This window comes from Pseudomonas sp. PS02302, from assembly GCF_029959585.1.
Classification (GTDB): Bacteria; Pseudomonadota; Gammaproteobacteria; order Pseudomonadales; family Pseudomonadaceae; genus Chryseomonas; species Chryseomonas aestiva.
This window is the reverse complement of the sequence record NZ_JASCON010000008.1, coordinates 1-56794: the sequence shown is the minus strand read 5'-3', so window position 1 is coordinate 56794 and position 56794 is coordinate 1. Positions and strand designations below refer to the sequence as shown.

The window sequence follows — 56794 nt, the reverse complement described above, 5'->3', positions numbered from 1 at the left end:
CAGCTCCTCCAAGGCGAAGCTGGCCTTGCTCACGCTGCTTTCCCAGACCACCGGACCGAGGCGTTCGAGCATCACGCCCCTTACCCGGTTGGCCAGTTGCGCCACCTGCTCGGCGACGCTGGCGGCGCCGGGGCGGGCATAGGGAATCAGCGGGATATGGCCGACCTTCATCACCTGGTAGGGGGTGATGGGTGGCAGGATGTCGTCCGGGCGCCAGACGCCGGCCAGGGTCAGGGCCACCAGATGGGTGGAGTGGGTGTGCACCACGCCGCCCACGCCGGGATTGCGGTCGTAGACCTGGCGATGCAGGGCCAGGGTCTTGGACGGCTTGTCGCCGGAGACCCAGTCGCCGTTCAGGCCGACCTTGGCGATGGCCGCCGGATCGAGGCGACCGAGGCAGGCGTCGGTGGGGGTGATCAGCCAGCCGTCTTCCAGGCGGGCGCTGATGTTGCCGGCGCTGCCCACGGTGTAGCCGCGGGCGTAGAGGCTGGCGCCGACGGTGCAGATCTCTTCGCGCAGACGGGCTTCCACGCTCATGCCTGCTCTCCTGCCAGCTGGCGCAGCGCCTTGGCGAAGAAGTCGCGGCTGCCGAAGTTGCCGGACTTGAGCGCCAGGGCCAGGGGTTCGCCCTGCACCTGGCCGAGGGTGGCCGGCACGCCCGGATCGATCTGGGCGCCGATGCGCAGGACCTGTACGCCCAGGGCCTGGACCACGGCGCCGGAGGTTTCGCCGCCGGCCACCACCAGACGGCGTACGCCGCTGTCGAACAGGCCCCGGGCGATCAGGCCGAGGGCGCGTTCCACCAGTTCACCGGCGCGCGCCACGCCCAGCTCGCGCTGGATGGCCTTGACCTCGTCGGCGGGACTGGTGGCATAGATGAGCACGGCCTGGCCCTGGTCACGCGCCCAGGCGAGGGCGGCGTCGATACTGTCGTCACCCCGGGCCAGGGCCAGCGGATCCAGGCGCAGGGCCGGGCGGCCGGCTTCCAGCCAGGCGGCGACCTGGCCATTGGTGGCCTGGGAAGCGCTGCCGGCCAGCACGGCTTCGCCACCGGCGGGCAGCGCCAGGGCGGCGGCATCGTGCGCCTGGAGCAGGCCGGCGCGGCGGAAATTCTCCGGCAGGCCCTGGGCGATGCCCGAACCACCGGTCACCAGGGGCAGTTCGGCACAGGCCGCGCCCAGGGTGTGCAGATCGGCGTCGGACAGCGCATCGGCGATGGCCAGGCGATGACCGGAAGTACGCAATTCGGCGATGGCCGCGCGCACGGCCTCGGGGCCCTTGGCGACCTGATCGTAGCGCAGCAGCCCTACCTTGCCGCGGCTCTGCGCCTGCAGCACCCGTACCAGGTTGGCGTCGCCCATGGGCGTCAGCGGGTGGTGCTGCATGCCGGACTCGCTGAGCAGCTGGTCCTGCACGAACAGGTGGCCGCGGAACAGGGTGCGCCCGGTTTCCGGGAAGGCCGGGCAGGCCAGGGTGAAATCGCAGTCCAGTGCCTCCTGCAGGGCCTCGGCTACCGGGCCGATGTTGCCTGCGGCAGTGGAATCGAAGGTCGAGCAGTACTTGAAGAAGAATTGCCGGCAGCCGCGCTGGCGCAGCCAGGCGAGGGCGGCCAGGGATTCGCTCACCGCCTCGGCGGCCGGCGTGGTGCGGGATTTCAGCGCCACTACCACGGCGTCGGCGGCATCCAGTTCGGCGTCGGCCGCAGGCACGCCGATCACCTGCACAGTGCGCATGCCGCCACGCACCAGCATGTTGGCGAGATCGGTGGCGCCGGTGAAGTCGTCGGCGATGCAGCCCAGTAGCGGGCGGGTCTCGGTCGCGCTCATGGGTTTCACTCCGCGGCCTTGGGCAGCTCGATGCCCGGGAAGATCTTGATCACCGCCGAGTCGTCTTCACGACCATGGCCGGCGGTGGAGGCCTGCATGAACATCTGGTGGGCGGTGGCCGACAGCGGCAGCGGGAATTTCGAGGTGCGCGCGGTATCCAGCACCAGGCCCAGGTCCTTGACGAAGATGTCCACGGCGGACAACGGGGTGTAGTCGGCCTTGAGGATGTGCGGTACGCGATTCTCGAACATCCAGGAATTGCCGGCGCTGTGGGTGATGACCTCGTAGAGGGCGTCCGGATCGACGCCTTCGCGCAGGCCCAGGGCCATGGCCTCGGCGGAGGCGGCGATATGCACCCCGGCCAAGAGCTGGTTGATGATCTTGACCTTGGACCCCTGGCCGGGGGCATCGCCCAGGCGATAGACCTTGCCGGCCATGGCGGCCAGTACCGCCTCGCCCTTGGCATAGGCTTGCGCGGTGCCGGAGGTCATCATGGTCATCTCGCCACTGGCGGCCTTGGCGGCGCCCCCGGAGAGCGGGGCGTCCAGCAGCAGGATGCCGCTCTGGGCCAGGCGCTCGCCCAGCTCGACGGCGTAGGCCGGGGCCACAGTGGCGCAGGCGATCACCAGGCTGCCCGGCCGCAGGGCAGAGGCGGCGCCGCCTTCACCGAACAGCACGGCTTCGGTCTGCTCGGCATTGACCACCACGGTGATGAGGATGTCGCAGCTGTCGGCCAGGGCCGCGGGCGAGGTGCAGGCCACGCCGCCTTCGCTGGCGAAGCTTTCCAGCACGCTGGCGCGCACATCGCAGGCATGCACGGCGAAACCCGCACGCAGCAGCGAGCGGGCGACGCCCAGACCCATGGCCCCGAGGCCGATGACACCGACATTGTCTTGCATCTTGTTGTTCTCCGTAAAAAGGTCAGGCGAAGCCGGCCTGCCGCAGGCGGCGGGCGGCGTTGTAGATGTGCTGGCGGGCGGCGTTGGCGGCGGCCAGGGGATCGCCGAGGCGGATGGCGGCGACGATGGCCTGGTGTTCTTCGTGCACCTGACGGGAGAAGTCCTCGCGCCGCGCCTCGTTGGTGCGGGTGATGCGCGTGGCCGTCTCCAGGTACTGGCTGACGAATTCCAGGGTCCTGATGAAGTAGGGATTGCCGGTGGCCTGGGCAATGGTGCGATGGAAGGCCACGTCGGCGCGGACCCCGTCATGGCCGTCGGCGACCTCTTCGTCGATGGCGGCCAGGGCCTCGTCGATGGCCACCAGATCGGTCTCGCTGCGATTGATGGCGGCTTCGGAGGCGATCTCCGCCTCGATGGCGCGCCGCAGGTCCAGCAGGTGGAAGACGCTGCCGGGCAGGCTGGCTTCGTCGGCGTCTATGCGCAGCGGGCGGATGCTGGCGTGGGCCGTGACGAAGATGCCGCGCCCCTGCTGGGGCTGCAGCACGCCTTCGTTCTTCAGCCGCGAGATGGCCTCGCGCACCACGGTGCGGCTGACGCCAAAGGCTTCGGACAGCAGGGCTTCGCTGGGGATCTTGCTGCCGGGGGCGAAGACACCGGCTTCGATCTTGTCCAGCAGCTGCTGAGCGACGCTGTCGCTCAGCACATTGGCGGGAACCTTGGCGAACATGGAGACTTGCTTATGTGGTTGTAAGGTTGTCATACAGGTTGTGGCGCTACTTTCGCACAGGCTTTTGCCGTTGTGTAGTGGTTTTAACGGAGGCACTACGGAATTTTTGTGATGGGTTCTACGGCTGGCAGATGCAGGCTAGAGCCGCTGTTAAGTGTTATAATATAACATTTACCGGTTGAGGGCTGCCCCATGACTCCTGAAGAACTCCTGGCACAACCTGCCGCGGACTACATGAACGAGGTCCAGCGGGAATTCTTTCGTCGACTGCTGCTGACCCAGCGTGGCGACCTGCAACGCCTGATCGACGAGCAGGTGGAGGACCTGCGCGGCCTGGACACCCACGGCGATCCGGCCGATGTCGGCAATGCCGAGCGGGAACGCCAGTGGCAACTGCGCCAGCTGGAACGGGAAAAGAAGCTGCTGGACAAGATCGACGAAGCCCTGGAGCGCCTGGCCCGCGACGACTACGGCTGGTGCGAGGAGACCGGCGAACCCATAGGCCTTGCCCGCCTGCTGCTGAGACCCACCGCGACCCTCAGCGTGGAAGCCAAGGAGCGCCAGGAGCAGCGCGAGCGGCATCTGCAGTCGTCGTGAGGGGGCGGTAGCCGGGCTTTCCCTCACCCCAACCCTCTCCCAGGGGGAGAGGGGGTAAAGCGGACCCGTAGGTTGGGTTGAGACAGCTTCATCGTCGAAGCCCAACAGGCGGGTAGGGTGGAAAACCGCGCAGCGTTTTCCGCGCGTTCAATGGCTCAGGCATGACGGCTTTCCCTCACCCCAACCCTCTCCCAGGGGGAGAGGGGGCAAAGCGGATCCGTAGGTTGGGTTGGAGGCAGCTCCATCGTCGAAGCCCAACAGCGCGGGGTAGGGTGGAAAACCTCGCAGCGTTTTCCACGCGTTCAATGGCTCAGGCATGACGGCTTTCCCTCACCCCAGCCCTCTCCCAGGGGGAGAAGAGGCAAAGCGAACCCGTAGGTTGGGTTGAAACAGCCCCATCGTCGAAGCCCAACAGCGCGGGGTAGGGTGGAAAACCGCGCAGCGTTTTCCACGCGTTCAATGGCTCAGGCATGACGGCTTTCCCTTACCCCAACCCGCTCCCAGGGGGAGAGGGGGCGAAGCGCACCCGTAGGTTGGGTTGAGACAGCGCCACCGTCGAAGCCCAACAGCGCAGGGTAGGGTGGAAAACCGCGCAGCGTTTTCCGCGCGTTCAATGGCTCAGGCATGACGGCTGTCCCTCACCCCAGCCCTCTCCCAGGGGAGAGGGGGCAAAGCGCACCCTTAGGTTGGGTTGAGACAGCCCCACCGTCGAAGCCCAACAGCGCGGGGTAGGGTGGAAAACCGCGCAGCGTTTTCCACGCGTTCAATGGCTCAGGGATGACGGCTTTCCCTCACCCCAACCCTCTCCTAGGGGGAGAGGGGGCGAAGCGCACCCGTAGGTTGGGTTGAGACAGCGCCATCGTCGAAGCCGAACAGCGCAGGGTAGGGTGGAAAACCGCGCAGCGTTTTCCGCGCGTTCAATGGCTCAGGCATGACGGCTGTCCCTCACCCCAGCCCTCTCCCAGGGGAGAGGGGGCAAAGCGCACCCTTAGGTTGGGTTGAGACAGCCCCACCGTCGAAGCCCAACAGCGCGGGGTAGGGTGGAAAACCGCGCAGCGTTTTCCACGCGTTCAATGGCTCAGGGATGACGGCTTTCCCTCACCCCAACCCTCTCCTAGGGGGAGAGGGGGCAAAGCGCACCCGTAGGTTGGGTTGAGACAGCTTCATCGTCGAAGCCCACAGCGCCCGGCACCGGTGGGCTTCGCTGGCGGCCAATCCAACCTACGCCAGCCGCTGCGCCTCGAACAATTCGCCTGGCCGCACGATCTGCTCGCGGGCGGCGATCAGCGGCAGGTCGCGGCTGCCGGGGCCGGTGCGGGCGACCAGGGCGTAGAGGGCGCTGACCGCATGGGACGCCGCGGCGGGGGTGGACTGGCCGTTGAGCAACTGGCCCAGCAGCACCGCGGAGAAGACGTCGCCCATGCCGTTGGGCAGCGGCTGCAGGTCCAGGTAGGGCGTCTGCACCAGCCAGGCATCCGCGGCTTCCACTACCAGGGTGCTGAGGACGTCGGTGGGCAGGTCCGGGGTGCGCAGGCTGGTGATGACGATGGTCGTGGGGCCCGGTTGGCCGCGGCGACCGAGCAGAAGCCGGGCGGCGTTCACGGCGTCGGCGGTGTCGGCCAGCGGCTGGCCGTGCAGCAGCTCGAATTCGTACTGGTTGGGGGTGATCAGGCTGGCCTGTTCGATGGCGCGGCGGCGCAGGAAGTCGGGGATGCCGGGGCGCACGAAGATGCCGCGGCCGACGTCGCCCATCACCGGATCGCAGAGATACTGCAGGTCGCTACGCTGGCGGCGGATCTCCTGCACCACGCCGAGGATCACCTCGCCGATGGCGGCGTCGCCCAGGTAGCCGGAGAGCACCGCCACGCAGCGCTCCAGCACGCCGCGGGCGCGCAGGCCGTCGAGCACGTCGTGGATATGCTCGGGCGGAAAGACCTGGCCCTTGAATTCGCCGTAGCCGGTGTGATTGGAGAATTGCACCGTGTTGACCACCACCGGCTGCAGGCCAAGCAGCTGCAGTGGCAGGGTGGCGGCGGCATTGCCGACGTGGCCGTAGGCGACATGGGACTGGATGGACAGCACCAGCGGCGGCTGGGCGGGCAGGGCGGCGGGCATGGCGATCTCTCGGGCGACGGGCTCGGGCAGGAGCCGGAAGGGTGGAGGCCTGCAGCTTACCCCAGCCCTTCCGGCGAACCCTAACCCGCTTGCGGCGGTCTGCATCGGCAGTGCAGATCGCTCCCGGCGCTGGCTACACTGGAGCGGCTGTCATTCGTCTCTAGCCCCAAGGAGAAACGGGGAATGTCCGAGCTTCGCTTCGCACGTCTGGTGTTGGGTCTGCAGGCCCTGGTCTGGTTTGGCCTCGCCCTGGCGCATTGGTTCTATCCCTACGAGATGGCCAATGCGCGCGGCATGGTACTGATGGATTCGGCGTCGGTGGCCGAGGCGCGGGTCTGGTACGGCGGCATGCAATTCGCCTTGGCGCTGTTCGCCGTGCTGGCGTTTCGCCGAGCGGAATGGCTGTCGGCCGGCCTGCTGCTGGTGGCCTTCGTGCAGCTGACGCTGTTCGTGGTGCGGCTAATCAGCGGCGTACTGGGCGAGTCGGCCACCGCCGAGCTGGATCTCTATTCCCAGGGCTATCGCCTGGTGATCGGCATCCTGGCCCTGCTGGCGCTGCGCGCCCACCGCCGCCACGAGCAGCGGGAGCTGGAGAATCGCCGCCTCTACCAGGGCCAGTAGGCGGACCGGCGCCAGCCGCTAGCGTCCGGGACGGGGCCGCGCGGTGTCGATCTGATCGCTGCGGCTCAGGCCCAGGGTCAGTTGGCGACAGAGGTCGAGAAATTCGACCATGGCCCCGGTCTGGTACTTCTGCTTGTGCCAGATGAAGCAGAACTGGCGACGCAGATCCAGGGTCGGCGTCTCGATGGGCACCAGGGTGCCGCGGGCGAAGGCATCGCGCAGCGCCAGCCGCGACAGGCAGCCGATGCCCAGCCCCGACTCCACCGCGCGCAGGATGGCCTCGGTGTGTTCCAGCTCCAGGCGCACGTCCAGTGGCTGGGCGTGGTGCCGCATGGCCTGGTCGAAGGTCAGGCGGGTGCCGGAGCCCTGTTCGCGCAGGATCCAGGCCTGGGCTTCCAGTTCGGCCTGGGTGGCCTGTCTGCCTGCCAGGATGTGTCCGGGCGCGCAGAACGCCACCAGTTCGTCCTCGATCCAGGGTTGCACCTCCAGATCCGGATGCTGGCAGTCGCCCTCGATCAGGCCGAGGTCGATGTCATGGTTGGCGATGCGCTGCACCACGCTGGCGGTGTTGTGCACGTGCAGCCGCACCCGGCAGTCGGGATGGCGCTGCATGAAGTCGCCCAGCAGCAGGGTGGCCAGGTAGTTGCCGATGGTGAGGGTCGCGCCGACCTCCAGGGAGCCGAAGCCGGTCTTGCCGCGCAGCAGGTTTTCCACCTCGGCGCTGCGATCGAGCAGGGCCACCGCCTTGGGCAGCAACTGGCGGCCCAGGGCGTTGAGCGTCAAACGCTTGCCGGCGCGGTCGAACACCCGGCAGTCGAATTGCCGTTCCAGTTCGCCCAGGGCGGTACTGGTGGCCGACTGCGACAGACTGAGCGCCTCGGCCGCCCGGGAAACGCTTTCCTGGCGGGCCACGGCGACGAAGACCTCGAGTTGACGCAACGTGAATCTCATATCTGCCTTTTGGATAACCTATATTCGAATTATTCATTTCACGGATATTTTCCCCCTCTATAAACTGTCGCGCAATTTCTATCCAGCCCCGGGCTGTACCGATTTTTCCTGGAGTCATCGATGAGCAACCTGTACACCGAGCGCGTCCTGAGCGTTCATCACTGGAACGACACCCTGTTCAGCTTCAAGACCACCCGCAATGCGGGCCTGCGTTTCGAGAACGGTCAGTTCGTGATGATCGGCCTGGAGACCGAAGGCGGTCGTCCGCTGATGCGTGCCTACAGCATCGCCAGCCCCAACTATGAAGAGCACCTGGAGTTCTTCAGCATCAAGGTGCCGGACGGCCCCCTGACCTCGCGCCTGCAGCACCTCAAGGAAGGCGACAACCTGATGGTCAGCCGCAAGCCCACCGGCACCCTGATCCTCAGTGACTTGAAGCCCGCTAAGCATCTCTATCTGCTGAGCACCGGCACCGGCATGGCACCCTTCCTGAGCACCATCCAGGATCCGGAGACCTACGAGCGCTTCGAGAAGGTGATCCTGGTCCACGGCGTGCGCTACGTGAACGAGCTGGCCTATGCCGACTTCATCACCAAGACCCTGCCGGAGCACGAATTCATCGGCGACCTGGTCCGCGAGAAGCTGATCTACTACCCCCTGGTCACCCGCGAGGAATTCCGCAACCAGGGTCGTCAGACCGACCTGATGCGCAGCGGCAAGCTGTTCGCGGACATCGGCCTGCCGCCGATCAATTCGCAGGACGACCGCGCCATGATCTGCGGCAGCCCGAGCATGCTGGACGAGACCAGCGCCGTGCTGAACGAATTCGGCCTGACCATCTCGCCGCGCATGGGCGATCCGGGCGACTACCTGATCGAGCGCGCCTTCGTCGAGAAGTAACGCGATCCGGCTTCCCGAAAACCCGCCCTCCGGCGGGTTTTTCGTTTCCGCGACCCGGCGGGCTGAACTCCCCCGGCGCCGGATCGGTCGGTTGCTGCAAGGCGTGTCATGGCGACGCGCCACTGCCGGGAGCCCCCATGAAGCCCTATGTGATCTGCCATATGATGTCATCGGTCGACGGTCACGCCCTCACCGACGGCTGGGACCGTGCCGTCAAGAAGCAGGCCGATGCCACCTACGAGCGCCTGGCCGAGCGCTTCGCCTTCGATGCCTGGGCCTGTGGCCGGGTGACCATGGAAGAGATCGCCCACGGCGAGGGCTATCCCACCGGCGTCGCCCAGGCGCCCATTCCGCGTACCCACCATTTCGCCCGGCGCGATGCCGCGAAGTACGCCATCGCCATCGATCCCCAGGGCAAGGTGGCCTGGAAGAAGAACGAGGCCCTGGATTCCCATGTGGTGGCAGTGCTCACCGAAGGGGTCAGCGACGACTACCTGACGCACCTGCAGAACATCGGCGCCTCCTATGTCTTCGGCGGCAAGGATGAACTGGATCTGAGCGCCGTGCTGGAGCTGCTGAACGCCGAACTGGGCATCGAGCGCCTGGTGGTGGAGGGCGGTCCCCACGTCAGCGGCTCCTTTGTCGCCGCCGGCCTGGTGGACGAGATCAGCGTGCTGATCATCCCGCTGGTGGATGGCCGCGGTGCCCATCCGGCCTCCTTCGAGATCGCCGAGCAGGCCTGGCAACAGCCCCTCTACCTCAAGCTGGACGCGGCCGAAGCCCAGGATGACGGCAGCGTCTGGCTGCGTTATCGCCGCGGCTAGCCGAGCGCCTTGGCCAGGGCCAGGGCGTCGGCATCCGCTTCCGCCTGGGCCTCTGCCTGGGCCTGGGCCTGCAACGGACAGACCCCGCTGGCATAGCGGGCGATCACCTCGGGCACCTGGGCCAGGGGGACCGGGCGGCTGATGTGGTAGCCCTGGATGAAGTCGCAGCCCAGGGCGCACAGCAGCCGTAGCTGCTCCAGGTGTTCGACGCCCTCGGCGGTGACCTTGAGCTTGAGCGGTCGGGCCATGCCGATGATGGCCTGGACGATCTGGTGATCGGCATTGCCCTCGGCCAGCCCGGTGACGAAGGAGCGATCGATCTTCACGGTGTCGATCGGCAGGCGCTTGAGATAGGCCAGCGACGAATAGCCGGTGCCGAAGTCGTCGATGGACACCGTCACGCCCAGGTCGCGGATGCGCTGCAGCAATTCGGCGGTGGGCTGCACGTTCTTGACCAGGGCGTTCTCGGTGACCTCCAGCTCCAGCCGTCGCGGCGATAGCCGGTGGTCGTCCAGGCGCCAGGCGATCTGCCCGGGCAGGGCGTCGTTGCTCAGGCTGAGCGCCGAGCAATTCACCGCGATACGCAGGTCCGCCAGGCCGGCGGCGCTCAGCTCGGCCAGGTCCTTGCAGGCGCGCTTGAGCACCCAGGCGTCCAGTTCCTCGATGAAGCCGTTGGCCTCGGCCACGCCGAGAAAACAGTTGGGCGCCAGCATGCCCAGGCGCGGATGATCCCAGCGGATCAGGGCTTCGGCCTTGTCCAGCTGGCCGCTGGCGACATCGAGGATCGGTTGGTAGTAGAGCTGCAGGCCGCGTTCCTCGACCAGCGCCTCGCGCAGTTCGGCTTCCAGCTCCAGCTGCAGCGAGATCTTCTCGCGCAGGGTCTCGTCGAAGAAGCTGTAGGTGTTGCGGCCATTGCCCTTGGACAGATAGAGCGCGAGATCCGCGCTCTTGAGCAATTCTTCGCAGCAGCCGCCGTCGCGCGGATAGAGGCTGATGCCGATGCTGGTGGTCATCACCAGGGTGCGGTTGCCGATGGTGACCGGATTGCGCAGCCGCTCCAGGATGCGCTGGGCCAGGTGCCGGGCCTCGTCGGGGCCGGCGAGGCTGGCGAGGATGCAGAATTCGTCGCCGCCGAAGCGGGCCACCAGATCGCCTTCGCGCACCGCGTCGCGAATGATCCTGGCCATGGCCACCAGCAACTGGTCGCCAGCGTCGTGGCCGAGGCTGTCGTTGATGCGCTTGAAGTGATCGATGTCGAGAAACATCACCCCCAGGCTGCGCCCCTGCTGGGCGTGGCGTTCGAGGATCTCGGCGAAGGCCTGGTTGAAGGCGCGGCGATTGTGCAGGTCGGTGAGGGGATCGTAGTGCGCCGCCTGTTGCAGCGAGGCGCGGGCTTCGTCGAGCTGGCCGACCAGGGAATTGACCCGCTCCAGGTCGTTTTCCTTGCGCTGCAGCTGGCGATCCGCCCAGGCCGCGCCCAGGCCGCCTATCCCCAGGAGCAGGGCGATGATGGCGATGCCGACGCCGAGCTGCCAGGAATTGCTGGCGCCCTGCAGGGGGCTTTCGGTCTCGGCGGGTGCGATCAGCACCATGGACCACATGCCGGTGAAATGCATGGCGGCGATCGCCAGGCCCATCACCAGGGCGGTGGCGATGCGCAGCCAGCGATAGATGCCGGTGTAGTGGCGGCGAAAGATCTGGATCAGTTGCAGGGCGGCGAAGCTGGCCCCTACGGCGATGCCGATCGACAACAGGAAGGGCAGCGGGCGATAGAGCACCACCGCCTCGGTGTGCACCGCGGCCATGCCGGTGTAGTGCATCAGCACGATGCCCACGCTCAGCACCGTGCCGGCCTTGAGCCGCTGACCCAGGGTGAGGTCGGGCTGACTGAGGGCGGGCATGGCCATGAGTCCGGCCAGCACCACGATCAGCAGCGAGGCCACGGTGATGAAGAGGTCGTAGTGCACCCGGGTGGGCACGGTGAAGGCCAGCATGGCGATGAAGTGCATGCCCCAGACGCCGAAGCCGAAGCTCAGGGCGCCCATCAGGCTCCAGGCACGCCGCCGCGCCAGGGTACGGGTCTGGCCGATGCGCTCGGCGAACACCAGGGTGACGTAGCAGGCACTGACGGCGACGAGATAGGCGAGCGCCACCAGCCAGCCATCATGCTGGCCGTGCAGGTGCACCTGCTCCTGGGCAAGAGGGGCGACGAGGAAGTCGAGTCCCAGCCAATTATTCATTCCGTGGCCTCGGCAGGAAGTCTGGCGCGGCTGGAGGAAGACGGCCCGGCGGGATCTCCGACCCGGGTAGATTTCACCACGGCAACCTGCGCTCTAAGGTTAGCTTGCCTTGCCCTATCGGCGTGGTGAAGAGGGGCTTGAGCCCGGAGTCCTGCAGTTAGCGCGCGAGGTTTTTTTGGAGCGGCAAAGTCACTTGAATACCCGGCAGACGCAGGCCGGCCAAGGGCTCTGGATAGCTAGCTAGCGACTTTTTGATAGCACCTGGCCAGCGCTGTGACCGTTCGTCGAACAGGCTGCTGACGAACGGTCACGATGGGATAAAAGCGGCCGAAAAGGCCTACGTGAAAGGATTCAGCTGACCACGCGATAGCAGGGCTCGTAGGCCGCGCCGCCGGGCAGCTTCATGCGGTGCTGCTCGACGAAGGCCTGCAGCAGCCGATCCAGCGGACGCATGATGTCGGGATCGCCATGGATCTCGTAGGGCCCGCGCTCCTCGATCAGCTGGATGCCCTTGGCCTTGACGTTGCCGGCGACGATGCCCGAGAAGGCGCGGCGCAGGTTGGCGGCCAGCTCATGGGGCGGCACGGCATGGGTCAGCTGCAGCGCGGCCATGTTCGCGTGGGTGGGATCGAAGGGGCGCTGGAAGCTTTCCTCGATGCGCAGCAGCCAGTTGAAGTGGAAGGCGTCGTGGCGCTCGCGACGGAATTGCTTGACCGCCTTGAGGCCCTGGGCCATCTGCCGGGCCACCTCGACCGGATCGTTGACCACGATCTGATAGTGGCGCTGGGCGGCTTCGCCCAGGGTGGCGCCGATGAAGGCGTGCAGCTGCTCCAGGTAGGGCGCGGCGCTCTGCGGCCCGGTGAGCACCACCGGGAAGGGGATGTCCTGGTTGTCCGGGTGCATGAGGATGCCCAGCAGGTAGAGGAACTCCTCCGCCGTGCCGGCGCCGCCCGGGAAGATGATGATGCCGTGGCCCGCGCGGACGAAGGCCTCCAGGCGCTTCTCGATGTCGGGCAGGATCACCAGTTCGTTGACGATGGGATTGGGCGCCTCGGCGGCGATGATGCCCGGCTCGGTAAGGCCCAGGTAGCGACCGCCCTGCAGGCGCTGCTTGGCGTGGGCGATGGTGGCGCCCTTCATCGGCCCCTTCATCACGCCCGGGCCGCAGCCGGTGCAGATGTCCAGGCTGCGCAGGCCGAGTTCGTGACCGACCTTCTTGGTGTACTTGTATTCCTCGGTGCTGATGGAGTGACCACCCCAGCACACCACCATCTTCGGCTCGACGCCCGCGCGCAGGGTGCGGGCGTTGCGCAGCAGGTGGAAGACGTAGTCGGTGATGCCCTCGGAGCTTTCCAGATCGATGCGCAGGCTGCTCTGTTCGCTCTCGGTGTAGACGATGTCGCGCAGGGCGCTGAACAGCATCTCGCGGGTGCTGGCGATCATCTCGCCGTCGACGAAGGCATCGGCCGGGGCGTTGATCAGTTCCAGGCGTACGCCGCGGTCCTGCTGGTGAATGCGGATCTCGAAGTCCTGGTAGGCCTCGAGGATGGTCTTGGCGTTGTCGCTGTGGGCGCCGGTGTTGAGGATGGCCAGGGCGCACTGGCGAAAGAGCTGGTAGAGGTTGCCCGAGCCGGCGGCGCTGAGCTGCTGGACCTCGCGCTGGGAAAGGGTCTCCAGGCTGCCCTTGGGGCTGACCTGAGCGTTGATGACCTGTCTGCTTGGAGCCATAGATGCTTCCCTATCGGTGATACGGCCGAACGGCGGCCGTAGCCGGGTGCGGATCGCCTCATGCGATCCGGCAATGTCATTGTTGGGGCCTTGGCCGCCGGAATGCAAACCGGGCGGCGTCAGGACGCCGCGGTCACGTCCAGCACCCGGATCTGGTGCGCGGTCGGATAGTGCCAGTGCACCTCCACATCCCAGAGGCGCACCCCATAGCGGCGCTCGGGCGTCGGCACCTGGTAGGCCGGCCGGGGGTCCTGGGCCAGGCACTGCTCGATCAGCTCGGCCAGGGGCTCGCCCAGGCGCTGGCCGTGGGCCTCGGCCTGCAGCCGCGCCGCGTCCGCCCAGCCTACCGCCAGGGCCGGCGGCGGCGCCTCGGCGATGGCGTTGTGGGCGCCCGGCGGGCTGTCGGCGTAGGGCACATAGGGCTTGATGTCCAGCACCGGGGTGCCGTCGAGCAGATCAATCCCCGAGAGCAGCAGCCGTCCCGGTTCCAGGCCGTCGAGGCGGACTACCGACTGGCCGATGCCGTTGGGCCTGTGGGTGGCGCGGGTGGCGAAGACGCCCAGGTAGCGATTGCCACCCAGGCGCGGTGGCCGCACCCGCAGGCGCGGCTGGTTTTCCAGCGCCTGGTGGAAGAGGAACAGCAGCCAGACATGGCTGACGCCTGCCAGGCCCTCCACCGCCTCGGGCCGGTCGAAGGGCGGCAGCAGCTCCAGCACGCCACGGGCGGCCGGGGCCAGCGCGGGTTGCCGGGGAATGGCGAATTTCTCCTTGAAGCAGGAGCGGACGTGGCCGATGGGGGTGACGCTGTGCTGCATGGGGCGGGGCCGTCTGACGCAGGGCCGGTCATTATGCCCTGCCCGAAGCCTCCGCGACCGCCGCGGCCGACGCCTCGCCGGCGTTGCGGCGCACCCCGCGCAGATTCATCGCCGCCAGGCCCAGTTGCAGCACGATCAGGGCATAGGCCTCGGCCTGCAGGCCCCAGGCGATCCACAGTCCATTGCTCAGCAGGAACACCCAGAAGCCGAGGTTGCGCCGGCCCTGGCGCTGGGAGGCCACCAGCCAGGCGGCGAGCAGGGTGATGGCCATCGCCGGCCATTGCAGCAGATCAAGTGCTTCCATGGAAAACCTTCAAAAGAATGACTAATGAAGGTGAGCCCTGGAAAGCGTCCCGAGTTCCGGGCGCCGGATTCAGGGCGCCGGATGGCGCGCCCGGGCGTAGGCGATGAAGCCGTCGATATCGGCGCTGCACAGGTGTTCGCCGGCAGCCAGGATCTCCGCCTCGGGCCAGTCCCACCAGGCGATGTCGAGCAGCGCCTGGCAGGTGGCCTCGGCAAAGCGTCCCTTGATGAAGCGCGCCGGGTTGCCGCCCACCACCGCATAGGGTGGCACGTCGCGGGTGACCACGGCACCGGCGGCCACCACGGCGCCATGGCCGATGGTGACGCCGGAAAGGATCAGCGCATCGGTGCAGATCCAGCAGTCGCTGCCGATCACCACGTCGCCGCGGGTGCCGCCGTAGTCCCTGATGTGGGCCAGGTCGTCGACGAAGGCGGGGAAGGGATAGGTGGTCACCCAGTCCAGCCGGTGCAGGCCGCCGAGGAGGATGCGCACGCCCTCGGCGATGGAGGTGTAGCGACCCAGGCGCAGGGTGGCGCCTTCCTTGAGATCGAACACCTTCGGCGCGCCATAGGTACCGGCGCCGATCTCGTAGTCGGGCAACTCACGGCGCAGGCGCGCCGTGCGCTGATGCAGGCGGGGCAGGGCGGCCAGGGCCTGGCGTTCACGTTTCTTGCGCAGCTTGTCGAGAAAACCCATGGCGATGCCCTGGCGAAAAGTATCCGGCAGGATACCGAAGCGCCCGGGCCGCGCTCAATCGTCGGGGTCGGGTTGATCGCCCGCGAGCACCGGCAGGCCCAACTGGTCGGCGAGATCCTGGAGATCACTGGCTTCCAGATCCCAACCGCCGCTGGACACCTCGCCACCGGCCGGGCCCTTTTCCCGTGGGCGCTCGATGAAGGCGGTGGCCAGCCCCAGCTCCTTGGCCGCCTGCAGGTCGCCGTTGTGGGCGGCGCAGAGCATTACCTGTTCCGGTTGCAGGTCGAGCAGGGCGCAGGCGCCCAGGTAGACCTCCGCGGCCGGCTTGTAGCGCTGGAAGAGATCGGCGCCAAAGAGCATGTCCCAGGGCAGTCCGGCGTGGCGGGCCATGTCCAGCAGCAGGCTGACGTTGCCATTGGAGAGGGCGCAGACCGGATAGCCCTGGCGCAGCCGCGTGAGACCCGGCACGGCATCGGGCCAGGGGGTCAGCTGGTGCCAGAGGCGATTGATCCAGGCCACCTCGGCGGTGGTCAGGCCGACCAGCCCATGGCGTGGCAGCAATTCGTCCAGCGCCAGGCGATGGACCTCGTCGAGGGGCAGCCAGGGCAGGCTGCGCGCGGCGATCTGCGGCAGGATGGCCTCGTAGGCTTCGGCGCGCCAGGCATCGGCCAGCCGCTCCCAGTCGCCCCGGACGCCATGCTTGGCCGACAGCCCTTGCAAGCCCTCGACCAGGCTGCCGCGCCAGTCCACCACGGTGCCGAAGACATCGAAAAGTAGCGCCCGAACGGTCGTCGTCATGGGTAGACTCCTGCGGAAGGTTGTCTCCACCAGACGGAGCACGCATGACCGGGGTTCCCCCGGAGTGCCCGAAGGTCACCTCTCGCCAAAGGATCCCTGCATGACACTGCGTCACCTCAGCCACTGGGTGTTCGACCTGGACGGCACCCTGACCCTGGCGGTACACGACTTCGCCGCCATTCGCCGGCACCTGGGCATTCCCGAGCAGGCCGACATCCTCCACCACCTGGCCGAGCTGCCGGCCACCGAGCGCGAGGCCAAGCACGCCTGGCTGTTCGAGCACGAACGCGAACTGGCCGTCGCCGCCCGCCCGGCACCGGGTGCGGTGGCCCTGATCCGTCGCCTGCACGAAGAGGGTCGCCCGCTGGGCATCCTCACCCGCAATGCCCGGGATCTGGCGCTGCTGACCCTGGCCGCCATCGGCCTGGAGGACTGCTTCGATCCGCCTGCCGTGCTGGGGCGCGACGAGGCGGCGCCCAAGCCCGATCCGGGTGGCCTGCTGCGGCTGGCCGACCTCTGGCAGGTGGCGCCGGCCCGCCTGGTGATGGTCGGCGATCACCGCTACGACCTGGAGTGCGGACGGGCCGTGGGCTGCCACACCCTGCAGGTCAATCAGCCGGGCGATCCCTGGCCGGCGGCGCGTGACCAGCGCTTCGAGACCTGCGCGGAGATCCTGGCGGCGCTCTGACGCTGGAAATCTGCCCGTTAGGCGTAAATAGTCTGTTGTTTACCGGGTCGCTGGCTAAGATGCCTACTTCGGGTCCAGGTCGTGCCAGCCGTATGAGCCTCCACACGCTTTCGAGCGATCAGCCGTTCTCCGGCGATCTGCGCCAGTACGAGCGCCAGACGCTGGAAAGCCTTGCCACCGGGCTGCCCCTGACCCAGGTGCTGCACGCGCTGCTGCAGCGGGTGGAGGCCCTGGCCCAGGTCCGCCTGCACGCCTGCATCCTGTTGCTCAGCGAGGATGGCCGCTATCTGCAGGACGGCATCGCGCCGAGTCTGCCGGACGCCTACAGCCGCGATCTCGGTCGGCTGGAGATCGGCCCGCTGGCGGGCTCCTGTGGCACCGCCGCCTATCGCCGCGAAGCCGTCTATGTCGAGGACATCGCCTGCGATCCGCTGTGGGCCGGCGCTCGCGACCTGGCGCTGCGCTATGGCCTGCGCGCCTGCTGGTCGATGCCGCTGCTGGCCCTGGATGGCCGACTGCTGGGCACCTTCGCCAACTATTATCTGGAGCCGCGGCGCCCCCTGGCCGCCGAGCGCGACGCCTTCCGCCTGGTCACCGAGACCGCCGCCCTGGCCATCGAGCGCCATCAGGCGGATCTGCTGCTGCGCGAGAGTGAAGACCACTATCGACACCTGGTGGAACTCAATCCCCAATACACCTGGACCTGCGATCCCAGCGGTCGGCGCATGGTCTTCTCGCCGCGCTGGCAGCAGCTGACCGGCCAGCCGGTACTGGAAGCCGAGAGCTTCTGGGCGCTGCTGCATCCTGACGACCGCCGGACGACGCGGCAGGCCTGGGACGCCGCGCGTAGCGCGGGTCAGGCCTACGACCGGGAGCACCGGGTACGGGTGGCGGACGGCAGCCACTGCTGGCTGCGCACCCGTGCCTATCCGCGGCGCGATGAAGCGGGCGCCGTGATCCGCTGGTACGGCACCAGCGAAGACATCGACGACCGCCGCGAGGCCGAGGAGGCCCTGCGCCGCGAACGCGCCACCCTGGAGCTCCAGGTGCGGGCACGAACCGCCGAACTGGAGGAGCGCAATCGCCAGCTGCGCGAGGAGATACAGAGTCGCGCCCAGGCCGAGGAGCTGCTGCGCCAGGCGCAGAAGATGGAAGCCGTGGGCCAGCTCACCGGCGGCATCGCCCATGATTTCAACAACCTGCTGGCCGGCATCCAGGCCAGTCTGGATCTCATGCGCCGCCGCCTGGCGCCGGAGGCGCTGAACGGGGTCGGCGGTCTGCTCGCTACCGCCACCCAGTCGGTCGGCCGGGGCGCCAGTCTGACCCATCGGCTGCTGGCCTTTTCCCGCCGCCAGACGCTCAATCCCCAGGCGGTGGACGTTACCCGGCTGATCGGCGACTTCCAGGAGTTGCTGCGGCACAGCCTGGGGCCGCAGATCCGCTGCCAGCTCGAACTGGACGCCGAACTCTGGCTGGTCGACGCCGATCCGCACCAGCTGGAAAATGCCCTGCTCAACCTGGCCATCAACAGCCGCGATGCCATGCCGGCGGGCGGCACCCTGACCATCCGCGCACGCAACTGGGTGCAGTCCGACGCCGATCCGGCGCTGCCGGCGGGCGACTACCTGCTGATCGAGGTGGGCGACGATGGCGTGGGCATGACGCCAGCGGTGCTGGAACGGGTCTTCGAGCCCTTCTTCACCACCAAGCCGGTGGGCCAGGGCTCGGGCCTGGGGCTGTCCATGATCTATGGCTTCGTCCGCCAGTCCCGTGGCCAGGTCAGCGTGACCAGCGCGCCGGGGCAGGGCTGCCAGGTGAGGCTGCTGCTGCCGCGCCACCCGGCCCTGGCCGTCCAGGCGTCCCTTGCCGTGGCCAGCGCCCCGACCGCCCGTGCGCTGCCCGATGTCCGGGTGCTGCTGGTGGAAGATGATGCGGTCATTCGCCAGTTACTGGTGCAGGTGTGCGTTGACCTCGGCTGGCGCTATCGCGACGCCGTCGATGCCGAAGCGGCGCTCGCGGCGCTGCGCGAAGGCGAGGGCTTCGACCTGCTGATCACCGATGTCGGATTGCCGGGGTTGAACGGCCGCTTGCTGGCCGGGGCGGCCCGTACCCTCAGACCCCACCTGCCGATTCTCTTCATCACCGGTTATGCGGCGGGCAACGAACCCCCCGTGCCCCTGGTCGGCGAGCGCATGGCGCTGCTGGGCAAACCCTTCACCCTGGAGGCCCTGGTCGCCCAGGTGCAGGAGCTGCTGGACGCGCCCGCGGCCCTGGAGCGCTGAGGCTAGTCGCCGGCGCCGAACAGCGCCCGGCGGCCGGCGGGCGAGGTGAAGATGGCGTCGCCATTGTGGCCGACGCCGGGGACCTCGACCAGCCGCTGGCGCAGCCCCGGATGACGGCCTTGCAGGTAACGGTAGTAATTCAGTCCGCGGGCCAGGCGATAGGGGCCCTGGGCCTCGGCGGCGCAGCCCTTGTCCAGCGCCGGATGGTTGGGATTGGTGTCCTCGGCGCCCAGCAGATAGGTGAGGTCGAGCCCTGCATAGTGCTGCTCCAGGCTGGCCGCCGGGCGTCCTTCGGCATAGGCCGGCAGGCCCTGCATGCCGTATTTCCAGGTGTCGTAATCCGGGCAGCTGGCGGCGTCGGCGAAGGGCACGGGCCGGCCCTGGGCATCCGGACGGCGGGCATCGAAATAGGCATAGGACGACGGATTGGCCACTACGTATCTCAGGCGGATGCCGCGGGCGGCGAGGGCGCGCTCGCCCTGGCCGAGCACGGCATAGCGCTGCACCACCTGGCCACCGCCGGAATGCCCGGCGATCACCACCTCCTGCAGATTGGGCAGCAACCGGCGCTCCGCCAGCCGTGCGAGCAGGGCGTCGAACACCGCGAAGCTGCTTAGCGGCTGCGGGCCCAGGGCGGGTTCGCCACCCATCCAGGCATTGCCCTGCCAACGCAGCAGGGTGTCCGGCAGCTGATGCCGCTGGACATCCGTTTCGTTGAGGAACTGCGGGGCGATCACCAGGGTGTCCGCCGCGGCGCCGGCCGCCGCCGTGGCCGTCTCGCCGGAGCGGAAATAGGTCGCGGCATTGCGCAGGCGACCATGCACGATCACCAGGGCGCGGCGGATTTCCGGATGGGGCTGGTTCCAGTCGGCCGACAGCTGCAGGGTAGCCTGCGCCTGGCCGATCGGTAGCCGGTCGCTGACGATGCGGGCGACCCCCTCACGAGGCGCCGCCAGGGCGGAGCCCCAGGCCAGGGCCAGGCACAGCGCGAGCAGGCGACGCATCGGGATCTCCCGGTAGAGGTCAGAGCGTCTTGGCGGCGAAGGTGTCGCAGCTCTCCACCTTGCCACTGTCGAAGCCCGCGCGGAACCACTTGACCCGTTGCGCGGAGCTGCCATGGGTGAAGGAGTCCGGTACCACGCGGCCCTGGGACTGGCGTTGCAGGCGGTCATCGCCAATGGCGTTGGCGGCGTTCAGCGCCTTCTCCAGGTCACCTGGCTCCAGCCAGTTCAGCCGCTTCTGGGCATCGTTGGCCCAGACCCCGGCATAGCAGTCGGCCTGCAGTTCCAGACGCACCGACAACCCGGTGGCACCCTCGGTGGGAATGCCGCGATGGCGCGCCGCTTCCATCTTGCTGGTGGTGCCGGTGAGGTTCTGCACATGGTGGCCGACCTCGTGGGCGATCACATAGGCACGGGCGAAATCGCCATCGGCGCCGAAGCGCTGCTGCAGTTCCTGGAAGAAGGTGAGGTCCAGGTAGACCTTGCTGTCCGCCGGGCAATAGAAGGGACCGCTGGCCGCGGTGGCGCCACCGCAACCGGACTGCACCTGGCCGTTGAACAGCACCAGCTTGGGCGGCTGATACTGCTCGCCATGGGCCTGGAAGATGCGCGTCCAGGTGTTTTCGGTCTCGCCCAGCACCACGCGGACGAAGTCCACCTGGCGATTGTCGGCCGGCGCGGTGGTCTCCTGCTGGCTTGGCGCGCTCTGGCCGCTGAGGCTGATCAGGTTGCCGAGGATCTGCGTCGGACTCTGGCCGCTGAGCAGGCCGAACACCACCACCAGGGCCACGCCACCCAGGCCGAGGCCGCCGCCGATCTTCATGCCGCGTCCACCGCTGGCCTGTTGCACGTTGTCGCTACGTTGTCCCTTGTCCCACTGCATGGCGGCCGCCTCGTGATTGTCGTCATCGCTAGGACCGCAGGGCGCGCCAAAAATGCGTTACCGGAAATGACAACGCCCGCGACGGGCGCGGGCGTTGACGGCGGAGCGGAGCGCGGGATCAGGCCGCGGTCTGGCCCTGCTTGAGGCTTTGCATGTCGATCACGAAGCGGTACTTCACATCGCTCTTGAGCATGCGCTCATAGGCTTCGTTGATGTCCTGGATGGCGATCTGCTCGATGTCCGAGACGATGCCGTGCTTGGCGCAGAAGTCCAGCATCTCCTGGGTTTCGCGGATGCCACCGATGAGCGAACCGGCCAGCTGGCGGCGCTTCATCACCAGGTTGAACACGCTGGGCGCCGGGTGCGCCTCGGCGGGTACGCCGACCAGGGTCATGGTGCCGTCCCACTTGAGCAGGGTGAGGAAGGCGTCCAGGTTGTGCGGCGCGGCCACGGTGTTGAGGATGAAGTCGAAGCTGTTCGCGTGCGCGGCCATCTCGTCTTCGTTCTTCGACACCACCACCTCGTCGGCGCCCAAGCGCAGGGCGTCGTCCTTCTTGTTGGCGCTGGTGGTGAAGAGCACCACGTGGGCACCCATGGCATGGGCGATCTTCACGCCCATGTGGCCCAGGCCACCCAGGCCGACGATGCCGACCTTCTTGCCCGGACCGACCTTCCAGTGGGCCAGCGGCGAGTAGGTGGTGATGCCGGCGCACAGCAGCGGCGCCACGGCGGCCAGGTTCTCGGTGTGGCTCACCTTGAGCACGAACTTCTCGTTGACCACGATGTGGTCGGAGTAGCCGCCCTGGGTGTTCTCGCTGCCACCGTAGAGGTTGCCGTTGTAGGTGCCGGTGAAGCCGTTCTCGCAATAGGATTCTTCGCCGGCGTCACAGGGGGCGCAGTGCTGGCAGCTGTCGACCATGCAGCCGACGCCGACGCTGTCGCCGACCTTGAAGTTCTTCACGTGGGCACCGACTGCCGTCACCTTGCCGACGATCTCGTGGCCGGGCACGGAGGGGAAGAGGGTGTTGTTCCACTCGTTGCGTGCGGTGTGCAGGTCCGAATGGCAGACGCCGCAGAAGAGGATGTCGATCTGCACGTCGTGGGCGCCGGGTTCGCGCCGCTCGAAGGAGTAGGGCGCCAGGGGCTGGTCGGCGGACTGGGCAGCGTAGCCTTGGGCTTGGCTCATGAGATACCTCATCTAGGTGGTGGAACCGGGGGGTGGAACGTCGCGGCCAGGCGGACCTGGCCAGGTGACAAACCGCCGATCCTGCTGAGCCAGAGCCGGCGGCGCCAATCGATCGTCTCGATATTCGTCATGCCGCCCATCGATGGAACTCATGGGCGCGCAGGGGTGCGAGAGTTTACGACCGGGGTGCCCGCGCGGATGTTCCCGCTCCCGGCGCGGCAGCCAGGGCCGGTCGTCGCGCGGTCGTGGCTAGCGCGCAAGCTTCGGTGCCACGGTGGGCAGCAGGCGACTGGCCAGATGCTCCAGCAACAGCCGGACCCGTGGCAGGGTCTCGCGACTGCGCGGCCACACCAGGTTAATCGGCGAGCCTTCGACGCCGTGTTCCGGCAGCACGTCCACCAGGGCGCCGCTGGCCAGGTGCGTGGCGATCAGCCAGGTCGGCAACTGGGCGATGCCATGCCCGGCCAGGGCGGCCAGCACCTCGCCTTCGCCATCACCCACCACCAGCCGCGGCTGGAACACCCAGCGTTCGCTGTCGCCCGGCTGCTCGCCGCGCAGCTGCCAGGGGCTGATCAGGCCGTCGGCCTGGCGAAAGCCGATGCACTGGTGATCGACCAGCTCGGCCGGGGTGCGGGGTCGGCCATGCTGGGCGAGATAGGCCGGGGCGGCGCAGAAGACCTGGCGCTGGGTTCCGAGGAACCGATGCCCCAGGCTGGCCGGCCAGGCGTCGGAGCCGCCGATGCGCACCAGGATGTCGATGCCCTCGTGGACCGGATCGACGAAGCGATCCGATAGCGACAGATCCGGTTGCAACAGCGGATAGCGATGCAGCAGTTCCAGGATCAGCGGCAGCACATGCAGGCGGCCATAGGAGGCGGGCAGGTCGATGCGCACCCGGCCATGGGGCTCGCCGTCCTGGGCGGTCAGTCCCAGCTCGGCCTGTTCCAGCTCGCCCAGTACCCCGGTGCAGGTGCGGTAGAAGCTGGCGCCGGCCTCGGTCAGGGTCAGGCGGCGGGTGGTGCGCTGGAACAGCCGCACGCCCAGGCGGCTCTCCAGGCGGGCCACGCTCTTGCCGATGGCCGAGCCGGTGAGATTGAGGCGCTCGCCGGCCGCGGTGAAGCTGCCGAGATCGGCCACGGTGACGAAGACGTCGAGGCCCTTGAGGCGTTCGGAGGAATACAAGGCTGGCTCCCGATTGCGGAATATGATTCCTGTTAAACAGGAATTTATACCCAGGATACGCCGTTAATTCTCCAATAGGCTGGAATCAACCCTGAGACAAGGCACTCCCTTATCTACAGCGCCTGCGACCGTCGCAGGCCGTCTCTCACCCCTATCTGGAGGTTTCATGCGCAAGGGCACCGCTCTCATCGTCGGCGTGACCGGCATTTCCGGCTACAACCTGGCCAACACCCTGGTCGCCTCGGGCTGGACCGTCTACGGTCTGGCACGCAAGCCGGTGGCGCAGGAAGGCGTCATCCCGGTCGCCGCCGACCTGCTCGACGCCGCGTCCACCCGCCAGGCCCTGGCCGGCCTGCCGATCAGCCACGTGTTCTTCTGCACCTGGACCCGGCGTGCCACCGAGAAGGAAAACGTCGAGGCCAATGGCGCCATGATGGACAATCTCTGCCAGGCCCTGGACGGCGCGCCGCTGCAGCATCTGGCGCTGGTCACCGGCACCAAGCACTACCTGGGTTCCTTCGAGGAATACGGCAGCGGCAAGGCCGAGACGCCCTTCCGTGAAAGCGAACCGCGCCAGGCCGGCGCCAACTTCTACTACACCCTGGAAGACATCCTCTTCGCCGCCGCCGAGCGGCACGGCTTCGGCTGGAGCGTGCACCGCTCCCACAGCATGATCGGCCAGGCCAAGGGCACCAACGCCATGAACATGGGCCTGACCCTGGCGGTCTATGCCTCGCTGTGCAAGGCCACTGGCCAGCCCTTCGTCTTCCCCGGTTCCCGTACCCAGTGGGACGGCATCACCGACGTCACCGACGCCGGTCTGCTCGCCGAGCAACTGGAGTGGGCCGCCCTGGCGCCGGCCGCACGCAACCAGGCATTCAACACCGTCAACGGCGACGTCTTCCGCTGGCGCTGGCTGTGGGGCGAGATCGCCGCCTTCTTCGAGCTGGAGCCGGCACCCTATCCCGAGCAGCCCATGCCGCTGGAAGCGCGGCTGAAGGACGTGGCGCCGGCGCAGTGGCGCAAGCTCGCCGAGGAGCACGACCTAGTGGAAGCCGACGTCGACAAGCTCGCCTCCTGGTGGCACAGCGACGCCGACCTGGGCCGCGAGATCGAGTGCCTCAACGACATGACCAAGAGTCGTGACCTGGGCTTCTTCGGCTATCGCGACACCCGGGCGAGCTTTCTCGACCTCTTCACCCGGCTGCGGGCCCAGCGCCTGATTCCCTGAGCCGCTCTGGCTCGCCGGTCCCCGTGAACGCGGGTGGCCGGCGGTTTTCACCGGCTGTTTCCGGGGCGCAGAATGAGCTTTCTGTCGCAGGATGCGCCCCATGCTCGAAACCCTCGCTGCCCTGATTCCCGCCTTCAGCCCCATCGACTGGCTGTTCATCGAAGCCATCGTGGTCCTGGCCTATCTGATCTTTGGCGTCGCCGGCTTTGGCAGCGCCCTGGTCGCCGGTCCCTTGCTCACCAGCTGGATGCCCCTGTCGCGCATCGTGCCCTTGCTGGTGATGCTGGATTTCCTCGCCTCCTTCCACAACTGGCTGCCGGATCGCCGCGCCATCGCCGGCCGCGAACTCAGACGGCTGCTGCCTATGCTGCTGCTCGGCGCAGCCCTGGGCACCTACCTGCTGATGCGCACCGATGCGCGGCTGCTGATGCTCTGGCTGGGCCTCTTCGTGGTCGCCTACTCGACCTACAGCCTGCTCACCCCCAAGGGCTTTCGCCAACTGGCACCAGCCTGGTCGATCCCCGCGGGTGGCGTCGGAGGCTTGTGCGGCGCCCTGTTCGGCAGCGGCGGCTTTCTCTATGCGCTCTATCTCAATGGTCGCCTGCAGGACAAGAACGCCATCCGCGGCACCCAGAGTTTTCTCATCGGCTGCAGCGCCTCCATCCGCATCGTCCTGCTGCTGATCGCCGGCGCCTACAGCGACGGCCGCCTGCTGCTCCTCGCGGTCTGCCTGCTGCCCGCCATGCTGCTCGGCGGCTGGATCGGCCGCCACTTGCAACGCCGTCTGTCCCGCGAACGCTTCACCCGCCTGGTGACCTGGCTGGTGCTGGTCTCGGGTGTGACCCTGATCGGGCGGTATCTGGCGGGCTAGCCAGGTCATCCGCATGCGGGTGACCCGTAGGTTGGGTTGAGACGGCTCCAGCGTCGAAGCCCAACGAGACCGGACACCCCTGTTGGGCTTCGCTGCGCTCAACCCAACCTACATCGCCTCTGGATGGAAAACCGCTTGCCGTTTTCCACGCGACGTTTCGATGTCGCGAACTCCCAAGCCTGGTAGGGTGGAAAACCGCGGAGCGTTTTCCACGCGAAGTGGTCACCTTGGGAACTCCCAGGCCCACCCACCTTTCCGCTCTAGAGCCCCTTTGCGGAGAACTCTCATGCTCACCTCCATCCAGGCCGGCGTCTTGGACGTGGCCTATCAGGTCCAGGGACCGGACGGCGGCGCTCCGGTCCTGCTGCTGCATGGCTTTCCCTACGACATCCACGCCTACACCGAGGTGGCCGACGAACTGGCCGCCGCTGGCTGCCGGGTCTATGTACCCTTTCTGCGTGGCTACGGCGCCACCCGCTACCTGAGCGCCGATACCCCGCGCTCCGGCCAGCAGGCCGCCCTGGCCCATGACGTCCTGGCGCTGCTCGATGCCCTGGGCCTGGAGCGGGCGACCCTGGCCGGTTACGACTGGGGTGGCCGCGCCGCCGGCATCGTCGCCGCCCTCTGGCCCGAACGGGTCGCGGGGCTGGTGCTGGGCGACGGCTATCCGATCCAGGACATCGCCGCCGCGGCGACCCAGCCGGCCAAGCCGGCGGCGGAGCTGCGCTATTGGTACCAGTACTATTTCCACGGTGAACGGGGGCGCGCCGGCCTGGCGGAACATCGCCGCGACTTCTGTCGACTGCTCTGGTCGCTGTGGTCACCCAGCTGGCGCTGCAGCGACGCCACCTATGCGCTTAGCGCCGCGGCCTTCGACAATCCCGATTTCGTCGACACCGTGATCCACTCCTATCGCCACCGCTACGGCCTGGCGCCGGACGCTCCGGCCTATGCCGAGACCGAGCGCCGGCTGGCGGCGCAGCCACCCATCCACGTGCCCACCACGGTATTGGCCGGTGCCGACGATGGGGTCACTACGGTGCAGGGTGAAGCCAGGGTGGCGCAGCACTTCAGCGGACCCTTGCGCTACGAGGTGCTACCCGGCTGCGGCCACAACATCCCCCAGGAAGCCCCCGCCGCCTTCGCCGCCGCGGTAAGGGAGCGGTTGCCCTAGGTCGGGTTGAGACACGCGAAGCCCAAGGTTGCCGACTAGGCAGGGTTTTCCCTCACCCCAGCCCTCTCCCAGGGGGAAAGGGCGCTGGTCCGGTAGGTTGAGTTGAGCGCAGCGACGCCCAACGTGGGTGTTTTGCCATGTTGGGCTTCGACGATGGAGCTGTCGCAACCCAACCTACGTCGGCTCAGCCCTTGCCCAACACCTCCGGATTGGCCAGCCCCGTCGGTTCGCCGGCGAAGAAGCCCACCAGATTGGCGAAGGCCTCGCCGAAATAGAGTTCGTAGCTGTGCTTTTCCACGTACCCCAGGTGCGGGGTGCAGAGCACCTGGGGATGGGCGAGCAGGGGATCGTCCGGCGCCACCGGCTCCTGCTCGAAGACATCCAGCGCCGCCTGGCCGGGATGACCCTGTTCCAGCGCGGTGAGCAGGGCGCCGGGTTCGATCAGGCCGGCGCGGGCGGTGTTGACCAGCAGGGCGCTCTTCTTCATCCGCGCCAGGTCTTCGGCCCGCACGCAGCCGCGGCTGCGCTCGCTGTATCTCAGATGCAGGCTGATGACATCGGCCTCGGCGAAGAAAGACGCCTGGCTGGTCGCCGCGCGATGGCCGTCGGCTTCGGCGCGGGCGCGCGAGGCTTCGCTGCCCCAGACCAGCACCGGCATGCCGAAGGCCTGGCCGTAGCGCGCCAGGCGCTGGCCGATCTTGCCGTAGCCCCAGATGCCGAGGAGCTGCCCGTCCAGTCGTTCGCCCAGGTTGACCTGCCAGCGCCCGGCATAGAGGGCGTCGATGGCCGGCCTGAGCTTGCGCCGGGCCATGAGGATCAGCGTCCAGGTCAGCTCGGCGGTGGAGACCGGCGAGCCGCTGCCTTCGCACACCGCCACGCCCTGGCGGGTGCAGGCGGCCACATCGAGGTGGGCGGTGGCCTTGCCGGTCTGGCTGATCAGCTTGAGGCGTGGCAGATGCGCCAGCAGCTCGGCGTCGATACGGGTGCGCTCGCGGGTCAGCACCAGCGCATCGGCATCGCGGAAGCGCTCCACCAGCACCTTGGGATCGCGCTCGGCATCGCGATAGAGCGTCACCTGATGCCCGGCGCGCTGGAGCAGGGGGTAGCAATCCAGGGTTTCGACGACGTGCTGGTAGTCGTCGGGGATGACGATATGCATGGCGGGCTCCGTTGTTGTTCTGGATCGCCAGTGGAGCACCTGCGGGGTCGTCCGACAAGATGGGGTGCAACGGTGGACGAGGCGGCGCCGTCGTCCACCCTACTGGTAGCCTGGAAAACCGCGCAGCGTTTTCCGGGGCCTGCGTCTAATAGGGAATCACCAGCGGCGTACCCGCCAGGGGATTCTCGATCACTGCGCACCTGAGGCCGTACAGCGCCTCGATCAGCTCGGGGGTGACGATCTCCGCCGGCGGGCCTTCGGCGAGGATGCCGCCGGCGCGCAGGGCGATGATGTGGTCGGCGTAGCGACAGGCCTGATTGAGGTCGTGCAGTACCGCCACCAGGGTGCGGCCACCCTCCCGATTGAGGCGGCAGAGCAGCTCCATCAGCTCCACCTGGTGGGCGATGTCGAGAAAGGTGGTGGGCTCGTCGAGCAGCAGCAGCGGGGTTTCCTGGGCCAGCGCCAGGGCGATCCACACCCGCTGGCGCTGCCCGCCGGAGAGGCTGTCCACCGCCCGCTCGGCCAGTGCCAGGGTATTGGTGGCTTCCAGGGCGTGCTGCACCGCGCGCTCGTCGGCCTCCGTCCAGCCGGCGAAGGCCTGGCGATGGGGATGACGCCCGCGGGCCACCAGGTCGCTGACCAGGATGTCGTCCGGTGCCACCGCGCTCTGCGGCAGCAGGCCGATACGGCGGGCCACCTCGCGGGTCGGCAGGTCCTGGATCAGCCGGCCGTCCAGGCGCACCTCACCGGCGCTGGGGCGGATCAGCCGCGCCAGGCTGCGCAGCAGGGTCGACTTGCCGCAGCCGTTGGGGCCGATGATGACGGTGAAGCGGCCATCGGGCAGGCGCACATCGAGGTCGGCGCAGATCGGCTGGCCACCGTAGCCCACGGTGAGGCGGTGGGCGGCGAGGCGACTGGAGGGGGCGTCTTGGCTCATGGGGTCCGCCGCCATTCGCGGCTCAGCAGGAAGATCAAATAGAGGCCGCCCAGGGCGCCGGTGAGCAACCCGACCGGAATCTGGAAGGGCGCCAGCAGCCGCTGGGCCAGCAGGTCGGCCAGGGCCGTGAGGCAGGCGCCGAGCAGGGCGGGGGCGAGGATGCCGAGATCGGCGCTGCGGGTCAGGCGGCGGGCCAGCTGGGGCGCCGCCAGGGCGACGAAGCCGATGGGGCCGGCGGTGGCGATGGCCAGGGCGGCGAGGGCCACGGCGACCGCCAGCAGCAGATTCTGGCTCGGCAGCACGGCCAGGCCCAGGGCGCGGGCCAGGTCGTCGCCCAGCTCCAGCAGGCGCAGCCGCCGCGCCAGCCAGGCGGCCAGTGGCAGGAGCAGCAGGCAACCGGCGAGCAGGGTCAGGGTGCGACTCCAGGTCAGCATGTCGAGGCTGCCGAACAGCCAGAGCCGGGCCTCCTGGGCTTCATCCAGCTCGGCGCGGGTCAGTAGGTATTCGTTGAGCGAGGCGAGCAGGGCGCTGACGGCGATGCCGAGCAGGATCATCCGCTCGCCACGGATACCCGCCAGGGCCGCCAGGCCGGCGACCAGTACCGCGGCCAGCAGCCCGCCGCTGAGGGCGCCCAGCATCAGCGCCGCGCCGCCCAGTTGCAGCCAGAGCAGGGTGATCAGCGCACCGCTGGCCGAGCCGACGGTGAAGCCCAGCAGATCCGGACTGGCCAGGGGATTGCGCGCCAGCCGCTGGAAGATGGCGCCACTGGCACCCAGGGCCGCGCCGACGCCAAAGGCCGCCAGCAGTCGCGGCAGGCGCAGCTCCAGCAGGATCAGACTGGCCAGGGCGTCGCCCCGACCGAGCAGGGTGGCCGCCACCCGGTGCGGCGCCGGGGCGAAGGCGCCGCCGCTGAGGGTCAGGGCGCAGATGCCGATGGCCGCCAGCAGGAGCAGCAGCAGGCAGGCCTTGAAGCGCGCCGAGCGGCGGGGGGCGAAGCGATGACGACTCAAGGGCGCACCCGGCGGGCGGAACGGATGATCAGCGCGAGCAGCACCGGGGTACCGAGCAGGGCGCAGACGATCCCGGCTTCCAGCTCGCCCGGCAGGGCCACGCGGCGGCCCAGGGTGTCGGCCAGCAACAGCAGATTGGCCCCGGCCAGCGGCGCCAGCGCCAGGATCCAGCGCCAGTCGGCGCCCACCAGCAGGCGCAGGGCGTGGGGCACCACCAGGCCCAGGAAGCCGATGGGTCCGGCCGCCGCGGTGGCGGCGCCGCACAGCAGCACGATGGCGACAAAGGCCAGCAGCCGCAGTTGTCCGGGGCGGGCGCCGAGGGCGCGACCGAGGTCGTCGCCCAGGGCCAGGGCATTGAGACGGCTCCCCAGGGGCAGGCCCAGCAGCAGGCCGATCAGCAGCAGCGGCAGGATGCCGAGGGCGCCACCCGGCGTCTGGCCGCTCAGGGCGCCTACCGCCCAGAAGCGGTAGCTGTCGAACACTGCGCTGTCGAACAGGGTGATGATGCCGGTGCAGGCGTTGAGGCTGGCGCTGAGGGCGATACCGGCCAGGATCAGTCGCAGCGGCTGGCCACGGGCCGGGGCGCTGCCACCGAGCAGATAGACCAGGCCGGCGGCCAGGGCTGCCCCCAGCAGGGCGCAGGCCAGGCGCGTCGGGGCGTCGTCCAGCCCTGCCAGTGACAGCCCGGCCACCACGGCGAAGGCCGCTCCGGCATTGATGCCGAGCAGTCCGGGGTCGGCCAGGGGATTGCGCGTCAACGCCTGCATCAGGGCGCCGGCCAGGCCCAGGGCGGCGCCCACCAGCAGCCCGAGCAGGGTACGCGGCAGACGCAGCTCCCAGAGCACCACGGCCTCGGTGGAGTCATCGGGCGCGACGAGCAGGTGCAGAATCTGCGCCGCCGACAGCGACCGTGCCCCTATGCCCAGACTCGCCACTACGGCCAGTGCCAGGACGATCAGCAGCAGGACCAGCACCAGGCCACCGCGGGCGGCGGATGCCCGTTGCGCAAGAGGCGCGGGGCGGACCGGCGGGGTCATGTCACCCCCAGGGCGCCGGCGATTGTGCCGATCACCTGGCGGGCGGCAAGGGGCCCGGCGTTGAGATAGAAGGCGTCGGTATCCACGCGAACGGCCCGGGACTGACGCACCGCAGTCAGCCGCGGCCACAGCGGTTGCCGCGCCAGGCTGGCCAGGGCGGTGCCCTGCTCGGCGTAGAACAGCCAGTCGGCATCGGCCAGATCGAGCAACTCGGCGCTGACATCCCGCGAGGTGCCCTTGAAGCGCTGCGCCGCCGGGCGGGTCACGCCCATGGCCTGCAGCAGGCCGCCGGCAAAGGAATCCGTGCCCATCAGGCGCAGCCGGGCGCCACTGGAAAACAGCAGGGAGGCGGAGGGTGGCTGAGCGCCGAAGCGCTGCGCCAGGCCGGCGAGATCCCGATCCAGGTCCGCCAGCAGGCGCTCGGCCTGCTGGCGCCGCCCCAGGGCATCGGCCAGCACCAGGAAGTCCGGCCGCCAGTTGCCACCGGTGCCGCGCGCCACCACCGTGGGGGCGATGCGTGAAAACAGCTCCAGGCCGCCGGCCTTGAGCACGGTGCGGTTGAGCACGATCAGATCCGGCGCCAGGCGCGCCAGGGCTTCCAGATCCGGCGCCTGGCGACTGCCCAGATCGACCATGGCGTCCAGCTCGCCGGCGCGGCCGGCAAGGGCGCTGCGCAGATAGCCGGGGGCCAGTTCGCGATTGTCCACCCGGGTGGTGCCCGCCGGGATCACGCCCAGGCTCAGGGCGGCGTCCAGCTGGCCGGTGGAGATCACGGCCACTCGCAGGGGCTGGCGTGGGATCAGGGTGCTGCCCACCACATGCTCCACCTGCCGCGGAAAGTCGCCATCCGCCGTCGATGCGCGTGCGCATACCCGACCCGGCAGCCCGGCGAGCAGGGCGGTACCGGCGGCGAATTGCAGAAGGGCGCGACGATCGAGCATGACGGGGACTGGCTGAAGACGGAAAGAGGCCCGCCAGGCGGGCCGAGGCCCCGAGCGGGGCGGCTAGGATAGAGCATCGCTACGGGCCTGGCATCCGCTAAGGACGCCGGGCCGCTCCCTCTCCCTCTGGTGTGAGCGCAGGCTGCTAGCGGATCGCGGCCATGGGCCGCTCCTACAGGTGATGCAAATTTGGGCGTAGCGTGGAAAACCGCGAAGCGTTTTCCACTGTGTTGCACGTTTCGATCCGCCCCCTCTCCCCTTGGGAGAGGGCTGGGGTGAGGGCAGGCCGCTGGCTTAGAAGCTCACCGTGGCACTCAGCCGCGCCGTCCGCGGCTCGCCCACCGCCACCTGCAGCGGACTGTTGGCGCTCGACGGGTAGTACTGCTTGTCGAACAGGTTGTCGACGTTGAGCTGCAGGCGGGTCTGGTAGCCGGTCACCGGCAGGTCCCAGCGCAGGAAGGCGTCGGCCACGGTGTAGCTGCTCATGTAGAAGCTCTTCGCCGCATCGCCGGCCCGCTCGCCGACGTAGCGCGCGCCGCCGCCGAGGTGCCAGCCACCGAGGTTGGAGGGGACCAGCAGGTGGTGGGTCAGATAGAGGCTGCCGCTGTGCTTGGGCGCCTGGGGCAGGCGCTTGCCCTCGTTGCTGGGATCATCGAGCACCTCGGTGTGATCGTAGGCGTAGGTCGCGACAACGTCCCAGCGCTCGGCCAGGCGACCGGTGAGATCCACTTCCACGCCACGTGAGCCGACCTTGCCGGCGGCTTCGCTGACATTGAGCCTACCCGTCGGCACGACAACATTGGTCTTTTCAATGTCATAGAGCGCTACGTTCAGATTGAGCCCGGGTGCAAGGTCGTACTTGGCCCCCACTTCGTAGCTACGGCCTTCCTCCGGATCGAAGGTATTGCCGGAGCCATCCTGGGTGTTCGGGACAAAGGAGCGGCTGTAGTTGCCGTAGAGCGACAGCGCATCGGTGGCCTTGAACACGACGCCGGTCAGGGGCAGCAAGGCATTGTCCTGGCGGTCCAGGGTTTCGCGACGGCTGTTGCCTGCGCCCACGCGACCGTACTGGTCGAAGTGCTGATAGCGACCGCCCAGTACCAGGATCCAGCGATCGTTCAGGTGCCAGTTGTCCTTGACGTAGAGCGATGTGGATTCCAGTTCGCTGACCAGATCGCTGGTCGCGGGATCGACTCGGCTGGGCGCAGCCAGGCGACCATAGCTGGGATTGAAGATATTGAAACTCGGCGTGGCACCGGTGTTGCGGTAGGTCTTGCCGCGCACCTGGCTGTTGTCTTCGTGATCGATACCGACCAGCAGATCGTGCCGTTGGCCGAACAGCTCCTGGCGCCCGACGACGTCCCAACTGGCATACTTGGTCTCATAGTCATAGTGCCCGCCATTAGCCTGGCGATTCAGCTGGCCAGTGGTCGCCAGTTGATTGGACGTTTGTGGCTGAGCGAACGAAAGCCCATAGCGGTCGTTGTTCCAGGCATAGGTCAAACGGGCCTTCCAGTCATCGCTGAGCTGATACTCATAGCGCGCACTGGCGGTCTCGGTGATACCGCTCGTTGAGGCCCACTTCTCGTCCAGTCGCTTGTTGTAATCGATGTCAGCCGGATGCCCATTGACGAACACCGTCCCGCGATCCACCGGGCCGGTGTAATCGTTATAGGAATAGGCCAGGGTCAGGCTGGCGCGCTCGCCGGTCCAGGACAGCGACGGCGCCACCAGACTGTGCTGATCCACCCCGTAGTTGCGCCAGTAGTCCTCGCTCTGGCGCTCGGCGATCAGCCGATAGGCAAAGCCGCTGTCACCCAGGGGGCCGGTGGTGTCGATGCCGAGATTGCCGCCGCCTTCGCTGTAGGCCGAGCCGCTCAGGGTGGTGCGCTGTTGGTACTGCGGCTGCTTGCTGACCACGTTGATCAGGCCGCCAGGCTCCAGGGCGCCATAGAGCAGTGAGGCGGGGCCCTTCAGGACCTCCACACGCTCGGCGGTGGCGTCGAAGTTGTGCGACAGATTCGAGCGCACCCCATCGCGAAAGATGGAGCCATCGGCGTTGCTGCCGAAGCCGCGCTTGACGAAGGCATCCTTGGTCCCGGCCAGGGTGTTGCCCTGGGTCACGCCGCTGACGAATTTCGAGGCGTCGTCCAGGGTCCGCACCTCGTAGTCCTGGATCAGCTGCGGGGTCACGGTCTGCACCGACTGCGCCTCTTCCCTGATCGGCACATCGCTCTTGCTCGCCGTGGAAGCGGTAGCCGCCCGATAGCTGTCGTCCGCCTCGCTGGCCGTGGCGGAAATGTCCATGGGGGCGAGGCTGGCGTTTTCCGCGGCCAGCAGGCCCGAACTGGTTGCCAGGGCCAGGGTGCTGAAGGCGAAGGGCGCGAAACGGCGAAGGGCTCTGGGCGGCGTGTTCAAGGGCAATCTCGGCAGGGGCGGGTAAAGTGGCGGCGATTCTATGTTGATAGTCATTCTCACGTAAATCGAATCCTCTTACCGTTGGTGTCCGAGTGCGTTGCCGCCCATCCCCAAGCGCAGGTATAATGTCGCGCTCCTAAATTTTCCCGCCCGGGAGCGCCCGCCATGCTGCGCATCAGCCAAGAAGCCCTGACGTTCGACGATGTTCTCCTCATCCCCGGCTATTCGGATGTCCTGCCGAAAGACGTCAGTCTCAAGACCCGCCTGACCCGTGGCATCGAGCTGAACATTCCCCTGGTGTCCGCCGCCATGGACACCGTGACCGAGTCCCGTCTGGCCATCGCCATGGCCCAGGAAGGCGGCATCGGCATCATCCACAAGAACATGACCGTTGAGCAGCAGGCCGCGGAAGTCCGCAAGGTCAAGCGCTTCGAGGCCGGCGTGGTGAAGGACCCCATCACCATCGACGCCGACGCCAGCGTGCGCGATCTGTTCGACCTGACCCGCCTGCACAACATCTCCGGTGTCCCGGTGATCTCCGGTCGTGACCTGGTGGGTATCGTCACCTCCCGCGACGTGCGCTTCGAGACCCGTCTCGACGTGCCGGTGCGTGAAGTCATGACCCCCAAGGATCGCCTGGTCACCGTGCGCGAAGGCGCCGACAAGCAGGAAGTCCGCGAGCTGCTGCACAAGCACCGCATCGAGAAGGTGCTGATCGTCGACGAAGCCTTCGCCCTCAAGGGCATGATGACCGTCAAGGACATCGAGAAGGCCAAGGCCTACCCCAACGCCAGCAAGGACGACGCCGGTAGCCTGCGCGTCGGTGCCGCCGTCGGTACCGGTTCCGAGACCCCCGAGCGCGTGGCCGCCCTGGTCGCCGCTGGCGTCGACGTCATCGTCGTCGACACCGCCCACGGCCACTCCAAGGGCGTGATCGAGCGCGTGCGCTGGGTCAAGGAAACCTACCCGCAGGTGCAGGTGATCGGCGGCAACATCGCCACCGCCGAAGCCGCCAAGGCCCTGGCTGACGCCGGCGCCGACGCGGTCAAGGTCGGCATCGGCCCGGGCTCCATCTGCACCACCCGCATCGTTGCCGGTGTCGGCGTGCCGCAGATCTCCGCCATCGCCAACGTCGCCGCCGCCCTCGAAGGCACTGGCGTCCCGCTGATCGCCGACGGTGGCATCCGCTTCTCCGGTGACCTGTCCAAGGCCATCGTCGCCGGTGGCTACTGCGTGATGATGGGCTCCATGTTCGCCGGTACCGAAGAGGCCCCGGGCGAGGTCGAGCTGTTCCAGGGTCGCTCCTACAAGTCCTATCGCGGCATGGGCTCCCTGGGCGCCATGTCCCAGACCCAGGGCTCCAGCGACCGCTACTTCCAGGACTCCGCCTCCGGCGCCGAGAAGCTGGTCCCCGAGGGCATCGAAGGCCGCGTCCCCTACAAGGGCCCGCTGGCGGCGATCATCCACCAGCTGATGGGCGGCCTGCGTGCCTCCATGGGCTACACCGGTTGCGCCACCGTCGAGCAGATGCGCACCAAGCCGCAGTTCGTGCGCATCACCGGCGCCGGCATGGCCGAATCCCACGTCCACGACGTGCAGATCACCAAGGAAGCGCCTAACTACCGCGTTAGCTGATTCCTGATTCAAGAGCCTGTTAAAAGCGCCGCGTGTGGACTTCTAACAGGCTCTTAGTTCTTACGTAGCGATTCGGGGCTGTCTTACAGCCCCGAATCGTCTGAACCTAGCGCTATCGAGACCTGGCCATGTCCCAAGACATCCACGCCCACCGCATCCTCATCCTCGACTTCGGCTCCCAGTACACCCAGCTCATCGCCCGCCGCGTGCGCGAACTGGGCGTCTATTGCGAGCTGCACCCCTTCGACATGGACGACGCCGACATCCGCGCCTTCGCTCCGCGCGGCATCATCCTTGCCGGTGGGCCCGAGTCGGTCCATGAGGCCGGCAGCCCGCGTGCACCCAAGGCAGTGTTCGACCTGGGCGTACCGCTGTTCGGCATCTGCTACGGCATGCAGACCATGGCCGAACAGCTCGGCGGCAAGGTCGAAGGCTCCAACATCCGTGAATTCGGCTATGCCAAGGTCGACGTGGTCGGCAAGAGCCGCCTGCTCGAAGGCATCCAGGACCACCTCGACGACGACGGCGTACTCGGCCTGGACGTCTGGATGAGCCATGGCGACAAGGTCGGTAAGCTGCCGGAAGGCTTCCACATCGTCGCCAGCACCCCCAGCTGCGCCATCGCCGCCATGGGCGACGACGAGCGCGGCTGGTACGGCGTGCAGTTCCACCCCGAGGTGACCCACACCAAGCAGGGCGGGCGCATCCTCTCGCGCTTCCTGAAGGACATCTGCGGCTGCGAAGCCCTCTGGACCCCGGCCAACATCGTCGAGGACGCCATCGCCCAGGTGCGCGCCCAGGTCGGCAGCGCCAACGTGCTGCTGGGTCTCTCCGGCGGCGTCGACTCCTCCGTGGTCGCGGCCCTGCTGCACAAGGCCATCGGCGAGCAGCTGACCTGCGTCTTCGTCGACAACGGCCTGCTGCGCCTGCACGAAGGTGACCAGGTGATGGCCATGTTCGCCGAGAACATGGGCGTCAAGGTGATCCGCTCCAACTCCGAGCAGCGCTTCCTGACCAACCTGGAAGGCGAAGCCGACCCGGAGAAGAAGCGCAAGATCATCGGCCGCACCTTCATCGACGTCTTCGACGCCGAAGCCAGCAAGCTCGACAACATCAAGTTCCTGGCTCAGGGCACCATCTACCCCGACGTCATCGAGTCGGCCGGCGCCAAGACCGGCAAGGCCCACGTCATCAAGTCCCACCACAATGTCGGCGGCCTGCCCGAGGAGATGAACCTCAAGCTGGTCGAGCCGCTGCGCGAACTGTTCAAGGACGAGGTGCGCAAGATCGGCCTGGAACTGGGGCTGCCCTACGACATGGTCTACCGCCACCCCTTCCCGGGTCCGGGCCTGGGCGTGCGCATCCTCGGCGAAGTGAAGAAGGAATACGCCGACCTGCTGCGTCGCGCCGACGACATCTTCATCAGTGAACTGCGCAAGGCCGACTGGTACCACAAGGTCAGCCAGGCCTTCGTCGTCTTCCAGCCGGTGAAATCCGTCGGCGTGGTCGGCGATGGCCGCCGCTACGCCTGGGTCGTCGCCCTGCGCGCGGTGGAAACCATCGACTTCATGACCGCCCGCTGGGCCCATCTGCCCTACGAGCTGCTGGAAAAGGTCTCCAACCGCATCATCAACGAAATCGACGGCATCTCTCGCGTCACCTACGACGTCTCGAGCAAGCCGCCGGCGACGATCGAGTGGGAGTGATCCCGCGTCCGGCATAGACAGGTACGTCTAGCAGAAAAAGCCAAAAGCCCGCGTAATTGCGGGCTTTTGGCTTTTTGGAGGTTGAATCCTGGCAGTCTCCACAACCTGTGCCGCACGGCCAGCCTCTTTTGCACGCGGTGGGTTACAACTCCGACTGGATCGAGAAGTGCCCAGCGCACCAGCAGGGGAGAGGCGTGGGCGCCGTTTACAACAAAATCGTGGCGGGATCAGCGTCGTTCGATGTGGCAGGAAGGCGCCGATGTGACTGATGAATGGACGCTCAGGCAACCTGGAAAAACTATTAGGTAGGTCGCGTGGTTGCCGTTGATTAAAGCTAGCCGCTTGATGGGAAATTGCTCTCTGCCGGAACAATTTTCATGGATGCTGACTAGCCGTTTGTATTTGACGTGACTGGCCGCACCCACGGCTCAGGGACGAAAGCAGTCATTCATGATTGACCGCTAACGACCCAAAGCAGCCGTTGCTGTAGGGCAGTTAGTGGCCACAGCGGGTAGATAGACGTTGCGCTCTGCCCATATTTCCGCCTGATAGATATTAAAAGGCAGCTACCTGTTTAATTTCCAAACGGAACGCCGTGAGTCAATTTTTTCTATTTAGCCTCTAGGCCGGCTGCGGAGTAATTTCCACTGACTGAATGTTAGTTGTCTTTATTCGGCAATCCACTTTCAGAGTACCTCTGCATAGCGGTTACAAGTGCGATAGCTTTGGCCTGAATGTCGGACCAGTTGCTTAGTAGCGAACCACTGTAGTTCAATGAGTACGTTATGTGCGTCGAGATATCGGTTACAATATGCTTACAGCTGGGATTCTTGTTTTTCAAATCCCGTCGCAAGTCGCAAGCGATTTCGGCGCATTGAGGCGGTCCTGATGAATATACATCTGAAGCCCCAAAGTACTGGTTTGAGTCCCATAGGAAAGGGTCTGCGGGCAGTGTTAAATGTTTCAATCCGAATTCTGAATCGGAGGGTACCATCACGGCATGTCTATATCGCTTTGGCCTACCAGAGCTATGTGCAAGAAAGAGTCTAATCAAAGAAAATTCAGGATCAGTCCACCTAGAAAAAACATGGACATCGCATGATGGCTTGGGCGCAGTAGCCGCTTCCACTCGGACCCAGTCACTCCCGTCTCCTATCTTCGCCCATTCCCTAAAGTCCTCCTTGCAATAAAGGTACATAGATGGGTATCGAAACCCATAAACATATGAGGCGAGCCGGCATGAATCGGAATCTAGTTTGACTAGCGCTGAAACCTCGGGGGGGCCGTTAGGTAAGTTGACTATTAACTTGCCGAGTCTTAAATTCTTTCTTTCTTCCGCGTATTTCCATGCCAGATAGCGATTTATAGAAATTACGAATCCAGTCAATAGCAATATTAGAGCGATAATTGCCGATTTTTTAAATTTAGATGAAATAACCAACATATTCTCCCATCTAAAAGATTTTCGGGACTGTGCTTACCCTGATAAATAGTCAACGCGAGTGTAGACTTACTAGCTTCGACTGGCTCTAGCCGGCATCCTTCAGCAAGGCTAATAATTCATAATGTGATCGCTCAAGCATAGTTATACGTTGGCAATTCACTATAATAGCCGATGAACGGCGCTTCAGAGTGGCAAGCCAATATCATGGATAGAGCTAAACTTTCCAGATCCGCTACGCACCTCTGCGTGCAAAGCCGCGCAACTTATGTCTATATAGGCTAATTGCTATAATCCTATCGTTTACTGACGGAAGAGCACCTGAACGATCTGGAAGGTTTTGGGCTGTCGGCCCTGCAGGCCGAGCACCACGAAGAAGGCTTCATGCAGGAAACCATACGGGGGATGGCCCTGGCGGGCCAGGCCGAGGTCAGGATCCTGATCCTTGATCCCACTGGCTGCCTGCTCGAAGGCCTGCCTCAGTTCTAACCCCCTATCAGGCGCCTTCGGGCGCCTTTCTTTTGCCAGTTGCTAAATTTTCAATGTAGCCTTTTTTCTAAAACATGGTGATTTAATCACTATAAAATACTTTTACAACTTCTTTCGGAAATTGTAGTTCAGAAAAATTACTTAGGTTGGGCCTTCTAGTATTCCGAGCGTCTTCATTCGGATACGCTCCTTCCTTGGGAAGATAAATTATTACGTTACTCCCCTTGATCGGCTCTGGGCATATCCCTTTCAAATGGACGTAGGAAAACCCAGGAATTACCTCCCTGATAACCACCTTGGCTTGCAGCGACTCGAACCTATAATTGTTCGCAGCATTCTGATAAATATAGGAATGAACGAAACTCTCCGACATGACATTCTCTACAAAATAGCTTCGGCTTAGACCCACTCTCAAACTCCGTATAAAATTCGACCGTACTCCGGATATTACACTCTGCCAGACATTACCCGGACTCTCGCTAAATACCGTCCACTGCTTAGGAAATACAATTTCATAGTGGCAAACGTCAGGCCAAGGTCGCTTGAAGGGTGAAACACGATTAACTTTTTCGCGAGTGATCTCAAGTACGAAAGGTGTTGGACCATCAAGCTTCAGATCCATGTCTCCCATCGTCTCCTCGCAGATCGTGCTCACGCAGGCGTGAACCTCTTTACCTTCGGCGGGACGATCACTAGCAAATACGGTTCCCGCAAATACCCAAAGAGAAATCCCGAAAGTTAGTGTGCCTTGGCGAAAATTCATTTTTTGAGGCTACCTTTCTAGTTTTTGACAGCTAATATTGAATTGCGAGGTGGTTTCCAAGCCGAACGCGCGGTGTTACCACAATAGAAAGATAGATCTAGATGCGGAGTTCGTCAAAAAGGTAGCTTTCAAAGCCATCTAGCGGGAACAGTATGGGAAATTCTATCTACTGAAGGCGAAGCCTTTGTCATTCAAGTTCGACTGATTTTCTCTAACAATTTATTCAAGCCTATGCTGCTTCGCAGCACAGCTTAATTCTGGCGTTGAGCGTTCGCTTTTACTCGCAACCACCTGCAACTCATGGCCGATTGCAGCCCGTCGCCACTGGCTGCAATCGGCCAAAAGCGGACGGCAGCCTCATAAAAAAGCCTGTCCCCTTTTTCCGCTTGCCTAATCTCTGCGCCAATATCGCTTTAGCCTGAGCATCGAGTGTGGGTAGAGGGCCATCTCGGTTTGTGAGAGGTGCGGTGCAAGATGGAGAGCGCTATTCACCAGTCCGTGCCATTTGAGAAACTTAAGATTTGTTAAGAAATGCGTTCAGCTCCTGCAGTGCTGGTCCGAACGCATTTCGTCGCTAATGCCTAGAAAGTTTTTGGCATATCAGCCCCAACTCTCAAGCCCACAACACCCTGCCGTTAAGCTACTTCATTTACGCTAGATCGAGAATGCGGCGTAAGTTGCTCGCCACCTCACTAAATGCAGAGCCATTGCTTTTTTGAGCAATTCGCAACTTTAAATTTATATGAGGCACTTTGGTGGGACAAACCGTTTTCATTTTTAAAATTAGCAACGGCAATGAAAAGTCTTTTGCTGACACATATTTTGTTATAAAACATTCGCCTGGATCAATGTTGCGATTAACAAAGTCAAGTGCATTTTTCGTCTTAAGCGCACCATACCTTTCTATCAGGTGATTGCAGATTTCACTAATCACCTCTTGGCATTTTTCTTGATCGACTTCGCCCTGTTCTCCAGAATATATAGCGCCATAGCCTCTTGAGACAGTCGCTACTTCGGCATGTAGGTGATGGGCGGCCGCGAAGTATCGGAAAAGCTCTTCGAGGTTTGCAGCGGAACGTGTGAACCAGCCTTGGAAATCAAAGCTGTCGCGTATATTATTTTTGGATTGAGAAATGTGCTCTTCATCCATAATATCGATGAATGCCTCCTCGTCTAGCATAAAGTTCTCGATGCAATAGCGAGGTAGTACAATAACGTTATTAGGAACTTCCTCTCTCTCGCCTGCCAAAAGGTACAAGTCACCATCGACGATATAAGCAGCACGCCGGCCTGTTGAGGGACGTGTTCTAGCGGCTTTCAATACGTCCCCTCGCTGCCCAAGCGGAAACACTCTGTCGAGAGTTATAGTGCTACCTAGGGCTGTGGATAGGAAAGAGGCAACGATTTTAGGGTAGCCTGCGGCGGTGTCTTCAGTATAGATATCAAAATCGTTGAAATTCTCATAAAAAACTGATGCTGCATATTTGGCAGCCTTGCTCCGTTCCATTAGCGTCATCCAAGATTTATGCAGTTTTCAACGTGAAAGCCAACGATTTCTGGTGAATGAGTTGCAAAGATGAATTGATTGCCTTTGCTTTCGCTAAGGAGCGAGTCTACAAGCATTTCTTGCCATCTCATGTGTAGCGAGATTTCCGGCTCATCCACAATAAAAGCATTCTTCCTCGTTGATGCGAATCGTGCATGTGACAAGAGGATTAAAAGTTGCTTTTCGCCAGAAGAAAGATTTATCAAATCTACATTTTTTCCTTGCTGGGTAATCTTTATTTTCCCTACTGAGTCAATTGTAACTTCTTTTCGCGAATGCCTAAAAAACTCGTTGAGGGTGTCGCAGAATTCTTTGATTGGTGCAAAGAACTTTTCTGCTGATTTCTTTTGGCGATCCATTTCAGCAAGAACCTTTTGGATTCGCCGGATTTGAGCCATATTCATGAGCCACTCTAGGCTCCAGGCATCGCCCCTCTCCTCTGAAGGCCTTGCAATTAGGTCCATTTTCTCGAAAAACTTTTCAATCTGAAGTGCTGTTTTTTCTGAGCCACCTAAGTCTCTTGCAAATTTCTCAAGTTCTTGGCGCCTTTGCTGCAGTTCAGACATTAATCGATAGGGACTATTTCGAGAGTCGTTAATTGCATCCTCGTCAAACTCTATATACTCGAAAGTCGATTCAACAACAACATTTAGAAGTCTGTCTAGGCGGCCATCGCTGGCTCTTCGATAATGTCTAAATGCGCTTTCGACTAATTTTTGACAGTTCTCTAGGCCGCCCAAAGGTTCTTTTTTGTCCGCCACAACACGTGATTTTAGCGACCTACTCGTAATGAATTCGGAGTCTAGGGAGAATTCGTCGTGATATTTAGCAAGCCGCCGCTCTAGGCCTAGAAACATTGGGCGCCTGCCCTGAAGGAACTTAGTGAGTAGCGGACCGCCCTCCAATATCAATTGGCTACGGATGTCGTCCCCAATACGTATTACTTGTCCTGCGTGCGAGACGAGGCGTCCTTGCTGAATTACATTTGATGGAATGTTAGATCGAAAAATCTCTTGGCCGTTGAGTATAAAGGACAGCCCGTTATCGGTGGGGCGGACGATAATTTGGAAGTCTTCGCCATCCTTATCAACCTCAACAGAGATGAATGAAAACGTGATTTCCTGCAAGGTCGCCACATCAATAGAAAGAGCTGCTTGGATTAACCGTAGTGCAGTAGTTTTTCCCGTGCCGTTTGGGCCTATTAAAAAATTAACATCAGGTTTGAAGGTAAAATTAAAGTCATAGACTCCATGAACTTTTTTGCCTGAAAACTTCGAATTATCATATTTTTCGTCCCTGGCTCCGCATGAAATAGTGGCCATTCTCTTCGGAGTTTATCCTAGCGTGGCGAAATGGTGGAGGGGATACATCAAGTCAGCTAGCGGAAACGGATGGAGGTGGCGCGGGAGTAGACCAAGCCGTAGATGCTACGGCCGGCAGCTTACCGGCTCTAGGAGGATGTGGCATTGACCAGCACGGCATTGTGCCGAGCTCAATTGATCACTGAATGGCGAATTCGAGCGAAAAGGGGACGGATTTATTTATTGACTGATTGTCCGCTTTTGGCCGGTAGCTGCCCTACGGCATAGGCAGCTTTGGGTCGGTAGCGGTCGCTTGTCAACGTGCACTCATGGCCCCAGTAGCCACGGCATGATCACATCACGGTATTCATGTTTTAAGCCCGGCGGGCCGACTATCGTCGCGCAAGCGAGTATGTCTCTTTCGGCTTTCCGCGGGCTTCAGGACTGCAGGGTCAAGTCCATACTCATCGGCCTAACCTAAAGTTCTTCAAGCTTCTAAATGAAGTGGTATGAGTGCCTACGTAAACCCAAGCGGGGTACGGTGTTGCGAGATTACAGCTGTGAGCGGACGTGGCTGAATCAGAGGTCGCTGCCTGGACAAGAGCTCGCGTCGCACCTGACACCCCTGCGAGTCAAACCGCCAGCACCTCAGCCAAATGTTCCCCTTCCAACCAACCCCTGATATCACTCGCTCGCATCGGCTTGGCGAACAGATAGCCCTGGGCCCAAGTACAGCCTAGATTCTTCAGCGCACCCAGTTCTGCCGCGGTTTCCACCCCTTCCACGATGCATTCCAGCTGCATGTCCTGGCACAGGGCGATCAGGGATTTGACGATCTTGAAGCTGGCCGGGTCGAGGTGGAGGTTGGTGACGAAGGTGCGGTCCACCTTGAGTTTGGTCAGGGGTAGGGCGTGGATCTGGCTCAGGCTGGAATAGCCGGTGCCGAAGTCGTCGAGGGAGATGCCGCAACCCAGTTCGCGAAAGCGGCTGATGGCGCGCTGGGTCTGAGGCAGGTCCTGGATGGCGGCGGTTTCGGTGATTTCCAGATCGAGGCAGGCCGGGTCGAAGCCGCTGTGCTTGATCAGTTCGACGATCTGCTGGGCGGCGTCTTCCGAGCCACAGTCTTGGGCGGAGAGGTTGAAGGCCAGGCGGATGCCCGTGGGCCAGTGCACGGCCGCGTTCAGGGCCTTGCTCAGCAGGGGCAGGGTAAGGCGATTGACCATGCCGACGCGCTCGGCGGTGGCGATGAAATCACCCGGTGGCACGTTGCCCAGCTCCGGACTATCCCAGCGCGCCAGGGCCTCGAAGGCCACCGTCTGCTTGCTGTGGATGTCCACGATGGGCTGGAAGACCATGTAGAACTCGCGCTCCAGGTCGGCCCGGCGCAGGGCCTGTTCGGTCAGGCCTTCGCGATTGAGTTGCTGGCGATGGGCAGTGCTGAACAGGCAGGCCGTGCCGGGGCGGTGGCGCTTGCTCTGGTACAGGGCGTAGTCGGCGTGTTCATAGACGTCCGTTGCGGTAAAGGCCTGGTCGGGAAAGGTCGCGATGCCCAGCGAGCCCCCGATCTGGATGGGCATGTCCACCAGCAGGAAGGGCTCGCGCAGGCTGGCGCAGACCTTTTCGCCAAACGCCCGCAACTGCTCGTCGTTCAAGACCCGGGTGATGAGCAGGCTGAATTCGTCGCCGCCCAGGCGGGCCAGGTGGACGTCCTCGTCGAGCAGTCCGCTCAAGCGCTGGCCGACCTGATAAAGCAGCCGGTCGCCCACGCTATGGCCATAGATGTCGTTGACCGGCTTGAAGCCGTCCAGGTCGATCAGGCCCACGGCCAGGCGGGTCCCCTGGGCGCGCGCATCCGCCAGCAGGGTATCGAGGCGGGCAAAGAATTGCCGGCGGTTGGCGAGGCCGGTCAGGCTGTCCTGATTGGCGAGCTTGAGATTTTCCTCGCTGAGCTTGGCTGTTTGCGCCTGCATGTTCACCAGGCGGGTGAAGTCGCCGTACTGCGCCTTGAGGATGACGAGCATGGCGATGGACACCAGCAGGACGTCGATCGCCGTGGCCACGAAGGTGCTGATGGTGGTAGAGGCGAAGAACACTACGAAGGCGGTGTTGACCACGGCGGTGGTGGCCAGGGCCGCGGGCAGCAGGTGCATCATGCAGAAGATGCAACCGATCACGGTGATCGCCATGTAGAAGCCCACATGCGCCTGGGTATAGCTGTCGCCATAGGGAAACAGCGCCAGCGACCAGGCGGTGAAGGCCGAGGCGACGATGGGCGCGAGCATGTTGGTGCGCTTCAGGGCCGTCAGCATCTGCGTCGGACTGCGCGGCCGATTGCGCGTGCGGACCCATTCGGCCGCCCGGATCACGCCGAACAGGGTCATGCTCAACGGGCAATACAGCGCCAGCCAGCGTGGCGCGACGGCATAGTGGGTGCCGGCCAGCATCAGGGTATTGGTCAGCAGGATGAAGTACATCATCGGCAGCTGGCGCGACAGGGCGAGGTATTGCGCCTTGACCAGGCCGGGATTGTCCATGGGCACGGACATCAGGACGCGCACGCCGAGCAGGATTCTCTTCATCGGGCAATGCTCTGAAAATACGACCAGGTAACCAACTGCACGGATATCCTTTCCAGCCTGGGCGGAGCAGGGTTGAAGGCTGCGCTCATGGAAGGGGTGTCGGCTGACGCTTGGATTTCTGCAACCTTGGCGACTAATGGCACTTTGATCTTGTTCGAATTGCCAATCGTCATAGTTATAGGCGAGGCGAGCGCTGGTGAACAGCCTTAACGATTGTCGGCGACCAAGTGCTTGGCGGAGACCTCTGGTGGTCGTTCAGCGATGCAGATGCGCGCGCCTGGCCGGTCCGTCTGAGTTTTCGGGAACGGGGGCAGCCTTGTGCTCAGCTCTCCCGTGCGCGAGCCGCCAGTTCGGTGGTGATAGACCACAACGAAAAAGCCCGCCATTAGGCGGGCTTTTTCAGGTTTGGGACGTTCAGCCCAGCTTGGTCAACAGGGCATCCGCCGCGGCTTCCGAACTGGCCGGATTCTGGCCGGTGACCAGGTTGCCGTCCTCCACTACGAACTCGCCCCAGTCCGGGCCTTTTTCGTAACGGGCGCCAAGCTTCTTCAGCTCGTCCTCCACCAGGAAGGGCACCACGTCGGTGAGTTGCACACCGGCTTCTTCGCTGTTGGTGAAGCCAGTGACGGTGCGGCCCTTGACCAGCGGCGTGCCGTCGGCGGCCTTGACGTGGCGCAGCACGCCGGGGGCGTGGCAGACCAGGCCGAAGGGCTTGTTGGCCTGGGCGAAGGCTTCGAGCAGGGCGATGGAGTCGCGGGATTCGGCGAGGTCCCACAGCGGGCCGTGGCCGCCGGGATAGAAGAGGCTGTCGTAGTCCTCGGCCGCTACCTCGGCCAGCTTGACGGTATTGGCCAGGGCCTGCTGCGCTTCGGGATCGTTCTTGAAGCGTTCGGTGGACTCGGTCTGGGCGTCGGGGGCGTCGCTCTTGGGATCCAGCGGCGGTTGGCCGCCGGCGGGGGAGGCCAGGGTGATCTCGGCACCGGCGTCCTTGAAGACGTAGTAGGGGGCAGCGAATTCTTCCAGCCAGAAACCGGTTTTCTTGCCGGTGTCGCCGAGCTGGTCATGGGAGGTCAGGACCATCAGGATCTTCATCGCGCGTTCCTCGTGTTCGGAAGGGTATCGCTAGACAGACCCTGGGTTCCTGCCGTGAGTGCCCGGCTCTTGTGGTAAGCCACGAGTACCTCACAGAAGCGGCCGGCTTGCCGCCCAGTCGATCGCGTTGGGCGGCCAGCCGTTCGGCTCAGGGGTTATCAGGCCCAGCCGAGCGTGCCACCGGGTTCATAGCGCTCACGGGCCGCCACGGTGCTGGCGACGTCATCGAGGTTGTGGACGCCAATCAGCTGGACCAGGGAGTCCAGGTTATCGACCTTGCCTTCGTAGCCGGCATCACGGAAGACATAGGTGTCCTGGCCGTAGTGGAAGACCGCTGCGTTGACCAGCCCAGTGGTCGATTGAGTGACGACATTGAGCGCTGCGTAAAGGCTATGGGCATTGGTCAGGGCGGAATCCTGGACGGTCACCACGGCTGACGGGTCGGTAATTGCGGAGCCGAAGAGGATGTTGTCTTCACTCGCGTTGAAGTCGGTGACCGTCACGTGATTCGCTGCCAAGGCACGGTTGGCTGCGGCGCTGCTACTACCGTCGAAGTTGGCCAGGGAAGGGTTGAGCAGACTCAGGGTGTCACGGCCTTCGCCCAGGGTAACGGTGGCGCCATGGCCGTAATTGCCGCGCAGGGTGGCATTGTGAGCGGCCACACCTTCGGTGATCAGGATGTCGACGAAGTCACTGCCAGCGCCGGCATTGATGATCATGTCGGCTTGCTGGATATGGGCACCGATCTGGTCGCCGCCCGCGCCGCTGTCGACGGTGATGGCCTTGACCCGCGAGTTGCTCAAAGCCGCCACGTTTTCGAGTTCCGGAGCGGTGCGGGTGCTGACCTGAAGCAGATCGCCACCGCTGCCGGTGATCACGTTCTTGAGAAAGGCGCTCTGGCTGGCATAGGAGTAGTCATGGCCTTCGGTGTAGCCATGCAGGAAGTCGATCGAGAGGCCGGCTGTGGACCTGGAGCCATCGAAGGTCTGCAGGCCATCGAAGTTGTCCAGGGTGATGATGTCGCCTTCATTGAACTGATTGGTCGGCACGTCGGTGAGGCTGACGGTGAGCTTGGCGATGCTCGAATCCAGGGTGCTGTCGCTGGCGGTGGCGCCACGGGTATGGCCGTCGAGGCGGGTGACCTGATCTTCCCAATGGCCGGTCAGGGTCAGTTCGTTCAGGGTCGAGGCGGCCGCATAGTGCGGACCCTTGGCATCGAAGGTCTTGGCGAAGCCGACGTATTCGGGCGCGGTATTGATATCGAGGGTAAGGCGCGGCTGGTTCTGGAAGGCGTAGTAGGTAACGCCATCAAGGGTGCCGGCCGACTTGGCGGGCGCGGCAACCAGGGGCGCCTTGGCAAGGGCAGCGGTGAACAGGGGGGCGGTGGTGTCCAGGGGATTCTTGTAGGTCATGGCGGTCATCCTTAATGCATGTCAGGCCGAGCGCTCGCTGGACACGTTCTCGCGCAGGGCAAGACGTTTCATACAGCTGAACGTCACGTCGACAGTGCCTAGCTTTCCACGGAGCTACAGCGAACCATGCCGCAATTTCATCGGGCCATCAGGGGGCTGCCGCTAAACGGTAGTGCGCTAAAAGTTCAGTAGACCGCTCGTCAGGACGAGTAATAGCGCGACCAGTATCGGTGACCAGCGAGTGCGCAGGAGCAGCAGGAGCGCCAGCGCGGCCAGGGCGACATCCAGCGGGCCGCGGATGGCTCCCGTCCAGACCGGATCGTAGAGCGCTGCCAGCAGCAGGCCGACCACCCCCGCGTTCAGTCCGGTCAGGGCGCGTTGCCAACCGGGGTGCTGGCGCAGGCTCTGCCAGAAGGGCAGGGCGGCGAGCAGGATGAGCGCGCCGGGCAGAAAGATCAGCAGGGTCCAGAGCAGGCCATTGAGCCAGGCGGGCAGGGCGGCGGGCACCAGGGCACCCAGGTAGGCGGCAAAGGTGAACAGCGGTCCGGGCACCGCCTGGGCCAGGCCGTAGCCGGCCATGACCTGGCCATCGCTGACCAGGCCGCTGGGCACCACCACCGCCTGCAGCAGCGGCAGCACCACATGGCCGCCACCGAAGACCAGGGCGCCGGCGCGATAGACACCCCCGGCCAGATGGCTCCAGACGGGCAATAGCAGCAGCGGCAGCAGGAACAGCAGCAGGGCGACAATCCCCTGGCGCCGGGAAAGTCCGGTTCGCAGGACCAGGGTCGGCGGCGTGGCGGTCGGCGCCAGTGCCAGGCGACCGACCAGGGCGGCCAGACCCAGCCCCAGCAGTTGCCCCGCCGAACCGGGCAGCCAGAGCGCCAGGCCGGCGGCGACCAGCGCCAGGAGGCGACGCGGCGTATCCGGGCACAGGCTGCGGCCCATACTCCAGACCGCCTGGGCCACCACCGCCACGGCGAAGACCTTGAGGCCATGCACCGCGCCCGAGTCGGCCAATCCCGGAACGTGGGCAAGGCCCAGGGCGAACAGGATCAGCAGCAGCGCGGAGGGCAGGGTGAAGCCGAGCCAGGCCGCCAGCAGGCCCCAGCCGCCGGCACGCCCCAGGCCCAGGGCCATGCCGACCTGGCTGCTGGTCGGACCGGGCAGCAGCTGGCAGAGCGCGACCAGCTCGGCATAGGCGGCTTCATCCAGCCATTGGCGGCGGGTGACGAAGGCCTGGCGGAAATAGCCCAGGTGGGCGATGGGCCCGCCAAAGCTGGTGCAGCCCAGGCGCAGAAAGATCAGCAAGACCTGCCAGGCGCTGTCGGGAGGGGATTCGCGGTGGGTTGCAGGGGCTTGCACGGGCGCTTCACTCATCGGACGGGCCAGGCCGCGAGCGTAGCGCGTCCTGGCCCTGCTGGCGCAATCGCCGGAGCGCTTCCAGCACCTGCTGCAGCGGGCGGCTCAGGGGTTTGTCGCGGCGCAGCACCAGGGCCAGGGTACGCGTCAGGGGCGGTGCCAGCGGCTGGACCCTCAGGCCGTGGCGATGGTGCTCGGTGGCCACGGCGATGCCGGGCACCAGGCTGTAGCCGAGTCCGGCGGCCACCAGTTCCTTGAGCGCCTCGATGCTGCCCAGCTCCATCACCGGCCGGCTGGCCTGGCCGGCGCGGCGGAACCAGTCGTCGATCAGCAACCGGGTGCTGCTGCCAGTCTCGAAGGCCAGCAGCGGCGCCTCGGCCAGTTCCGCCGGGGCCAGCGCTCCTGTTGGTAACGGACTGGCAGGCGGGAGCAGGGCGACGAAGGCATCCTCCAGCAGCGGCTCCACCTGCAGGTTGCGGCCACTGGCGGGCAGGGTGACCAGGCCCAGGTCGAGGCGGTTGTCTTCCACCGCCCGCAAGACGTCCAGGGTGTTGCCGGTGCTGACCCGCACGTCCAGCTGGGGAAAGCGCTGGCGCAACTGGCCCAGCAGCGGCGGCAGGAGATGGATGCAGGCGGTGGCGCCGGTGCCGATGGCGATCCGTCCGGTGACCGTCTCGCCATGGCTGGCCAGGGCCTGCAGGGCCTGGTCCACCGCCGTCTGGATCTGTTCGGCGTGGTCCAGCAGCAGACTGCCCGCGGCGGTGGGCTTGAGTCCACGCCCCAGGCGCTCCAGCAGCTTGAGACCCAGGCGCCGCTCCAGCTGGCGGATCTGCAGGCTGACCGCCGGTTGGCTCAGCCCCAGGCGATCGGCCGCGGCGGAAAAGCTGCCGGTGGCGACCACCTGGACGAAGGTCTGCAACTGGGTGAGGTTGAGATCGGCCATGCCAAGGTTTCGCTTATACCGGTGATAACCGAGCATAGCTTTATCTTTGGCTGGCCGTCCCGGCATGATCGCTTCATCGACCTCGCGAATGGACCTCTCCCGTGAACACCGCTCTGCAGTTGCGCGATGCCACCCCCGCCGATCTGCCGGCCATCCAGGCCATCTACGCTGAACACGTGCTGCGCAGCTGCGCCAGTTTCGAGCTGGAGCCGCCGGACGTGGCCGAGCTGGAGCGCCGGCTGGCAGCGGTGCGCCAGGCCGGCCTGCCTTACCGGGTGGCCGAACGGGACGGCGCGGTGGTGGGCTATGCCTATGCGGTGCTCTATCGCCCGCGACCGGCCTATCGCCATACCGCGGAAGACTCGGTGTATGTGCGCGACGGCCTGGGTGGCCAGGGTATCGGCCGGCGGCTGCTGGAAGAGATCGTCGCGGCCTGCACGGCGGCGGGCTTTCGCCAACTGGTGGCGGTGATCGGCGACAGCGCCAACCAGGGTTCCATCGCCCTGCACCAGCGCCTGGGGTTTCGCACCGTCGGTACCTTCGAGGCGGTGGGTTTCAAGCATGGGCGCTGGGTGGACACGGTCCTGATGCAGCGCAGCCTGGGTGAGGGCGAGCGGACCCCGGGTACGCGCTGATGACGCCGATGCCGAGCGATCGCGCCATCTGGCAGCTGGGGCTGATGCAGCTGCTGGCCTGGGGACTGGCCTTCTATCTGCCGGGCGTCTACGGCCCGGCGATGGCCGCGGGACTGGGCTGGGACGCGCGCTGGGTCTATGGCGGCTTTTCCCTGGCGATGCTGACCATGGGGCTGGTCTCGCCCTTCAGCGGCGCGGTGATCGAACGCCTGGGCGGCTGTCGCACCCTGCAACTCGGCCTGGTGCTTGATGCCCTGGGTTGCCTGGGCCTGGCGGCGGCCCAGTCGGCGCCGCTGTTCTACCTGGCCTGGGTGACCCTGGGCGTGGGCATGCGCCTGTCGCTGTACGACGCCGCCTTCGCCACCCTGGCGCGTCTGGCCGGTGAACGCTCGCGGGCGGTGATGGTACGCATCACCCTGCTCGGCGGCCTGGCGTCGGCGGTGTTCTGGCCGCTGGGGCACTGGCTGCTGGAGGTGCTGGGCTGGCGCCTGGGGCTGGTGGTCTATGCCGGCATCGCCCTGGCTGGCGTGCTGCTGCTCTTGCCGTTGCCCAATGTGCGTGGGCGTCTGCCCATTGCCGAATTGCCGCCCGTGGCGGCGGGCGGTTCGCCGCGCCTGGCCGGCGTGCTGTTCGCCACCGGGATGGCGTTGATCGGCTTTCTGTCGGCGGGACTGTCGGCCCATCTGCCGGCGCTGCTGGCCGAACGCGGGGTGCCGGTGGGGGTGGCGGCGCTATGGGGGATCGGCCAGGTCTGCGCGCGGCTGGCGGAGCTGGCTTCCGGCCAGCGGCTCTCGGCGCGTCAGCTCAATCTGGTGCTGGGCCTCGGCCTGCCGCTGAGTTTTGCCCTGGCGCTGGCGAGCGAAGGCCATCTCGGCCTCACCGCCGGCTTCGTCTTTCTCTATGGCGCCCTCAACGGCCTGGTGGCGGTGCTGCGCGCCAGCCTGCCGCTGGAGTTGTTCGACCGGGCGCTCTATGCGCGCCTGACCGGCAAGTTGCTGGCGCCGAGCTTCCTGCTCTCGGCGGCCGCGCCCTGGTGCTATGCCCTGGCACGGGAGAGTTGGGGCGACCGAGGCCTGCTTGGCCTGTGCCTGCTGGTCAGCCTGGGGGTGACCCTGGCGGCGCTGGGGCTGCTCGGGTGGCGGCGTTCGGCGCCGGCCTGAGGCGGGCGCCGGTCCGCCGGCTAGTTCAGGCGGCGGGCGAACTGACCCACCGCCCCGACCACGCGCTGGGCGCCGTCCTGGATCTCGGTGATGCGGGTACCCGCGGCGTTGGCCAGTTGCAGGCCCTGTTCCGCCTGGTGCTTGCTCGCCGCCATGTTGGCCACGGCGGTCTGCGCCAGTTGCTGGTTCTGCTGCACCACGCCGACGATCTCCTCGGTGGCCTTGCTGGTGCGGCCGGCCAGTTGGCGGACCTCGTCGGCCACCACGGCGAAACCGCGGCCCTGTTCACCGGCGCGGGCGGCTTCGATGGCGGCGTTGAGCGCCAGCAGGTTGGTCTGCTCGGCGATCCCGCTGATGGTCTTGACGATGGTGCTGATCACCAGCGACTGCTCGCCCAGGGCCTCGATGCCGTTGGAAGCGACCTGCAATTCCTCGGCGATCTTGCGCATCACCGCGACGGTGTCCTGCACCACCTCGGCACCCTGACGAGCGCTTTCGTCGGTCTGCTGGGAGATGTCGAAGGCGACCTTGGCCGCCTCGGCCACCGCCTGTTCCTGTTCCACCTGGGCGGTGATGACGGTGGCGAATTTCACCACCTTGTACAGCTCGCCACGGGTGTTGAGCACCGGGTTGTAGGAGGCTTCCAGCCAGACGGTGCGACCGTGGCTGTCGATGCGCTTGAAGCGGCTGGCGATGAATTCGCCGCGATTCAGCCGTGCCCAGAACGCCTGGTAGTCGGCGGAGTGACTCTCTTCGCTGGTGCAGAACATGCGGTGGTGCTTGCCCTGGATCTGCTTGAGCGAATAGCCCATGCCCTGCAGGAAGCGGTCGTTGGCGGTGAGCACCTCGCCGGCCAGGTTGAATTCGATGACCGCGGTGGAGCGCAGCAGGGCGTTGATCAGGCCAGAGTGCTCGGTGGAGGTCTCCACCTGTTCGGTACGGTCGTTGCCGTAGCAGATGGTCTTGTGGATGCGGCCATCGGCGTCACGCAGCGGCTGCCAGGTGGCATAGAGCCAGGCTTCCTGGCCGTTGGCCCGCAGCAGGCGGTACATGCCGCTGGTCTGCTGGCCCTGGCTGAGCGCGCTCTTGAGGTCGCGATAGCAGGGCAATTGTTTGACGTATTCGGGAATGAAGGCGTCCAGCGGACGCCCCACCACGTTCTCGGCGCGATAGCCCATCTCGCGGCAGAAGCGCTCGTTGACCCTCTCGATGTTGCCACGCTCATCCACGGTAAGACTGAGCGCCTGGCTTTCGAAGCCCGCGTGCAACTGACGCAATTCGGCGACTTCGGCACGCAGTTGGGCGAGTTCGGTCTTGAGGGGGCGATTGAACATGGCAGGGCACCGAGAGGAGTGAAAGTATGACTTCCACTACTTCGACGGTGCCGGGATTTTCTTAAGGGAAGCTGAGCGACTTTCGACTAAAGCCGCAGGCGTCAGGCCTGACGGCTGGCGATGAAGCGCCGGAAGACAGCCAGGGTGGCCTCGCTGACATGGTGCTCCATGCCTTCGGCATCGCGCCGTGCGGTATCGGCGTCCACGCCCAGGGTCAGCAGGAAGGTCTCCACCACGTGGTGGCGGGCGCGACTGGCTTCGGCCAAGGCTTCGCCTTCGGGGGTGAGGAAGACGCCGCGATAGGGACGCTGCACGATCAGGCCGGCGGCGGCCAGGCGCTTGAGCATCTTGGCCACGGTCGGCTGGGCGACGCCGATGCGCGCGGCGATATCCACCTGACGGGCTTCACCGCCGTCCCGGATGAGGTCGGAAATGAGCTCGACATAGTCTTCGATCAGCTCCTGACGATGGGCTTCGCGGACCTGTTGAAAACCTTCCATATGAATGGATGGATCGACCAACCGATTCAGCAGTTCGTCGTCCTTTGTCATGTTGCCCACCTGAATGACCTTCTCCGCAAAGACCTGAGGCGCGTCGAGAGGACGCGTGCGGGCGCCATTTTGACCGAGTTGCGAGCGAATACCAAAGATTCCTTCGCCAATGGGCGTTATCGACGGATGAGATAGAGATTTTTTATTGCTGGATGTGTGAATTTTAGCCTAGGCTAAATTCTCCAAAGGGTAGTCCTACCTTGCCGCACGAGTCCGCCATGAAAGAGTCCGCCAGCTACGTCGAGCCTGCCTGGCAGGAGCCTGCGCCGTCCGCCCGGCCCAGCCTGGGGCGGATGAATGCCAGCGTGCCGGTGCCCGAAGGCGGCAGCTGGCTGCGCCGGCTGCTGGCCTTCATCGGCCCCGGCTACATGGTCTCGGTGGGCTACATGGACCCGGGCAACTGGGCCACGGACCTGGCCGGTGGCTCGCAATTCGGCTACCTGCTGCTGTCGGTGATCCTGCTCTCCAATCTCATGGCCATCCTGCTGCAGGCCCTGGCCGCGCGCCTGGGCATCGCCACCGGGCTGGACCTGGCCCAGGCCTGCCGCGCGCGCTATTCGCGGCCGGTGAGCCTGCTGCTGTGGCTCGCCTGCGAGATCGCCATCATCGCCTGCGACCTGGCCGAGGTGATCGGCACCGCCATCGCGCTGAATCTGCTGTTCGGCATCCCGCTGATGTGGGGCGCCATCCTCACGGCGCTGGACGTCTTTCTCATCCTGCTGCTGATGAATCGCGGCTTTCGCTGGCTGGAAGCCTTCGTCATTGCCCTGCTGACGCTGATCTTCGTCTGCTTCGGCGTGCAGATGGTGCTGGCCCAGCCGTCGCTGGCGGCGATTGTCGACGGCTTTCTGCCCAAGGCGGAAATCGTCACCAATCCGGCCGCGCTGTACCTGGCCATTGGCATCATCGGTGCCACCGTGATGCCCCATAACCTCTATCTGCATTCCTCCATCGTGCAGACCCGCGCCTATCCGCGCACCGAGGCGGGACGGCGCATGGGCCTGCGCTGGGCGGTGGCCGACAGCACCCTGGCGCTGATGCTGGCGCTGTTCGTCAACGCCGCCATCCTGATCACCGCCGCGGCGGTGTTCCACAGCGCCGGGCGCACCGACGTGGCCGAGATCCAGGACGCCTACCACCTGCTGTCGCCGATGCTGGGCGTCGGCATCGCCTCGCTGCTGTTCGCGGTGGCGCTGCTGGCGTCGGGCATCAACTCCACCGTCACCGCGACCCTGGCCGGCCAGATCGTCATGGAAGGCTTCCTGTCGCTGCGCATTCCCGACTGGGCGCGGCGGCTGATCACCCGGGGCATCGCCGTGATCCCGGTGGTGGTGGTGACCGGCCTCTATGGCGAGAGCGGTACGGCCAAGCTGCTGGTGCTGAGCCAGGTGGTGCTGTCCATGCAATTGCCCTTCGCGGTGATCCCGCTGGTGCGCTTCGTCTCGGACCGCCAGCTGATGGGCAGCTTCGTCATCGGTCGGGTCACGCAGGTGCTGGCCTGGGCGATCGCCGGGCTGATCGTGGTGCTCAATGTGAAGCTGCTGGCCGATATCCTGCTTGGATAGCGGACAACTGAGGTCCTACGACCTCTGAAGGCTCTGGAATGCAGGTCTGGGAACTTCCGAAAGCGGGACGGTATCAATCCGTTACCACAATAAGTTCTTCCCATCACCACCCGGAGCACCTGCCATGTCCTATGACGCCCGTCACACCCCAGCCTATGCAGCCACCACGGCCACTGCCACCGCGCCCCTGCTGAAGCGCATTTCCTGGAGTTCGATCATCGCCGGCGTGGTCATCGCCCTGACCGTTTCGCTGCTGCTGAGCCTGCTCGGCACCGCCATCGGCTCGGCTTCCATCGATCCGCAACAGGAAGCCAATCCGCTGTCCGGCCTGGGCAAGGGCACCGGTATCTGGGTCGGCGTCAGCGCCGTGGTCTCGGTCTTCGTCGGCGCCTGGATCGCCGGTCGCCTGGCGCAGCGCGAAGGCGCCCTGCACGGCATCCTGGTCTGGGCCAGCGTGACCCTGGTCAGCGTCTATCTGGTGTCCAGCGCCGTCAGCGGCGTGGTGCGCACCGGTCTGAACGTGGCGGGCAGTGGCCTGTCGATGGTCGGCAGCGGCCTGTCCCAGGCGGCCCCGGCCCTGACCAACCAGGTTCAGGACCAACTGCGTCAGCAGGGCATCCAGCTCGACCTGGGTGATCTGCAGAACGAACTGGAGACCGCGCTGCGCCAGACCGGCAAGACCGAGCTGCAGCCGGAGAATCTGCAGCAGCAGGCTCAGGGCGCCGAACAGGATGCCAAGAACACTGCCCAGAACAGCGCCAACAATCCGCAGCAGGCCGATGACCAACTGGGTGCCCTGCTGGATCGTCTGAAGCAGCGTGGCGACCAGGCCTGGAACGCCGCTGACCGTCAGGCACTGGTGAACCTGATCAAGGCCCGCACCGGCAAGAGCGACGCCGAGGCCAACGCCATCGTCGACAAGGCCCAGCAGACCTACCAGCAGGCCTATGCCAAGTACCAGGAGCTCAAGGCCCAGGCCGAGCAGAAGGCCCGCGAAGCGGCCGACGTGGCTGCCCGCAAGGTCTCCCAGGCCAGCTGGGTCCTGCTGATCAGCCTGGTGATCGGTGGCATCGTCGGTGCCATCGGTGGTGCCCTGGGTCGTCGTACCCAGCCGGCCAACAAGGTGGTCGCCGCCTAAGCGCAACCTCTGGCGGATCCCGCGGGATCCGCTGCCAAGGCACGCCGCCCCCCCGGGGGCCCGGCCCGGGCCCGGGGGGTTTGGGGGCCGGGGTTTTAAAT

Annotated in this window: 47 protein-coding genes and 1 pseudogene (1 of these 48 cut by a window edge); 16 read left to right on the top strand and 32 right to left on the bottom strand. The window is 65.3% G+C overall.

What is annotated here, in order from left to right:
* The 4 genes in view from otnC to QMX82_RS04700 are tightly spaced (at most 22 nt apart) and all read right to left on the bottom strand, a layout consistent with a single transcriptional unit that may run on beyond the window.
* Nucleotides 1-537 carry the 5' portion of a 3-oxo-tetronate 4-phosphate decarboxylase gene (gene otnC, locus QMX82_RS04715; protein WP_282281393.1) on the bottom strand. 102 nt of this gene lie to the left of the window's left edge, so 537 of the gene's 639 nt are visible here — the first part of the coding sequence; it begins with the start codon at nt 535-537; its stop codon lies off the left edge, out of view.
* Nucleotides 534-1826 (bottom strand): 3-oxo-tetronate kinase, encoded by a 1293-nt coding sequence (gene otnK, locus QMX82_RS04710; RefSeq protein ID WP_282281392.1) that lies wholly within the window; start codon nt 1824-1826, stop codon nt 534-536. The genes otnC and otnK overlap by 4 nt, the downstream gene beginning before the upstream one ends.
* A 5-nt stretch (nt 1827-1831) precedes the next feature.
* Nucleotides 1832-2725, bottom strand: coding sequence for an L-threonate dehydrogenase (gene ltnD, locus QMX82_RS04705; RefSeq protein ID WP_282281391.1), 894 nt, complete (start codon nt 2723-2725; stop codon nt 1832-1834).
* Nucleotides 2726-2747: 22 nt separating this feature from the next.
* Complete coding sequence (locus QMX82_RS04700) at nt 2748-3452, bottom strand: FadR/GntR family transcriptional regulator (protein WP_044341678.1); 705 nt, start codon at nt 3450-3452, stop codon at nt 2748-2750.
* Between the two features lie 192 nt (nt 3453-3644).
* Here QMX82_RS04700 and dksA point away from each other — a divergent pair, with 192 nt between their 5' ends.
* Nucleotides 3645-4049, top strand: a complete 405-nt coding sequence (gene dksA / locus QMX82_RS04695; RefSeq protein ID WP_282281390.1) for an RNA polymerase-binding protein DksA — start codon at nt 3645-3647, stop codon at nt 4047-4049.
* A gap of 1221 nt (nt 4050-5270) precedes the next feature.
* On the opposite strand, the gene pdxY is transcribed toward dksA, so the two are convergent.
* Complete coding sequence (pdxY, locus tag QMX82_RS04690; protein WP_282281389.1) at nt 5271-6164, bottom strand: pyridoxal kinase PdxY; 894 nt, start codon at nt 6162-6164, stop codon at nt 5271-5273.
* Nucleotides 6165-6347: 183 nt separating this feature from the next.
* Here pdxY and QMX82_RS04685 point away from each other — a divergent pair, with 183 nt between their 5' ends.
* Complete coding sequence (locus QMX82_RS04685) at nt 6348-6785, top strand: DUF4345 family protein (protein ID WP_133863180.1); 438 nt, start codon at nt 6348-6350, stop codon at nt 6783-6785.
* 18 nt (nt 6786-6803) lie between these two features.
* On the opposite strand, the gene QMX82_RS04680 is transcribed toward QMX82_RS04685, so the two are convergent.
* The gene (locus QMX82_RS04680; RefSeq protein WP_282281388.1) at nt 6804-7736 is read right to left on the bottom strand and encodes a LysR family transcriptional regulator; all 933 of its coding nucleotides are present in this window, start codon (nt 7734-7736) and stop codon (nt 6804-6806) included.
* 120 nt (nt 7737-7856) lie between these two features.
* Between QMX82_RS04680 and fpr the strand changes: the two genes are divergently transcribed.
* On the top strand, nt 7857-8636 hold the full coding sequence (gene fpr, locus QMX82_RS04675) for a ferredoxin-NADP reductase (RefSeq protein ID WP_282281387.1): 780 nt from the start codon (nt 7857-7859) through the stop codon (nt 8634-8636).
* 137 nt (nt 8637-8773) lie between these two features.
* Nucleotides 8774-9460: a dihydrofolate reductase family protein gene (locus QMX82_RS04670; protein WP_208692260.1), complete on the top strand. Its 687-nt coding sequence runs from the start codon at nt 8774-8776 to the stop codon at nt 9458-9460.
* On the opposite strand, the gene QMX82_RS04665 is transcribed toward QMX82_RS04670, so the two are convergent.
* The 6 genes from QMX82_RS04665 to QMX82_RS04640 form a co-directional block, all read right to left on the bottom strand.
* Complete coding sequence (locus tag QMX82_RS04665) at nt 9457-11700, bottom strand: putative bifunctional diguanylate cyclase/phosphodiesterase (RefSeq protein WP_282281386.1); 2244 nt, start codon at nt 11698-11700, stop codon at nt 9457-9459. The two genes, QMX82_RS04670 and QMX82_RS04665, sit on opposite strands and share 4 nt — an antisense overlap.
* 351 nt (nt 11701-12051) lie before the next feature.
* A complete protein-coding gene (gene ppnN, locus QMX82_RS04660) occupies nt 12052-13428 on the bottom strand; it encodes a nucleotide 5'-monophosphate nucleosidase PpnN (RefSeq protein ID WP_280305924.1) in 1377 nt (458 codons plus the stop codon).
* A 119-nt stretch (nt 13429-13547) separates the two neighbouring features.
* Complete coding sequence (gene tsaA / locus QMX82_RS04655) at nt 13548-14243, bottom strand: tRNA (N6-threonylcarbamoyladenosine(37)-N6)-methyltransferase TrmO (protein WP_282281385.1); 696 nt, start codon at nt 14241-14243, stop codon at nt 13548-13550.
* Between the two features lie 31 nt (nt 14244-14274).
* Nucleotides 14275-14547, bottom strand: coding sequence for a hypothetical protein (locus QMX82_RS04650; RefSeq protein ID WP_158896490.1), 273 nt, complete (start codon nt 14545-14547; stop codon nt 14275-14277).
* Between the two features lie 69 nt (nt 14548-14616).
* On the bottom strand, nt 14617-15243 hold the full coding sequence (locus QMX82_RS04645) for a CatB-related O-acetyltransferase (RefSeq protein WP_282281384.1): 627 nt from the start codon (nt 15241-15243) through the stop codon (nt 14617-14619).
* A 54-nt stretch (nt 15244-15297) separates the two neighbouring features.
* Nucleotides 15298-16041: a haloacid dehalogenase type II gene (locus QMX82_RS04640; RefSeq protein ID WP_282281383.1), complete on the bottom strand. Its 744-nt coding sequence runs from the start codon at nt 16039-16041 to the stop codon at nt 15298-15300.
* A 100-nt stretch (nt 16042-16141) separates the two neighbouring features.
* Between QMX82_RS04640 and QMX82_RS04635 the strand changes: the two genes are divergently transcribed.
* Together QMX82_RS04635 and QMX82_RS04630 are read left to right on the top strand one after the other, a co-directional pair.
* Nucleotides 16142-16729: an HAD family hydrolase gene (locus tag QMX82_RS04635; RefSeq protein WP_263259430.1), complete on the top strand. Its 588-nt coding sequence runs from the start codon at nt 16142-16144 to the stop codon at nt 16727-16729.
* Between the two features lie 92 nt (nt 16730-16821).
* Complete coding sequence (locus tag QMX82_RS04630; protein ID WP_282281382.1) at nt 16822-19011, top strand: hybrid sensor histidine kinase/response regulator; 2190 nt, start codon at nt 16822-16824, stop codon at nt 19009-19011.
* 2 nt (nt 19012-19013) lie between these two features.
* Here the strand turns inward: QMX82_RS04630 and QMX82_RS04625 are convergent, their stop codons facing one another.
* The 4 genes from QMX82_RS04625 to QMX82_RS04610 all read right to left on the bottom strand — a co-directional run bounded on the left by QMX82_RS04625 (nt 19014) and on the right by QMX82_RS04610 (nt 23263).
* On the bottom strand, nt 19014-20015 hold the full coding sequence (locus tag QMX82_RS04625; protein WP_282281381.1) for an alpha/beta hydrolase: 1002 nt from the start codon (nt 20013-20015) through the stop codon (nt 19014-19016).
* A gap of 19 nt (nt 20016-20034) precedes the next feature.
* Nucleotides 20035-20895 carry a KPN_02809 family neutral zinc metallopeptidase gene (gene ypfJ / locus QMX82_RS04620; protein WP_282281380.1) on the bottom strand — a complete coding sequence of 287 codons (861 nt, stop codon included), beginning with the start codon at nt 20893-20895 and terminating at the stop codon, nt 20035-20037.
* 118 nt (nt 20896-21013) lie between these two features.
* The gene (locus QMX82_RS04615) at nt 21014-22081 is read right to left on the bottom strand and encodes an NAD(P)-dependent alcohol dehydrogenase (RefSeq protein WP_282281379.1); all 1068 of its coding nucleotides are present in this window, start codon (nt 22079-22081) and stop codon (nt 21014-21016) included.
* 249 nt (nt 22082-22330) lie between these two features.
* Nucleotides 22331-23263: a LysR family transcriptional regulator gene (locus QMX82_RS04610; protein WP_208692251.1), complete on the bottom strand. Its 933-nt coding sequence runs from the start codon at nt 23261-23263 to the stop codon at nt 22331-22333.
* A 166-nt stretch (nt 23264-23429) separates the two neighbouring features.
* Between QMX82_RS04610 and QMX82_RS04605 the strand changes: the two genes are divergently transcribed.
* The 3 genes from QMX82_RS04605 to QMX82_RS04595 all read left to right on the top strand — a co-directional run bounded on the left by QMX82_RS04605 (nt 23430) and on the right by QMX82_RS04595 (nt 26539).
* Entirely contained in the window at nt 23430-24494 is a 1065-nt protein-coding gene (locus QMX82_RS04605) for an SDR family oxidoreductase (protein ID WP_208692250.1), read from the top strand.
* Nucleotides 24495-24594: 100 nt separating this feature from the next.
* Entirely contained in the window at nt 24595-25365 is a 771-nt protein-coding gene (locus QMX82_RS04600; protein WP_208692249.1) for a sulfite exporter TauE/SafE family protein, read from the top strand.
* Nucleotides 25366-25651: 286 nt separating this feature from the next.
* The gene (locus QMX82_RS04595) at nt 25652-26539 is read left to right on the top strand and encodes an alpha/beta fold hydrolase (RefSeq protein WP_282281378.1); all 888 of its coding nucleotides are present in this window, start codon (nt 25652-25654) and stop codon (nt 26537-26539) included.
* Nucleotides 26540-26723: 184 nt separating this feature from the next.
* On the opposite strand, the gene QMX82_RS04590 is transcribed toward QMX82_RS04595, so the two are convergent.
* The 6 genes from QMX82_RS04590 to QMX82_RS04565 all read right to left on the bottom strand — a co-directional run bounded on the left by QMX82_RS04590 (nt 26724) and on the right by QMX82_RS04565 (nt 34041).
* On the bottom strand, nt 26724-27698 hold the full coding sequence (locus QMX82_RS04590; RefSeq protein WP_208692247.1) for a D-2-hydroxyacid dehydrogenase family protein: 975 nt from the start codon (nt 27696-27698) through the stop codon (nt 26724-26726).
* 145 nt (nt 27699-27843) lie between these two features.
* The gene (locus QMX82_RS04585) at nt 27844-28650 is read right to left on the bottom strand and encodes an ABC transporter ATP-binding protein (protein WP_208692246.1); all 807 of its coding nucleotides are present in this window, start codon (nt 28648-28650) and stop codon (nt 27844-27846) included.
* Nucleotides 28632-29645, bottom strand: coding sequence for a FecCD family ABC transporter permease (locus QMX82_RS04580; protein WP_208692245.1), 1014 nt, complete (start codon nt 29643-29645; stop codon nt 28632-28634). The genes QMX82_RS04585 and QMX82_RS04580 overlap by 19 nt, the downstream gene beginning before the upstream one ends.
* On the bottom strand, nt 29642-30619 hold the full coding sequence (locus QMX82_RS04575) for a FecCD family ABC transporter permease (protein ID WP_208695033.1): 978 nt from the start codon (nt 30617-30619) through the stop codon (nt 29642-29644). Before QMX82_RS04575 ends, QMX82_RS04580 begins: the two co-directional genes overlap by 4 nt.
* Nucleotides 30620-30678: 59 nt before the next feature.
* Entirely contained in the window at nt 30679-31623 is a 945-nt protein-coding gene (locus tag QMX82_RS04570) for an ABC transporter substrate-binding protein (RefSeq protein WP_208692244.1), read from the bottom strand.
* Between the two features lie 294 nt (nt 31624-31917).
* Nucleotides 31918-34041: a TonB-dependent siderophore receptor gene (locus tag QMX82_RS04565; protein ID WP_282281377.1), complete on the bottom strand. Its 2124-nt coding sequence runs from the start codon at nt 34039-34041 to the stop codon at nt 31918-31920.
* 165 nt (nt 34042-34206) lie between these two features.
* On the opposite strand from QMX82_RS04565, the gene guaB reads away from it, so the two are divergent.
* From guaB to QMX82_RS04550, 3 genes and pseudogenes are all read left to right on the top strand, one after another.
* On the top strand, nt 34207-35676 hold the full coding sequence (gene guaB, locus QMX82_RS04560) for an IMP dehydrogenase (protein WP_059315777.1): 1470 nt from the start codon (nt 34207-34209) through the stop codon (nt 35674-35676).
* Between the two features lie 128 nt (nt 35677-35804).
* Nucleotides 35805-37382, top strand: a complete 1578-nt coding sequence (gene guaA, locus QMX82_RS04555; RefSeq protein ID WP_263259443.1) for a glutamine-hydrolyzing GMP synthase — start codon at nt 35805-35807, stop codon at nt 37380-37382.
* Between the two features lie 99 nt (nt 37383-37481).
* Nucleotides 37482-37691, top strand: a pseudogene (locus QMX82_RS04550) (tyrosine-type recombinase/integrase); the annotation flags it as partial.
* Nucleotides 37692-39394: 1703 nt separating this feature from the next.
* On the opposite strand, the gene QMX82_RS04545 reads toward QMX82_RS04550, so the two are convergent.
* The 8 genes from QMX82_RS04545 to QMX82_RS04510 all read right to left on the bottom strand — a co-directional run bounded on the left by QMX82_RS04545 (nt 39395) and on the right by QMX82_RS04510 (nt 50346).
* Nucleotides 39395-40075, bottom strand: coding sequence for a hypothetical protein (locus QMX82_RS04545; protein ID WP_282281376.1), 681 nt, complete (start codon nt 40073-40075; stop codon nt 39395-39397).
* A gap of 649 nt (nt 40076-40724) precedes the next feature.
* On the bottom strand, nt 40725-41582 hold the full coding sequence (locus QMX82_RS04540) for a DUF4435 domain-containing protein (protein ID WP_282281375.1): 858 nt from the start codon (nt 41580-41582) through the stop codon (nt 40725-40727).
* 5 nt (nt 41583-41587) lie between these two features.
* On the bottom strand, nt 41588-42943 hold the full coding sequence (locus tag QMX82_RS04535) for an AAA family ATPase (protein WP_282281374.1): 1356 nt from the start codon (nt 42941-42943) through the stop codon (nt 41588-41590).
* Between the two features lie 611 nt (nt 42944-43554).
* The gene (locus QMX82_RS04530) at nt 43555-45501 is read right to left on the bottom strand and encodes a putative bifunctional diguanylate cyclase/phosphodiesterase (RefSeq protein WP_282281373.1); all 1947 of its coding nucleotides are present in this window, start codon (nt 45499-45501) and stop codon (nt 43555-43557) included.
* Between the two features lie 414 nt (nt 45502-45915).
* Nucleotides 45916-46593 (bottom strand): type 1 glutamine amidotransferase domain-containing protein, encoded by a 678-nt coding sequence (locus QMX82_RS04525; protein WP_263259446.1) that lies wholly within the window; start codon nt 46591-46593, stop codon nt 45916-45918.
* Between the two features lie 158 nt (nt 46594-46751).
* Nucleotides 46752-48005, bottom strand: a complete 1254-nt coding sequence (locus QMX82_RS04520; RefSeq protein ID WP_282281372.1) for a hypothetical protein — start codon at nt 48003-48005, stop codon at nt 46752-46754.
* 177 nt (nt 48006-48182) lie between these two features.
* Nucleotides 48183-49385: a chromate efflux transporter gene (gene chrA / locus QMX82_RS04515; RefSeq protein ID WP_282281370.1), complete on the bottom strand. Its 1203-nt coding sequence runs from the start codon at nt 49383-49385 to the stop codon at nt 48183-48185.
* A complete protein-coding gene (locus QMX82_RS04510) occupies nt 49378-50346 on the bottom strand; it encodes a LysR family transcriptional regulator (protein ID WP_263259449.1) in 969 nt (322 codons plus the stop codon). Before QMX82_RS04510 ends, chrA begins: the two co-directional genes overlap by 8 nt.
* 65 nt (nt 50347-50411) lie before the next feature.
* Here QMX82_RS04510 and QMX82_RS04505 point away from each other — a divergent pair, with 65 nt between their 5' ends.
* Together QMX82_RS04505 and QMX82_RS04500 are read left to right on the top strand one after the other, a co-directional pair.
* On the top strand, nt 50412-50945 hold the full coding sequence (locus QMX82_RS04505; protein WP_208692235.1) for a GNAT family N-acetyltransferase: 534 nt from the start codon (nt 50412-50414) through the stop codon (nt 50943-50945).
* The gene (locus tag QMX82_RS04500; protein WP_282281369.1) at nt 50945-52105 is read left to right on the top strand and encodes an MFS transporter; all 1161 of its coding nucleotides are present in this window, start codon (nt 50945-50947) and stop codon (nt 52103-52105) included. Before QMX82_RS04505 ends, QMX82_RS04500 begins: the two co-directional genes overlap by 1 nt.
* A gap of 20 nt (nt 52106-52125) precedes the next feature.
* Here the strand turns inward: QMX82_RS04500 and QMX82_RS04495 are convergent, their stop codons facing one another.
* Both QMX82_RS04495 and mntR read right to left on the bottom strand, forming a co-directional pair.
* Entirely contained in the window at nt 52126-53439 is a 1314-nt protein-coding gene (locus QMX82_RS04495) for a methyl-accepting chemotaxis protein (RefSeq protein ID WP_282281368.1), read from the bottom strand.
* 101 nt (nt 53440-53540) lie between these two features.
* Entirely contained in the window at nt 53541-53990 is a 450-nt protein-coding gene (gene mntR / locus QMX82_RS04490) for a manganese-binding transcriptional regulator MntR (RefSeq protein ID WP_017640022.1), read from the bottom strand.
* 218 nt (nt 53991-54208) lie between these two features.
* Here mntR and QMX82_RS04485 point away from each other — a divergent pair, with 218 nt between their 5' ends.
* Both QMX82_RS04485 and QMX82_RS04480 read left to right on the top strand, forming a co-directional pair.
* Nucleotides 54209-55555: an Nramp family divalent metal transporter gene (locus QMX82_RS04485; protein WP_208692232.1), complete on the top strand. Its 1347-nt coding sequence runs from the start codon at nt 54209-54211 to the stop codon at nt 55553-55555.
* A 124-nt stretch (nt 55556-55679) separates the two neighbouring features.
* Nucleotides 55680-56693: a YrzE family protein gene (locus QMX82_RS04480; protein WP_282281367.1), complete on the top strand. Its 1014-nt coding sequence runs from the start codon at nt 55680-55682 to the stop codon at nt 56691-56693.
* Nucleotides 56694-56794: the final 101 nt, after the last annotated feature.

What these genes read in the sequence shown, in the direction of transcription:
- QMX82_RS04495 (WP_282281368.1), bottom strand. Translation starts at nt 53,439, where the DNA reads ATGTTCAATCGCCCCCTCAAGACCGAACTCGCCCAACTGCGTGCCGAA.
- QMX82_RS04540 (WP_282281375.1), bottom strand. Translation starts at nt 41,582, where the DNA reads ATGGAACGGAGCAAGGCTGCCAAATATGCAGCATCAGTTTTTTATGAG.
- QMX82_RS04570 (WP_208692244.1), bottom strand. Translation starts at nt 31,623, where the DNA reads ATGCTCGATCGTCGCGCCCTTCTGCAATTCGCCGCCGGTACCGCCCTG.
- QMX82_RS04600 (WP_208692249.1), top strand. Translation starts at nt 24,595, where the DNA reads ATGCTCGAAACCCTCGCTGCCCTGATTCCCGCCTTCAGCCCCATCGAC.
- QMX82_RS04650 (WP_158896490.1), bottom strand. Translation starts at nt 14,547, where the DNA reads ATGGAAGCACTTGATCTGCTGCAATGGCCGGCGATGGCCATCACCCTG.
- QMX82_RS04615 (WP_282281379.1), bottom strand. Translation starts at nt 22,081, where the DNA reads ATGAGCCAAGCCCAAGGCTACGCTGCCCAGTCCGCCGACCAGCCCCTG.
- tsaA (WP_282281385.1), bottom strand. Translation starts at nt 14,243, where the DNA reads ATGCAGCACAGCGTCACCCCCATCGGCCACGTCCGCTCCTGCTTCAAG.
- QMX82_RS04500 (WP_282281369.1), top strand. Translation starts at nt 50,945, where the DNA reads ATGACGCCGATGCCGAGCGATCGCGCCATCTGGCAGCTGGGGCTGATG.
- QMX82_RS04595 (WP_282281378.1), top strand. Translation starts at nt 25,652, where the DNA reads ATGCTCACCTCCATCCAGGCCGGCGTCTTGGACGTGGCCTATCAGGTC.
- guaB (WP_059315777.1), top strand. Translation starts at nt 34,207, where the DNA reads ATGCTGCGCATCAGCCAAGAAGCCCTGACGTTCGACGATGTTCTCCTC.
- ypfJ (WP_282281380.1), bottom strand. Translation starts at nt 20,895, where the DNA reads ATGCAGTGGGACAAGGGACAACGTAGCGACAACGTGCAACAGGCCAGC.
- QMX82_RS04645 (WP_282281384.1), bottom strand. Translation starts at nt 15,243, where the DNA reads ATGGGTTTTCTCGACAAGCTGCGCAAGAAACGTGAACGCCAGGCCCTG.
- QMX82_RS04530 (WP_282281373.1), bottom strand. Translation starts at nt 45,501, where the DNA reads ATGAAGAGAATCCTGCTCGGCGTGCGCGTCCTGATGTCCGTGCCCATG.
- dksA (WP_282281390.1), top strand. Translation starts at nt 3,645, where the DNA reads ATGACTCCTGAAGAACTCCTGGCACAACCTGCCGCGGACTACATGAAC.
- QMX82_RS04485 (WP_208692232.1), top strand. Translation starts at nt 54,209, where the DNA reads ATGAAAGAGTCCGCCAGCTACGTCGAGCCTGCCTGGCAGGAGCCTGCG.
- QMX82_RS04535 (WP_282281374.1), bottom strand. Translation starts at nt 42,943, where the DNA reads ATGGCCACTATTTCATGCGGAGCCAGGGACGAAAAATATGATAATTCG.
- QMX82_RS04525 (WP_263259446.1), bottom strand. Translation starts at nt 46,593, where the DNA reads ATGAAGATCCTGATGGTCCTGACCTCCCATGACCAGCTCGGCGACACC.
- QMX82_RS04630 (WP_282281382.1), top strand. Translation starts at nt 16,822, where the DNA reads ATGAGCCTCCACACGCTTTCGAGCGATCAGCCGTTCTCCGGCGATCTG.
- QMX82_RS04520 (WP_282281372.1), bottom strand. Translation starts at nt 48,005, where the DNA reads ATGACCTACAAGAATCCCCTGGACACCACCGCCCCCCTGTTCACCGCT.
- ltnD (WP_282281391.1), bottom strand. Translation starts at nt 2,725, where the DNA reads ATGCAAGACAATGTCGGTGTCATCGGCCTCGGGGCCATGGGTCTGGGC.
- QMX82_RS04640 (WP_282281383.1), bottom strand. Translation starts at nt 16,041, where the DNA reads ATGACGACGACCGTTCGGGCGCTACTTTTCGATGTCTTCGGCACCGTG.
- QMX82_RS04605 (WP_208692250.1), top strand. Translation starts at nt 23,430, where the DNA reads ATGCGCAAGGGCACCGCTCTCATCGTCGGCGTGACCGGCATTTCCGGC.
- QMX82_RS04590 (WP_208692247.1), bottom strand. Translation starts at nt 27,698, where the DNA reads ATGCATATCGTCATCCCCGACGACTACCAGCACGTCGTCGAAACCCTG.
- QMX82_RS04585 (WP_208692246.1), bottom strand. Translation starts at nt 28,650, where the DNA reads ATGGCGGCGGACCCCATGAGCCAAGACGCCCCCTCCAGTCGCCTCGCC.
- pdxY (WP_282281389.1), bottom strand. Translation starts at nt 6,164, where the DNA reads ATGCCCGCCGCCCTGCCCGCCCAGCCGCCGCTGGTGCTGTCCATCCAG.
- QMX82_RS04480 (WP_282281367.1), top strand. Translation starts at nt 55,680, where the DNA reads ATGTCCTATGACGCCCGTCACACCCCAGCCTATGCAGCCACCACGGCC.
- QMX82_RS04680 (WP_282281388.1), bottom strand. Translation starts at nt 7,736, where the DNA reads ATGAGATTCACGTTGCGTCAACTCGAGGTCTTCGTCGCCGTGGCCCGC.
- QMX82_RS04625 (WP_282281381.1), bottom strand. Translation starts at nt 20,015, where the DNA reads ATGCGTCGCCTGCTCGCGCTGTGCCTGGCCCTGGCCTGGGGCTCCGCC.
- QMX82_RS04685 (WP_133863180.1), top strand. Translation starts at nt 6,348, where the DNA reads ATGTCCGAGCTTCGCTTCGCACGTCTGGTGTTGGGTCTGCAGGCCCTG.
- otnK (WP_282281392.1), bottom strand. Translation starts at nt 1,826, where the DNA reads ATGAGCGCGACCGAGACCCGCCCGCTACTGGGCTGCATCGCCGACGAC.
- chrA (WP_282281370.1), bottom strand. Translation starts at nt 49,385, where the DNA reads ATGAGTGAAGCGCCCGTGCAAGCCCCTGCAACCCACCGCGAATCCCCT.
- guaA (WP_263259443.1), top strand. Translation starts at nt 35,805, where the DNA reads ATGTCCCAAGACATCCACGCCCACCGCATCCTCATCCTCGACTTCGGC.
- QMX82_RS04635 (WP_263259430.1), top strand. Translation starts at nt 16,142, where the DNA reads ATGACACTGCGTCACCTCAGCCACTGGGTGTTCGACCTGGACGGCACC.
- QMX82_RS04545 (WP_282281376.1), bottom strand. Translation starts at nt 40,075, where the DNA reads ATGAATTTTCGCCAAGGCACACTAACTTTCGGGATTTCTCTTTGGGTA.
- ppnN (WP_280305924.1), bottom strand. Translation starts at nt 13,428, where the DNA reads ATGGCTCCAAGCAGACAGGTCATCAACGCTCAGGTCAGCCCCAAGGGC.
- fpr (WP_282281387.1), top strand. Translation starts at nt 7,857, where the DNA reads ATGAGCAACCTGTACACCGAGCGCGTCCTGAGCGTTCATCACTGGAAC.
- QMX82_RS04510 (WP_263259449.1), bottom strand. Translation starts at nt 50,346, where the DNA reads ATGCTCGGTTATCACCGGTATAAGCGAAACCTTGGCATGGCCGATCTC.
- mntR (WP_017640022.1), bottom strand. Translation starts at nt 53,990, where the DNA reads ATGACAAAGGACGACGAACTGCTGAATCGGTTGGTCGATCCATCCATT.
- QMX82_RS04665 (WP_282281386.1), bottom strand. Translation starts at nt 11,700, where the DNA reads ATGAATAATTGGCTGGGACTCGACTTCCTCGTCGCCCCTCTTGCCCAG.
- QMX82_RS04700 (WP_044341678.1), bottom strand. Translation starts at nt 3,452, where the DNA reads ATGTTCGCCAAGGTTCCCGCCAATGTGCTGAGCGACAGCGTCGCTCAG.
- QMX82_RS04670 (WP_208692260.1), top strand. Translation starts at nt 8,774, where the DNA reads ATGAAGCCCTATGTGATCTGCCATATGATGTCATCGGTCGACGGTCAC.